This window comes from Telluria sp. PB2R4 (assembly GCF_059685695.1).
In genome coordinates this window covers 1-56,176 of the sequence record NZ_JCASIC010000007.1, presented here as the reverse complement: position 1 = coordinate 56,176, position 56,176 = coordinate 1, and the positions used below count along the sequence as shown (strand labels likewise).

The 56,176-nt window shown below is 64.3% G+C and carries 51 protein-coding genes; 24 read left to right on the top strand and 27 right to left on the bottom strand.

All coding sequences use genetic code 11. The annotated features are described in order from the left end of the window. Nucleotides 1-15 precede the first annotated feature (15 nt). The 4 genes from AC56LU_RS13215 to AC56LU_RS13200 form a co-directional block, all read right to left on the bottom strand. Nucleotides 16-1,926 (bottom strand): DUF6600 domain-containing protein, encoded by a 1,911-nt coding sequence (locus tag AC56LU_RS13215; RefSeq protein ID WP_497176066.1) that lies wholly within the window; start codon nucleotides 1,924-1,926, stop codon nucleotides 16-18. 137 nt (nucleotides 1,927-2,063) lie between these two features. Next, nucleotides 2,064-2,714: a LysE family transporter gene (locus tag AC56LU_RS13210; protein ID WP_497176065.1), complete on the bottom strand. Its 651-nt coding sequence runs from the start codon at nucleotides 2,712-2,714 to the stop codon at nucleotides 2,064-2,066. A 99-nt stretch (nucleotides 2,715-2,813) separates the two neighbouring features. Next, nucleotides 2,814-3,098 carry an HU family DNA-binding protein gene (locus tag AC56LU_RS13205; RefSeq protein WP_224947036.1) on the bottom strand — a complete coding sequence of 95 codons (285 nt, stop codon included), beginning with the start codon at nucleotides 3,096-3,098 and terminating at the stop codon, nucleotides 2,814-2,816. 88 nt (nucleotides 3,099-3,186) lie between these two features. Further along, a complete protein-coding gene (locus AC56LU_RS13200; protein WP_497176064.1) occupies nucleotides 3,187-3,405 on the bottom strand; it encodes a BrnA antitoxin family protein in 219 nt (72 codons plus the stop codon). Between the two features lie 195 nt (nucleotides 3,406-3,600). Between AC56LU_RS13200 and AC56LU_RS13195 the strand changes: the two genes are divergently transcribed. Together AC56LU_RS13195 and AC56LU_RS13190 are read left to right on the top strand one after the other, a co-directional pair. Further along, nucleotides 3,601-4,530: a DUF808 domain-containing protein gene (locus tag AC56LU_RS13195; RefSeq protein ID WP_497176266.1), complete on the top strand. Its 930-nt coding sequence runs from the start codon at nucleotides 3,601-3,603 to the stop codon at nucleotides 4,528-4,530. Nucleotides 4,531-4,785: 255 nt separating this feature from the next. Then, nucleotides 4,786-7,698 (top strand): TonB-dependent receptor, encoded by a 2,913-nt coding sequence (locus tag AC56LU_RS13190; RefSeq protein WP_497176063.1) that lies wholly within the window; start codon nucleotides 4,786-4,788, stop codon nucleotides 7,696-7,698. Between the two features lie 84 nt (nucleotides 7,699-7,782). On the opposite strand, the gene AC56LU_RS13185 is transcribed toward AC56LU_RS13190, so the two are convergent. Further along, a complete protein-coding gene (locus tag AC56LU_RS13185; protein ID WP_497176062.1) occupies nucleotides 7,783-8,250 on the bottom strand; it encodes a hypothetical protein in 468 nt (155 codons plus the stop codon). 33 nt (nucleotides 8,251-8,283) lie between these two features. Here AC56LU_RS13185 and AC56LU_RS13180 point away from each other — a divergent pair, with 33 nt between their 5' ends. Further along, on the top strand, nucleotides 8,284-8,622 hold the full coding sequence (locus tag AC56LU_RS13180; protein WP_497176061.1) for an NAD-dependent epimerase/dehydratase family protein: 339 nt from the start codon (nucleotides 8,284-8,286) through the stop codon (nucleotides 8,620-8,622). Next, nucleotides 8,619-9,638 carry a zinc-dependent alcohol dehydrogenase family protein gene (locus tag AC56LU_RS13175; RefSeq protein WP_497176060.1) on the top strand — a complete coding sequence of 340 codons (1,020 nt, stop codon included), beginning with the start codon at nucleotides 8,619-8,621 and terminating at the stop codon, nucleotides 9,636-9,638. Before AC56LU_RS13180 ends, AC56LU_RS13175 begins: the two co-directional genes overlap by 4 nt. Before the next feature lie 4 nt (nucleotides 9,639-9,642). Here the strand turns inward: AC56LU_RS13175 and AC56LU_RS13170 are convergent, their stop codons facing one another. The 5 genes from AC56LU_RS13170 to AC56LU_RS13150 all read right to left on the bottom strand — a co-directional run bounded on the left by AC56LU_RS13170 (nucleotide 9,643) and on the right by AC56LU_RS13150 (nucleotide 12,676). Beyond that, nucleotides 9,643-10,410 (bottom strand): glutaminyl-peptide cyclotransferase, encoded by a 768-nt coding sequence (locus AC56LU_RS13170; RefSeq protein WP_497176059.1) that lies wholly within the window; start codon nucleotides 10,408-10,410, stop codon nucleotides 9,643-9,645. Nucleotides 10,411-10,546: 136 nt separating this feature from the next. Then, nucleotides 10,547-11,230: an SOS response-associated peptidase gene (locus AC56LU_RS13165; RefSeq protein ID WP_497176058.1), complete on the bottom strand. Its 684-nt coding sequence runs from the start codon at nucleotides 11,228-11,230 to the stop codon at nucleotides 10,547-10,549. Nucleotides 11,231-11,254: 24 nt separating this feature from the next. Next, nucleotides 11,255-11,734: a DUF6644 family protein gene (locus tag AC56LU_RS13160; protein ID WP_497176057.1), complete on the bottom strand. Its 480-nt coding sequence runs from the start codon at nucleotides 11,732-11,734 to the stop codon at nucleotides 11,255-11,257. After that, the gene (locus AC56LU_RS13155) at nucleotides 11,734-12,072 is read right to left on the bottom strand and encodes a DUF6152 family protein (RefSeq protein WP_497176056.1); all 339 of its coding nucleotides are present in this window, start codon (nucleotides 12,070-12,072) and stop codon (nucleotides 11,734-11,736) included. The genes AC56LU_RS13160 and AC56LU_RS13155 overlap by 1 nt, the downstream gene beginning before the upstream one ends. Nucleotides 12,073-12,100: 28 nt before the next feature. Then, a complete protein-coding gene (locus AC56LU_RS13150) occupies nucleotides 12,101-12,676 on the bottom strand; it encodes a histidine phosphatase family protein (RefSeq protein WP_497176055.1) in 576 nt (191 codons plus the stop codon). A 105-nt stretch (nucleotides 12,677-12,781) separates the two neighbouring features. On the opposite strand from AC56LU_RS13150, the gene AC56LU_RS13145 reads away from it, so the two are divergent. Both AC56LU_RS13145 and AC56LU_RS13140 read left to right on the top strand, forming a co-directional pair. Continuing rightward, nucleotides 12,782-13,258, top strand: a complete 477-nt coding sequence (locus tag AC56LU_RS13145; protein WP_497176054.1) for a GNAT family N-acetyltransferase — start codon at nucleotides 12,782-12,784, stop codon at nucleotides 13,256-13,258. Nucleotides 13,259-13,329: 71 nt separating this feature from the next. Next, the gene (locus AC56LU_RS13140) at nucleotides 13,330-14,082 is read left to right on the top strand and encodes a DUF6624 domain-containing protein (RefSeq protein WP_497176053.1); all 753 of its coding nucleotides are present in this window, start codon (nucleotides 13,330-13,332) and stop codon (nucleotides 14,080-14,082) included. Here AC56LU_RS13140 and nfsB read toward each other — a convergent pair. Together nfsB and AC56LU_RS13130 are read right to left on the bottom strand one after the other, a co-directional pair. Continuing rightward, nucleotides 14,004-14,657 (bottom strand): oxygen-insensitive NAD(P)H nitroreductase, encoded by a 654-nt coding sequence (gene nfsB, locus AC56LU_RS13135; RefSeq protein WP_497176052.1) that lies wholly within the window; start codon nucleotides 14,655-14,657, stop codon nucleotides 14,004-14,006. The genes AC56LU_RS13140 and nfsB overlap by 79 nt on opposite strands. A gap of 22 nt (nucleotides 14,658-14,679) precedes the next feature. Beyond that, on the bottom strand, nucleotides 14,680-15,687 hold the full coding sequence (locus AC56LU_RS13130; RefSeq protein WP_497176051.1) for a zinc-binding alcohol dehydrogenase family protein: 1,008 nt from the start codon (nucleotides 15,685-15,687) through the stop codon (nucleotides 14,680-14,682). Nucleotides 15,688-15,789: 102 nt separating this feature from the next. Here AC56LU_RS13130 and AC56LU_RS13125 point away from each other — a divergent pair, with 102 nt between their 5' ends. Then, a complete protein-coding gene (locus AC56LU_RS13125; RefSeq protein ID WP_497176050.1) occupies nucleotides 15,790-16,695 on the top strand; it encodes a LysR family transcriptional regulator in 906 nt (301 codons plus the stop codon). Here AC56LU_RS13125 and AC56LU_RS13120 read toward each other — a convergent pair. After that, a complete protein-coding gene (locus tag AC56LU_RS13120; protein ID WP_497176049.1) occupies nucleotides 16,692-17,750 on the bottom strand; it encodes an NAD(P)H-dependent flavin oxidoreductase in 1,059 nt (352 codons plus the stop codon). The two genes, AC56LU_RS13125 and AC56LU_RS13120, sit on opposite strands and share 4 nt — an antisense overlap. A 47-nt stretch (nucleotides 17,751-17,797) precedes the next feature. Then, complete coding sequence (locus tag AC56LU_RS13115; RefSeq protein ID WP_497176048.1) at nucleotides 17,798-18,415, bottom strand: LysE/ArgO family amino acid transporter; 618 nt, start codon at nucleotides 18,413-18,415, stop codon at nucleotides 17,798-17,800. Between the two features lie 95 nt (nucleotides 18,416-18,510). Between AC56LU_RS13115 and AC56LU_RS13110 the strand changes: the two genes are divergently transcribed. Beyond that, entirely contained in the window at nucleotides 18,511-19,398 is an 888-nt protein-coding gene (locus AC56LU_RS13110; protein WP_497176047.1) for a LysR family transcriptional regulator ArgP, read from the top strand. A gap of 7 nt (nucleotides 19,399-19,405) precedes the next feature. On the opposite strand, the gene AC56LU_RS13105 is transcribed toward AC56LU_RS13110, so the two are convergent. Next, nucleotides 19,406-19,855, bottom strand: coding sequence for a hypothetical protein (locus AC56LU_RS13105; protein ID WP_497176046.1), 450 nt, complete (start codon nucleotides 19,853-19,855; stop codon nucleotides 19,406-19,408). A 140-nt stretch (nucleotides 19,856-19,995) separates the two neighbouring features. After that, nucleotides 19,996-22,257, bottom strand: a complete 2,262-nt coding sequence (locus AC56LU_RS13100) for a PhoX family protein (RefSeq protein WP_497176045.1) — start codon at nucleotides 22,255-22,257, stop codon at nucleotides 19,996-19,998. A 159-nt stretch (nucleotides 22,258-22,416) separates the two neighbouring features. Between AC56LU_RS13100 and AC56LU_RS13095 the strand changes: the two genes are divergently transcribed. Continuing rightward, entirely contained in the window at nucleotides 22,417-25,116 is a 2,700-nt protein-coding gene (locus AC56LU_RS13095; RefSeq protein ID WP_497176044.1) for a PAS domain-containing hybrid sensor histidine kinase/response regulator, read from the top strand. Nucleotides 25,117-25,120: 4 nt separating this feature from the next. Here the strand turns inward: AC56LU_RS13095 and AC56LU_RS13090 are convergent, their stop codons facing one another. Continuing rightward, nucleotides 25,121-25,456, bottom strand: coding sequence for a YnfA family protein (locus AC56LU_RS13090; protein WP_497176265.1), 336 nt, complete (start codon nucleotides 25,454-25,456; stop codon nucleotides 25,121-25,123). A gap of 115 nt (nucleotides 25,457-25,571) precedes the next feature. Here AC56LU_RS13090 and AC56LU_RS13085 point away from each other — a divergent pair, with 115 nt between their 5' ends. Beyond that, nucleotides 25,572-25,982 carry a DUF2750 domain-containing protein gene (locus AC56LU_RS13085; RefSeq protein WP_497176043.1) on the top strand — a complete coding sequence of 137 codons (411 nt, stop codon included), beginning with the start codon at nucleotides 25,572-25,574 and terminating at the stop codon, nucleotides 25,980-25,982. 76 nt (nucleotides 25,983-26,058) lie between these two features. Here AC56LU_RS13085 and tssG read toward each other — a convergent pair whose 3' ends face one another. From tssG to tssE, 3 genes are read right to left on the bottom strand one after another with little or no spacing between them, the layout of a single operon-like run. Then, nucleotides 26,059-27,147 (bottom strand): type VI secretion system baseplate subunit TssG, encoded by a 1,089-nt coding sequence (gene tssG / locus AC56LU_RS13080; protein WP_497176042.1) that lies wholly within the window; start codon nucleotides 27,145-27,147, stop codon nucleotides 26,059-26,061. Further along, nucleotides 27,111-28,961 carry a type VI secretion system baseplate subunit TssF gene (gene tssF, locus AC56LU_RS13075; protein ID WP_497176041.1) on the bottom strand — a complete coding sequence of 617 codons (1,851 nt, stop codon included), beginning with the start codon at nucleotides 28,959-28,961 and terminating at the stop codon, nucleotides 27,111-27,113. Before tssF ends, tssG begins: the two co-directional genes overlap by 37 nt. A gap of 1 nt (nucleotide 28,962) precedes the next feature. Next, complete coding sequence (gene tssE / locus AC56LU_RS13070) at nucleotides 28,963-29,487, bottom strand: type VI secretion system baseplate subunit TssE (protein WP_497176040.1); 525 nt, start codon at nucleotides 29,485-29,487, stop codon at nucleotides 28,963-28,965. Nucleotides 29,488-29,657: 170 nt separating this feature from the next. On the opposite strand from tssE, the gene tssK reads away from it, so the two are divergent. The 6 genes from tssK to AC56LU_RS13040 are packed head-to-tail and all read left to right on the top strand — an operon-like array spanning nucleotide 29,658 to nucleotide 38,301. Then, nucleotides 29,658-30,998 (top strand): type VI secretion system baseplate subunit TssK, encoded by a 1,341-nt coding sequence (gene tssK / locus AC56LU_RS13065; protein WP_497176039.1) that lies wholly within the window; start codon nucleotides 29,658-29,660, stop codon nucleotides 30,996-30,998. Next, a complete protein-coding gene (locus tag AC56LU_RS13060) occupies nucleotides 30,995-33,838 on the top strand; it encodes a type VI secretion system Vgr family protein (RefSeq protein WP_497176038.1) in 2,844 nt (947 codons plus the stop codon). The genes tssK and AC56LU_RS13060 overlap by 4 nt, the downstream gene beginning before the upstream one ends. Nucleotides 33,839-33,869: 31 nt before the next feature. Then, nucleotides 33,870-35,432 (top strand): hypothetical protein, encoded by a 1,563-nt coding sequence (locus AC56LU_RS13055; protein ID WP_497176037.1) that lies wholly within the window; start codon nucleotides 33,870-33,872, stop codon nucleotides 35,430-35,432. Nucleotides 35,433-35,457: 25 nt separating this feature from the next. Beyond that, entirely contained in the window at nucleotides 35,458-36,558 is a 1,101-nt protein-coding gene (locus AC56LU_RS13050; RefSeq protein ID WP_497176036.1) for a hypothetical protein, read from the top strand. Between the two features lie 51 nt (nucleotides 36,559-36,609). After that, nucleotides 36,610-36,873: a PAAR domain-containing protein gene (locus tag AC56LU_RS13045; protein WP_497176035.1), complete on the top strand. Its 264-nt coding sequence runs from the start codon at nucleotides 36,610-36,612 to the stop codon at nucleotides 36,871-36,873. A 9-nt stretch (nucleotides 36,874-36,882) separates the two neighbouring features. Continuing rightward, nucleotides 36,883-38,301: a hypothetical protein gene (locus AC56LU_RS13040; RefSeq protein ID WP_497176034.1), complete on the top strand. Its 1,419-nt coding sequence runs from the start codon at nucleotides 36,883-36,885 to the stop codon at nucleotides 38,299-38,301. A gap of 22 nt (nucleotides 38,302-38,323) precedes the next feature. On the opposite strand, the gene AC56LU_RS13035 is transcribed toward AC56LU_RS13040, so the two are convergent. The 4 genes from AC56LU_RS13035 to AC56LU_RS13020 form a co-directional block, all read right to left on the bottom strand. Beyond that, nucleotides 38,324-39,631 carry a phenylacetate--CoA ligase family protein gene (locus AC56LU_RS13035; protein ID WP_497176033.1) on the bottom strand — a complete coding sequence of 436 codons (1,308 nt, stop codon included), beginning with the start codon at nucleotides 39,629-39,631 and terminating at the stop codon, nucleotides 38,324-38,326. Nucleotides 39,632-39,635: 4 nt separating this feature from the next. Further along, nucleotides 39,636-40,727 (bottom strand): NAD/NADP octopine/nopaline dehydrogenase family protein, encoded by a 1,092-nt coding sequence (locus tag AC56LU_RS13030; RefSeq protein ID WP_497176032.1) that lies wholly within the window; start codon nucleotides 40,725-40,727, stop codon nucleotides 39,636-39,638. Between the two features lie 475 nt (nucleotides 40,728-41,202). Continuing rightward, nucleotides 41,203-42,426 carry a sensor histidine kinase gene (locus AC56LU_RS13025; protein WP_497176031.1) on the bottom strand — a complete coding sequence of 408 codons (1,224 nt, stop codon included), beginning with the start codon at nucleotides 42,424-42,426 and terminating at the stop codon, nucleotides 41,203-41,205. Beyond that, nucleotides 42,423-43,976, bottom strand: a complete 1,554-nt coding sequence (locus AC56LU_RS13020) for an ATPase domain-containing protein (protein WP_497176030.1) — start codon at nucleotides 43,974-43,976, stop codon at nucleotides 42,423-42,425. The genes AC56LU_RS13025 and AC56LU_RS13020 overlap by 4 nt, the downstream gene beginning before the upstream one ends. Nucleotides 43,977-44,492: 516 nt before the next feature. On the opposite strand from AC56LU_RS13020, the gene arsA reads away from it, so the two are divergent. After that, nucleotides 44,493-46,295, top strand: coding sequence for an arsenical pump-driving ATPase (gene arsA, locus AC56LU_RS13015; RefSeq protein ID WP_497176264.1), 1,803 nt, complete (start codon nucleotides 44,493-44,495; stop codon nucleotides 46,293-46,295). A gap of 63 nt (nucleotides 46,296-46,358) precedes the next feature. Next, nucleotides 46,359-47,546, top strand: coding sequence for a thiolase family protein (locus AC56LU_RS13010; protein WP_497176029.1), 1,188 nt, complete (start codon nucleotides 46,359-46,361; stop codon nucleotides 47,544-47,546). Between the two features lie 114 nt (nucleotides 47,547-47,660). Here the strand turns inward: AC56LU_RS13010 and glmS are convergent, their stop codons facing one another. Next, a complete protein-coding gene (gene glmS / locus AC56LU_RS13005; protein ID WP_497176028.1) occupies nucleotides 47,661-49,490 on the bottom strand; it encodes a glutamine--fructose-6-phosphate transaminase (isomerizing) in 1,830 nt (609 codons plus the stop codon). 160 nt (nucleotides 49,491-49,650) lie between these two features. Here glmS and AC56LU_RS13000 point away from each other — a divergent pair, with 160 nt between their 5' ends. Next, the gene (locus AC56LU_RS13000; protein WP_497176027.1) at nucleotides 49,651-50,121 is read left to right on the top strand and encodes an Lrp/AsnC family transcriptional regulator; all 471 of its coding nucleotides are present in this window, start codon (nucleotides 49,651-49,653) and stop codon (nucleotides 50,119-50,121) included. Between the two features lie 102 nt (nucleotides 50,122-50,223). On the opposite strand, the gene glmU is transcribed toward AC56LU_RS13000, so the two are convergent. Next, nucleotides 50,224-51,600 carry a bifunctional UDP-N-acetylglucosamine diphosphorylase/glucosamine-1-phosphate N-acetyltransferase GlmU gene (gene glmU / locus AC56LU_RS12995; RefSeq protein WP_497176026.1) on the bottom strand — a complete coding sequence of 459 codons (1,377 nt, stop codon included), beginning with the start codon at nucleotides 51,598-51,600 and terminating at the stop codon, nucleotides 50,224-50,226. Between the two features lie 40 nt (nucleotides 51,601-51,640). Between glmU and AC56LU_RS12990 the strand changes: the two genes are divergently transcribed. From AC56LU_RS12990 to AC56LU_RS12975, 4 genes are all read left to right on the top strand, one after another. After that, nucleotides 51,641-52,519, top strand: a complete 879-nt coding sequence (locus AC56LU_RS12990) for a DUF6279 family lipoprotein (protein ID WP_497176025.1) — start codon at nucleotides 51,641-51,643, stop codon at nucleotides 52,517-52,519. A 49-nt stretch (nucleotides 52,520-52,568) separates the two neighbouring features. Continuing rightward, nucleotides 52,569-53,210, top strand: coding sequence for a 16S rRNA (guanine(966)-N(2))-methyltransferase RsmD (rsmD, locus tag AC56LU_RS12985; RefSeq protein ID WP_497176024.1), 642 nt, complete (start codon nucleotides 52,569-52,571; stop codon nucleotides 53,208-53,210). 111 nt (nucleotides 53,211-53,321) lie between these two features. Continuing rightward, nucleotides 53,322-53,822 carry a pantetheine-phosphate adenylyltransferase gene (gene coaD / locus AC56LU_RS12980; RefSeq protein ID WP_497176023.1) on the top strand — a complete coding sequence of 167 codons (501 nt, stop codon included), beginning with the start codon at nucleotides 53,322-53,324 and terminating at the stop codon, nucleotides 53,820-53,822. Between the two features lie 20 nt (nucleotides 53,823-53,842). After that, nucleotides 53,843-54,103, top strand: a complete 261-nt coding sequence (locus AC56LU_RS12975; protein WP_497176022.1) for a YfhL family 4Fe-4S dicluster ferredoxin — start codon at nucleotides 53,843-53,845, stop codon at nucleotides 54,101-54,103. Between the two features lie 631 nt (nucleotides 54,104-54,734). Here AC56LU_RS12975 and AC56LU_RS12970 read toward each other — a convergent pair. Next, the gene (locus AC56LU_RS12970; protein ID WP_497176021.1) at nucleotides 54,735-54,989 is read right to left on the bottom strand and encodes a hypothetical protein; all 255 of its coding nucleotides are present in this window, start codon (nucleotides 54,987-54,989) and stop codon (nucleotides 54,735-54,737) included. Between the two features lie 95 nt (nucleotides 54,990-55,084). Between AC56LU_RS12970 and AC56LU_RS12965 the strand changes: the two genes are divergently transcribed. Next, entirely contained in the window at nucleotides 55,085-56,041 is a 957-nt protein-coding gene (locus tag AC56LU_RS12965; RefSeq protein ID WP_159699361.1) for a LysR family transcriptional regulator, read from the top strand. Nucleotides 56,042-56,176: the final 135 nt, after the last annotated feature.

Here is a 56,176-nt window from a genome sequence, read left to right as displayed (position 1 = left end):
TTCCGGCCCTTCGGTTCAGCGCTCCCGCTCGTTGGGTCGGCTATTGTCCAGGGTTTCGGCCCGGCGTTCGAACCTGGCGCGGGCCGGCTGGGCCGCAGGGGCGGGTGGCGGTGGCGGTGCCATCATGCGCGGCGGCGCTGCTACGGCCTGGGGCGGCGGCGCGCTCGGCGCAGCCGGCTGTGGCATCGCCATCGCCTGCGGACGCTCGCGGCGGGCCTCGATGCGATCGCCGCGGTCGCCCCGATCCCAGCGTGGGCGCTCGTTCTCAGCCCCGTTTCCACGTCCCCATGACTGCGGACGGGCGGTTTCCTGCACCATGGCGGGCGCCGGCGCGGTCGTCAGCACCGGCGGACGCTGGCCGCCGCTGAAGCGCCCACGGCTGCCGTTGTCGGTGTCGACCCGGTTCGGAATGCCGTCGCCGTCGCGGTCGTTGTCGGAACGGTTGCGGATGCCGTCGCGGTCACGGTCGGCGCTGTTGCGAATACCGTCGTTGTTGCGGTCGCTGTCGATCCGGTTGCGGATGCCGTCGCCATCGCGGTCGCGCGGTCCGTGGCTGCGGTCGACGCGGTCGGGAATGCCATCGCGGTCGCTGTCACGGCGTGCGTTCGCCTGGCCGCGGTCGCGCCACCCCTGCGGGGCCGGCGGCGCGGCGCCCGGGGTAGCCGGCAAGGCCCGCGGCGGCGTGGCGCGCGGGACGTTCGAGACCACGACCGAACCGCGCTGGCCGAAGTTCGCATGCGGCACCACGGTAAGGCCACGCTGGCGGTAATCGGGCACGCCGTCGTTGTTGCGGTCGCCGTCGCGGTCGCGATCACGGCCATCGCCCTTGCGCTCGCGCCAGCTGTTCAGGCGGCGCAGGCGCTCGTCCGACAGGCGGTAACGCGGCACGTAGTGGTCGCGCGGGCCGAGCGGGTACCAGCCGGTGGCCGGCCGCGAACCGTGCTGGTGGAAATCCGCGCTCCAGCTGCCGCCGCCGACCCAGCCCACCAGCGCCGGCGACCAGACCGGGCGGCGGCCATGGTGTTCGCGGTGGCCCGGGGCCCAGGCCCAGCGGTTCTTCACGTGCACCCAGCGGCCGTAGTGGAAGGGCGCATAGCCCCAGGGCGCGTTGTCGACCCAGGTCCAGCCCCACGGGGCGATCCAGGTCCAGCGGCCGTCGCGGTAGGGCACCCAGCTCGCGGCGACCGCCGGGATCCACAGCGGGCCGTACTCGATGTCGTCCTGCCAGAGGCCGTGGCGGTCCAGTTCCTCGTAACCGGTCATCTCGGTGGTGACGTACTGCGCCGAGCGCGCGCCGTCGTTCACGCGGTCGCGCGCCAGGGACCAGTCGTCGAAGGCATCGCGCTGCGCCTGCAGGGTGCGCACGTCGTCGTCGCGCAGCTCGGCGCTGCGGCCGGCGCGGATGGTCAGGCTGGCGCCGCCGCCGTCGACCTGGGCTTCGCCCTCGAACACGCTCACCACGCTGGTGTCGCGCACGCGCTCGGCGTCCACGCGCAGGCGTCCCGGCCTGAGCATGCGCACGCGGCCCTGGGGCGTCGACAGTTCGAACTCCGGCAGCACGTCCTCGCTTAGGATGCGGATGCTGGCGCTGCCGTAGTGCAGGCGCAGGCGCACGCTGTCGTCATCCAGTTCGGCCACTTCGAGCGAGCTGTCGCCATCGATGCGGATCGCGGTCGAGCCGATCCGCACTTCGGTGCGTCCGTTCGGTTCGGTGGTGATCAGGTTGCGCGTGGTGACCGGCCAGTTGACCAGGGCATCGGTCGCGGTATCGCCCACGTCGCCGCTGATGCTGACCTTGCCCTGGGCGAGCGACACCCGGCCGACACGGCCCGGCGGCTCCGTGTCCAGGGTCTCCTGCGCCAGGGCGGCAGTGGATAAGGCCGCGAGCGCGAGCATCACGGCGGTCTTGGCGAATTGCTTGTGCATGGCGGGCTCCGGCGGGAACGTGGACGATGTGCTGCTGACAGATTAAACGCACAGGCGGCGTTTGGGACTACGCAACTTACAGAAAGTTTCAACTGCCGAGTAACAGATACACAAGTGACCGCAGGGACGCCGCCGCTTCAGGCGCGGCGGCCAGGTTCGACGAGGAAAAGAAGGGTACCCATCACCACCAGCACCGCGCCGAAGATGCGGTTCTGGATCCTGACCGCGCGCGCATCGCGGAAGAAACGCTGCATCGACGAGGCCAGCGCGGCATAGCCGTGCATGACGATCGAGTCGATGGTCACCATGGTCACACCCAGGATGGCCAGCTGCGGCAGCAGGGGCGCGTCCTTGGCGATGAACTGCGGCAGCACCGCCACCATGAAGATGATGCCTTTCGGATTAGTGGCATTGGTAAGGAAGCCGGTCACCACGCGCTTGCCGAAGCTCGGGTGCGCGGGCAGCCCGGCGGTGCTCAAGGCGGCGGCGTCGGCCGCCGGTTCCACCGGCGCGCGCCACTGCGCGATGCCGAGCCAGATCAGGTACAGCGCGCCGACGATCTTCACGACGGTGAAGGCCAGCGAAGACGCCAGCAGCAGCGAGCCGACGCCGGCGCCGGCGATGACCAGCACCAGGATCAGGCCGAACTGCAGGCCCAGCACGGTGGCACTGGCTTTCTTCAGGCCGTAGGCGAGGCCGTGCGACATCGACAGCACCGCGCCGGAACCGGGCGAAATGGCGATCAGCGAACCGGCGATGACGAAGGCGATCCAGGTGGCGAAGCTCATGCTGCTGAGGGAATAAGGAGGAGAGAGGAGGGTGGAACAAAACGGGCCAGCGCGCGCGTCCGGATGAACCGGAGCGCGGCGCGAGGCCTGGGGTAGTGCTTACTTCTTCTTCGGGTTGACGGCTGCTTTCAGCGTCGCGCCGGCAGCGAAGCGCGGGGACTTCGATGCTGCGATCTTGATGACATCGCCGGTTGCCGGGTTGCGGCCCTTGCGCGCAGCGCGCTTGGTGACCGAGAAGGTGCCGAAGCCGGTGATGCCGACCGTGTCGCCCTTTTTCAGGCGCTCGGTGATGATCTCGATGATCGTATTGACGGCAGTGTTGGCAGCCGCGCCGGACATCTCGGTGCGCTTCGCGAATTCCGCGATCAGTTCGCCTTTTTTCATAAGTCCCTCCGGGGTTAAAAGAGCGGGAAGATTAGCACAAAAGAATTCCTCTATGTAATCCCATCCGGAGGCGAACCGCAACGGAGCCTTACGCCAGGCTGCTTTCGACGCTTGGTGCAGCCAGGCGATGGCGCAGCGCGGCGTTGATCAGGGTCTGGTAACCGGTGCCGCAGCGCTCGGACAGGTTGCGGAATTCGTTCAGGACTTCGTCGTCGAGGTAGATCGTGATGCGGGTCTTGCGCTTCGGCGGACGGGCACGGCGCACAGGTGCGGCGTGTGCTGCTTGCAGGGTCGATTCGGTATTCATGGCGTCTCCTTCGGTGGCGAGGCTGCAGTACCGCAGCCAACAGCCTGCACTATACGTACGCGTACTTCGGGTTACCCGGCAAAAGCGACGAGATGCAGATTTACGCGACTGAAATGCATAAAGCCGCGCTGAACCGTGTGACTGCGAACCACGCGTCGGGTAAGATGATGCGAACTTGACATGATTGGAGCAACAATGGCCGGCAGCCTGCTTTTATTACTGGACGATATCGCAAGCGTCCTCGACGATGTAGCGGTGATGAGCAAGGTGGCGGCAAAGAAGACCGCCGGGGTGCTGGGCGACGACCTGGCGCTGAACGCCCAGCAGGTTACGGGGGTGAACGCCGAGCGCGAAATTCCCGTGGTCTGGGCCGTGGCCAAGGGCTCGCTCAAGAACAAGGCGATCCTGGTGCCGGCAGCGCTGGCCATCTCGGCCTTCGTTCCGTGGCTCATTACCCCCTTGCTGGTGATCGGCGGGGCTTTCCTGTGCTTCGAAGGCGCAGAGAAACTCGCGCATAAATTCCTGCACAAGGAAGAAGACGCGCATCACAAGGCCGAACTCGCTGCCGCGGTCGCCAACCCGGCAGTGGATATGGTTGCGCTGGAGCAGGAGAAGATCAAGGGCGCCGTGCGCACCGACTTCATCCTGTCAGCGGAGATCATCGTCATTTCGCTCGGCACCGTGGAACAGGCGCCGTTTGGCACACAGTTCGCGGTGCTGGTCACGATCGCACTGGCGATGACGGTCGGCGTGTACGGCCTGGTGGCCGCCATCGTCAAGATGGACGACGCCGGGGTCTACCTGAGCCAGAAGACCGGCGGCCTGGCGCGCAACACCGGCAAGCTGCTGCTGGCCACCGCGCCGAAGCTGATGAAGTTCCTGTCGGTGGTCGGCACTGCGGCCATGTTCATGGTCGGCGGCGGCATCATCGCCCACGCCTGGGCGCCGCTGCATCACTTCTCGGAAGGCGCGGCAGGCATGGTGGCCGGCGTGCCGGCCGTGGGCGGCGCGCTGGCGGCGGTCGCACCGACGGTGGTCGTTGCGTTCGCCGGCGTGATTGTCGGCGCACTCGTGCTGGCGGTGGTAACGGTCGTGCAGCGCGTGCGCGGCAAGAAGGCCCACTGAGCTCAGATGCCCGGATAGCGACCTGTCGCTTTTCGGCATCAAAACTCAAGCATTGCGCATGATATCTCGTGGAAATGTTGTCTAGACAAACAACTGTTTGACAGTTGGTTATCTTGATGTTCTGATCATTATTCATTTCGCCTTAGCAACACCAGCACGGCGATTGATGACAACATTTCGATCAAACTCACGGGAGCATCTATGCGTTTCTCATCCGGGCGCTATCAGCGCAGCGCCGCCGCAATTGCAGTTGGCATGTTGATTTCCTCTGTCGTCGTCGCGCAGAGTTCCGAGGGCTCGATTTACGGCCGCGGCAAGCCCGGTGACAGGATTACGATTACCAGCACCGAGAATGGCGCAACGCGCCAGATCACTGTCGATGCGAACGGCACCTATACCGCCGCCAAGCTCCAGCCAGGCACTTACCGCGTCGAAGGCGGCGGCATCACCCGTGAAGTGAACGTATCGATTGGTTCCGGTACCGCCGTCGACCTGGGCGGCAACAATGTCGCGCGCGTGGTCGTGCAGGGCACACGCAGTGCGATCGACACCTCGACCGCGGAAACCAGCACCGTCTTCACCGCCGACCAGATCGCGGCGCTGCCGGTGGCACGCGATATCAACGCGATCGCGATCCTGGCTCCAGGCGTGGTGCGCGGAGACCCGGACCTGGGCGGCGGCAGCCTGCCGTCCTTCGCCGGCGCATCGGTTGCCGAAAACGGTTACTACATCAACGGCTTCGACGTCACCAATATCCGTAACTTCCTGTCGTACTCGAACCTGCCGTTCGAAGCCATCGGCGCGCAGCAGGTCAAGAGCGGCGGCTACGGCGCCGAGTACGGCCGTTCGCTGGGCGGCATTATCAGCGTCGTCACCAAGCGCGGCACCAACAACTGGAAGGGCGGCGCATCGCTCTACTTCTCGCCGGAGTCGCTCCAGGCCAGCGGCAAGAACCTGCTCGACCTCGACCCGGACAACGCCAAATACAAGGTCTTCCGCAAATTCAACAAGACCGAGGAGCTGAACGCCAACGTCTATGCCGGCGGCCCGATCATCAAGGACAAGTTGTTCGTGTTCGGCGTGCTCGAAGGACGCCGCGACACCACCGACACCTTCCTGCAGAACCGCAGCATCGCCACCAAGTCGACCCAGCCGAACGGCATGATCAAGATCGACTTCACGCCGAACGAGACCCACCGCCTCGAGTTCACCGGCATCAGCAACAAGGAAAAAGACGACTACGTCGACTACATCAACAGCGCCAGCCAGGAATGGTCGAGCAAGCACGTCGGCACGCCGGGCAAGGGCTCCGTCGAATCCGGCGGCCACACCCTGATCGGCAAGTACACCGGCTACCTGACCGACAACTTCACGCTGTCGGCCCTGGTAGGCGCCGTCGACCACAAGGAGCCGCGCACCACCGGCTACCGCGTGGCGGCCCTGGACTGCCCGACCGTGTACGACGTCGACGTCAACAAACTCGGCTGCTGGAACGAACCGTTCGCCCTGAGCGCGCGTGACCCTAACGCGCCCGACTGGGACGAAGACAAGCGCCGCGCCTTCCGCATCGACGCCGACTGGACTGTCGGTTCGCACACCCTGCGCGGCGGTGTCGACTCGCAGAAATTCACCTCGAGCCAGGCTGGCGACGCGTTCTCGGGCGGCATCTACTGGCGTTACCTGCGCAGCAACAGCGGCGCCGTCAACGGCGTGGCCAATGCCGTGGCGCCGGGTTCGATGTACGTGCGCGGCCGCACCATTACCAGCACCTCGGGCGAATTCGAAGTCAAGAACGACGCCTACTACATCGAGGACAACTGGAAGGTCACCGACAACCTGCTGCTGTACGGCGGCATGCGCTGGGAATCCTTCGACAACATGAACGGCGATGGCGTCAGCTTCGTCGAAGCCAAGAACCTGAAGGCGCCGCGCCTGGGCTTCTCGTGGGACGTCAAGGGCGACGCCACCACCAAGCTGTACGGTACCCTGGGCCGCTACTTCATCCCCGTCGCCTCCAACACCAACATCCGCGCCACCCGCGGCGAGCTGTCGGTCGACCGCTTCTACCGCTACACCGGCATGGACCCGGTCACCGCCGCCCCGACCGGCATCACCGAGATCGGCACCGCCCTGATCAACGGCGACGGCAAGCTGCCGATTCCGGCCACCGTGGCCGACATGAACCTCAAGCCGATGTCGCAGGACGAGCTGATCCTGGGCTTCCAGCAAGCCGTGGCGAAGGGCTGGAACGCTGGTGTACGCGGCGTGTTCCGCAAGGTCAACAATGGCATGGATGACTACTGCTCGCACTCGGCGTTCGATAAATGGGCGCAGGACAATGGCTTCACCAAGTTCGATTCAGGCACCATGGCAGGCTGCGTGATGGTCAACCCGGGCGAGGACGTCACCCTGCAGGTCGACCTGCAGAACGACGGCAAGCTGGTGCCGGTCACCTTCCCGGCCGCCTACATCGGCCTGGAGAAGTACACCCGCAAGTACGCGGCGCTGGAGTTCTCGCTGGACCGCGCTTTCGACGGCAAGTGGAACCTGAACGCCTCGTACACCCTGTCGAAGTCGAAGGGCTCGGCGGAAGGCTATGTGAACTCGGTCATCAACCAGGAAGACGCGGGCGTATCGCAGGACTTCGACTTCCCATCGCTGACCCACGGTTCGGACGGCTACCTGTCGAACGACCGCCGCCATGTGCTGAAGGCCTACGGCAACTACATGCTGACCGAGCAGCTGCGCCTGGGCTTCAACGCCACCGTCGCTTCCGGCCGTCCGATCAGCTGCATCGGCTACGTGCCCTACGACGCGCCGGACTACGGCGACGCCGCCGGCTACTCGACCGCGTCCTCGTACTACTGCCTGAACGCGCAGGGCAAGAGCGAGCTGCACAACCGCGGCACCTTCGGCCGTACGCCGTGGAGCTCGTCGCTGGACATGTCGCTCGCCTACCTGCCTAAGTTCGGTACGCACAAGCTGACCCTGCAGGTCGACGTGTTCAATGTCTTCAACTCGCAGAAAGTGACCGAAGTCGACGAGATCCGCGACTACAGCCGCGTCACGACCAGCGCCGTGGAAGGCCGCCTGAACCTGAACTGGCGCCGTCCGACCTCGTACCAGTCGCCGCGCGGCGTGCGCTTCACGGCACGTTACGAGTTCTGATCCTCGGCGCCAGCCGAGTCGGGGGCCGCCTTCGGGCGGCCCTTCTTGCTTTTGGGGCGGCACGTTTTTCGCGCCTGCTCTAGACTACTTGCTACGGCTTAGCGCGGCCCCCGCAGCCAGGCCGAGCGCCAGGCTGGCATAGACCAGCGCCAGCGACGGCTTCGACAAGTGTTTTTCGTAGCCCGGCTGGAGGCGCTTTGGCGTCAGCTTGTAGTCGGCGAACGCGGCAAACGCCGAGGTGGCCGCGGACGCGGTCAGGATGCCCACCGGCGTCTTGCGGTCCAGGTAGCGGCCGGCAACCCGTTCGAACACGATCGACCAGAAGGTGGAACTGGCATGGTGAATCAGATAGCCGGGGACGGTATAGCGCAAGGAAAGCTCGCTCTTGCGGGTTGCCTTGTCGCCATGCACGTAATGGCTGATGGCGTTGGTCGGCGCCAGGGCGCTGCCGGTTTCCTTCTTGCCGACGATGGCCAGCGCTACCGTCGAGAGGATGCTGGAAGCCGCGCCGGATACCAGGCCGCGCTCGATTGTCGTTGTCCAGTTTTGCATGGATTCCTCGTGGAAAAGTAAAAGGGTGCATGAATGCGGGTATTGCTGACGGGCGCCAACGGCTTTATCGGACGACACCTGCTACAGGCATTGCTGGCCGACGGCCACCACGTCGTCTGCACGCTGCGCCGGCCCAGGACCAGTACCGAACCGCGCCTCGCCTGCATCCATTCCGACTTCGCCCAAGATACCGATAAATCCGTCTGGCTGGCGCGCTTGAAGGACGTCGATGCGGTGATCAACACGGGCGGCTATTACGCGAGTTGGTTGGCCAGACCTGGTCGATTGCGCTGTACGTGCCGGCTGGCGCCTGCCGGCTGCCCGTGGTGTGGCTGCCGATATCATCTTTTATCTTTGAGGAGAACTCCATGAAGGCCTACCAGATCCTTCCCGGCGCGAACATCGACGGGCTGCAGTGCATCGACTACCCCGACCGCAGCCCTGGCCACGGCGAAGTGCGCATCCGCGTGCACGCGGTGTCGCTCAACTACCGCGACCTGATGGTCGCCAGCGGCAACTACCTGGTCACCGTGGACGATCCCATCATCCCCTGCTCGGACGGCGCCGGCGAGGTGCTGGAAATCGGCCCCGGGGTCACGCGGGTGCAGGTCGGCGACCGGGTGGCGGGGGCCTTCTTTCCCTACTGGCAGGACGGCATGACCTCGCCGGAAAAGATCCGCCACGCGCTGGGCGGCGACATCGACGGCATGCTGGCCGAGGAAGTGGTGCTGCACGAGGACGCGCTGGCGAAGATCCCGGCGTCCCTCAGCTTCGTCGAGGCCTCCACCATGCCCTGCGCGGGCGTCACCGCCTGGAATGCGATCTTCGTATCCAGCCACCACGTCAAGCCGGGCGACACCGTGCTGCTGCTCGGCACCGGCGGCGTCTCTGTGCTGGGCATGCAGCTGGCCAGGGCGGCCGGGCTGCGCACCATCATCACCTCGTCGAGCGACGAGAAGCTGCAGCGCGCCCGCGAGCTCGGTGCGCACCACACCATCAACTACGGAAGCATTCCGGAATGGCACGAGGAAGTGCTGGCGGTGACCCATGGCCGGGGCGCGAACGTGGTGCTGGAAGTCGGCGGAAAGGGCACGGTCAACCGCTCGGTGTCGGCGGCCGCGATGGGCGGCACGGTGGCCATCATCGGCGGCGTCAGCGGCTTCGGCGGCGAAGTGAACCCGGCCTCGCTGCTGGCCACCGCCAAGCGCATGGTCGGTATCTATGTCGGCAGCCGCACCATGCTGGAAGACGTGATGCGCTTTGCCGATACGGTCTGCCTGAAGCCGGTGATCGACCGCGTGTTCCCGTTCGCCCAGGCCCGGGACGCCTACCGTTACATGGAATCAGGCTCGCATTTCGGCAAGGTCGTCATCGACGTCACCAGTTAGGCGATCAGCGCTTGGGCACCAGTTCGATCTCGTACACCTTGGGCCACAGCTTGCCGGTGACGAACAGGCGCTTGCCCTTGCTGTCCCAGGCGATGCCGTTCAGGACCGCGTCCGGGTCGGGGGTGCCGCGCTGGGCGCGCGGCAGCAGGCCCTCCAGGTTGATCACGCCTTTCACCGTGCCGGTGGCGGGATCGATGCGCAGGATCATGTCGGTGCCCCAGACGTTCGAGAACAGCTCGCCCTCGACCATCTCGAGTTCGTTCAGCTGGGCGATCGGATTGCCCTGGTGGGTCACCTGGATGCGGCGCACTTCCTTCATGGTCTTCGGTTCGAGGACGCGGATGAAGGAGCTGCCGTCGCTCATGTAAACCAATTTTGCGTCGCTGGCCAGGCCCCAGCCTTCGCCGACGTACTTGAAGGTCTGCTTCAGCTTGAAGGTCTTCATGTCGAACACGTAGCCGACCTGCGAGGTCCAGGTGAGGGCGACGATGTCGTTTCCGACCGCGGTCGACCCTTCGCCGAACACCTCGGGCGGCATGTCGGCCTTCTGCAGCACCTTGCCGCTCTTGACGTCCACCTTGCGCAGCGAAGACGTGCCGTTGCGGCCCGTGGTTTCGTACAGGTGGCCGTCGCGGAAGAACAGGCCCTGCGTGAACGCCTTCGGGTCGTGCGGGTAGGTATTCTTGACGACGAAGCCGTAGGTCGGGACGGCTGCCTGGGCTGCGCCGGCAAACGACGCCGCGAGGGCGAAAGTGACGAATGGTTTGAGCATGGTGCTGAGAACTGTAGCACAAGCGGTTTTGTAGGGTGGGCGGGTTTCCCGCCCACGCGTTCAAATCATGGTGATGTCGCCTGCGGGCTTATTCAACTGTTGGTTGAACGCGTGGGCAGGGGACCTGCCCACCCTACTAGAACAAGGATAAATTCGGCGACGGCTCCACGCTCTTCTTCACCGTCTGCGGCGCCGCCCAGGTCTTCATGCGCGCCGCCGGATAGTGGCGGAGAAAAGTGCGCGCTGTCTCCACGTCGCGGCAGGCCAGCCAGTCCTCGAGTTCATCCGGCGCGATCACCACCAGCGAACGCTTTTCGTCGTCCGGCTTGTGCATGCGCGACATCAGCGGGTGGTCGTCGGCATTGATCGTGATTTGCGTGAACGCGGACTCGACCCGGCCGTCGGCCTCGGTCCACTCGCGCCACAGGCCGGCCACCATGAAAGGACTGTCGTCCTCCATCCCGATCGCGTGGCGCAGCGCGCGGCCGCTTTCGTAGCAGGGCTCGTAGAACCAGGTCATCGGCACCGCGCACAGCTGCAGGCGGCGCCAGCTCGGTGCGAACGAGCGCCGCTCGCCCAGCGATTCGGCGCGCGCATTCATGGTGTCGAAGGGCTTGACGCCGGGCGGGATATGACGGCGCGGCACCATGCCGTAGCTGGCCAGGCAGGCTTGAGGCCTGCCATCCAGGCCACGGCGGATGATCGGCGCGCTGTAGTCCTTCCAGACTTCGTCGGGCCAGCGCCAGTCGGCCGGCAGTTCGCTGAAGGCGCCAAGGGTGCCGAACTGCTCGCGGGTGGGGGTATGGTAGTTGACGCACATGGTCCGTCCAGCATAGTGCAACTGTCAAAAATAGGCCAGCAGGCGGCCACACGCGATCACGGCGATCCACAGGCCGAGCGAGAGCAGGGCGTGCAGGATCGCCCGGGGCGGCGCGCGCTCCTTCCACACATCCGCCTGGCGGTAGGGCCCGGCATGGAAAGCGAGCGCATTCAGGCCGGCCACGGCGATCAGGCCGAGCTTGAGCAGGAACACGCGGTTGGCCAGCAGCGCCAGTGGATCGGTCACGAACAACAGCAGGCCCGTCGGAACGACCAGCAGCATGCTGCCGGCCGACCAGGGCAGCAGGTGGCGCGCCAGTGCCCGCACCGGCAACTGGCGGCCGAAGCCGAGCACGCGCAGGTCGAACATGACCACCGCGCCCACCAGCACGGCGAAACCGATGATGTGGAGCGTCTCGACGACCGGATACAGCCAGGCACCCTCGCGCAGGGCCTGCGCCAGGGGCAGGGACGCGGCGAACTGCGCCGCATCCTTTATTGGCATCAGCGCAGCTCCGTGGTCTTGTCCTTGATGGTGATGCGTTCGGCGCGCAGCTCGGCCCCATTGCTGCGATGTGGATAACCGACCACCGTGGCCTGGCCGCCCACCGCCAGGTTCGCCTTCGGCAGGCCGCGGTTTTCCATACGCCCCGGCGGCGCCAGCACCACCAGCCAGGTCTTGTCGGCCGTCTTCAGGCGCACGAAGCCGTGCGGCTGCATGTAACCCGACTCCGCGATGGTGCCGGACAGGGTCAGCGGCTTGTCGGCGTCGTATTCGCTCCAGCCGTGGTGGGCCGAAGCAGTGGTGGCCACCAGGGCGGCCAATAGGAACCAGCGTTTCATGACAATCTCCTGTCGAAGAAAAGGCAACTCATTGTATGCCCAAATCTTGTGCACGCAGCCGTCCGACGACTTCCAGCCTGTTCAATCCCGGCCGTGCGACCACGATCTCGCCCTGTGACACATATTCGTTGACCAGCGCGCGGATGTTGACGTCGTGCGTGACCAGCACCAGATTCGGCTTGTCCCTGTATGCGCCGACCCTGGCCAGCACGTCGACCACCTTGGCGCGTCCGGCCGCCTCGCTGTCCCTGAACATGGAATCGAGCATCGGCGCCTCCTGCACGCGGCCGAAGGCGAGGCGGGCGGTGTCGAGGCAGCGGCACCAGCGGCTCGACAGCACCGGGCCGAGCGGAATACCGCGCTCGCGGAAGGCGGCGCCGATCGCGCGCGCATCCCGTTTTCCCTGCGCGGACAGGTTGCGCTGGGTGCTGCATACGGCCAGCCGAAAGCCGGGCGGGTCGCCGATGCCGGGATCGGTGGCGGCATGGCGGATCAGCAGCACATGGCCGCCGCCCTGCAGGCGCTGCCACAGGCCGGCCTCGGGCGCCGCCAGGGGAGTACTGGCCGGCAGGGCGATCACTGCCAGGAAGCGTCGTCGCAGCATGCGTTTCTCCTCGGATCGGGCTGCGGGCATTATCCTGCGCGATGGCATGGACGAGCGCACGGCTGCGGGATAAGCTCGGCTGGAGCAAATCACCCCGATCTTCCGATGAGCATGCCGCACCAGCGCCGGGCCGAACCGGCCGACCTTCATGTGCTGTGGGACCTGCGCACCCGCGCGATCCGCGCAGGCTGCGCGGCCCATTATCCAAGCGACATCATCGACGCCTGGTGCGCCGCGCCGCCACCGACCAAGCTGCCGGCGCTGCTGGAAGCGGGCGGCGGGCTTGTCGAGGAAGAAGACGGGCAGGTGCTGGGATACGCCATCCTCAACCTGCATACCGGCGAACTGGATGCCGCCTTCGTCGACCCGGCGCACCAGAGACGAGGTATCGCCCGGCGCCTGCTGGCGATGCTCGATGCGATGGCGGTGCGGCAGGGCCTGCGGCGGCTGTTCCTGTGGTCGTCGCTCAATGCCGTGCCGGTCTACGAGCGCGCCGGCTACGTGGCGCTGCGCCGCGAGATCTACCCGCACCGCAGCGGCCTGCAGCTGGAGTCGGTGTATATGGAAAAGACCCTTTTCTAGCCTTCCATGCGGCTGGCATGGACCGGGGCGAAACCCGGCGCTACACTGGGCTGGATACCTGAGGAGACCAGATGCTGCGTCCTTACCTGCCCACCTTGCTGATGGCAGCCGGCCTGGCCCTGCCCGCCATGGCCACAGCCGCCGAACCGTGCAGCGACTATGCCGCCGCGCTGGAAGTCATGACCACGGCGGACCAGGCCCTGCGCAAGCGCGTCGACTTTCTCGCCCCTCAGAGCAAGGAGCAGCAGAAGCTGGCCGGTCACATCGTGCTGGTCGACCGGACCAACACGGAACGCTTGAAAGCCCTGATCGCGCGATGTGGCTGGCCATCGAAGGCCGCCCACGGCGAGCAGGCGCCCGGCCACGCATGGCTGCTGACCCAGCATGCGGATCACGACGTCGCGTTCCAAAATCAGGCGCTGGCACTGATCGAGGAGGCTGCTGCGGCAAGCGGCGAGGGTATCAACCGCCCCTTCGCCTACCTGTACGACCGCGTGGCGGTGGCGGAGAACCGCCCGCAGCGCTACGGAACCCAGCTGTCGACGAGCGGGAAGGACCACTGCGCCCTCGAATTCGCCCCCATGGACGACCGCGCGCAGGTGGAAGCGCGCCGCGCCCAGCTCAATCTGCCGCCACTGGACGACTACAAGCGGATGGTAATGGAGATGCAGCACTGCCCGGTTCCGCCGGCGCACGCCAGCGACCGCCACTATGCGGCGACGGCGGCCGGCAATGACGGCAGCAATCAGACGAAAGTGAAGGTCAGCTCTTCCGCCAGCCGCGACTTCGGCAAGCCGGCATTGAAGTCCGCGTCCGAGCGGTAGCCGAAGCTGGCCAGCACCACGCTGGCCAGGCCTTGCGCGTGCAGGCCGAATTCCTCGTCCAGGATTTTCTGGTCGAAGCCTTCCATCGGGGTGGCGTCGATGCCGAGCGAGGCCGCGCCCAGCAGGGCGGTGCCCAGCGCCAGATACACCTGCTTTTCCAGCCATTGCGGCATGTCGCGCGTGGTGTAGCGGTGCGTGCGCACATAGCCGCGCCGGCCGGCATCCTGGCCCGCGCGCGCGGCATCGTCGCGGAATCGCCCGTCGCGTGCTTCCTGCGCCAGCAGGCGCTCCAGGTGCGCGTCGTCCATGTCGATGCGCGAGCAGAACACGATCACGTGCGAGGCATCCAGGATCTTCGAGGCGTTATAGGAGTAACCGCCCTGCGCCGCCTTGGCCACGCGCGCCTTGCCTTCCGGCGTACTGGCGACGATGAAGTGCCAGGGCTGCGAATTCACCGACGAGGGGCTGTGGCGCAGCAGCTCGATCACCTGCTGCATGAGTTCGTCGGGGATGCGGCGTTCGCTGTCGTAGGCCTTGGTGGTGTGGCGCTTGCGGGCTGTTGCGAGAATATCCATCTAGTCTGTTTCCTTGTCTGACTTAAAAGTTTTCGAGCACGATCTTGCCGACCGCGCGGCCGCTCTCGATCAGGGCGTGGGCACGGCGCAGGTTCTCGGCCGAGATGATTCCGAAATGTTCCCCCAGCGTGGTGCGCAGGCTGCCGTCGTCGACCATCTGCGCGACGAGGTTCAGGAGCTTGTGCTGCTTGATCATGTCGTTCGTCTCGAACATCGAGCGCGTGAACATCAGCTCCCAGTGCAGCGAGATCGACTTGCGCTTGAGCGGCACGGCGTCCAGCACGGCCGGGTCGTCGATCAGCGCGAACTGGCCTTGCGGCGCCAGCACCTCGACGATGGCGGGGTAGTGCTTGTCGGTGTGGGTCAGGCTGATGACGATGTCCACCGCCGGAATGTTAATCGCTTCCAGCTCTTCGCGCAGGGAGCGGGTGTGGTCGATGACGTGGTGGGCGCCGAGTTCGCGCACCCAGTTGCGGGTTTCCTCGCGCGACGCGGTGCCGATCACGGTGAGTCCGGTGAGCTTGCGCGCCAGCTGCACCAGGATCGATCCCACCCCGCCGGCCGCGCCGATCACCAGCAGCGACTTTCCGGCGCCGCCCCCCTCGGCGATGCGGAGCCGGTCGAACAGCAGTTCCCATGCCGTGATCGAGGTCAGGGGCAGGGCGGCCGCCTGGGCGAAGTCGAGCGTGGCCGGCTTGCGGCCGACGATGCGCTCGTCCACCGCCTGGAACTGGCTGTTCGAGCCCGGGCGCAGCAGCGAACCGGCGTAGAACACTTCGTCGCCTTCCTTGAACAGCGTGACGCTGCTGCCGACCGCGCGCACGATGCCGCTCGCGTCCCAGCCCAGCACGCGCGGCTCAGTGACCGAGGCGCCAAGGCGGATCTTGGTGTCGACCGGATTGACCGAGACCGCGCGCACTTCCACCAGCAGGTCGTGCGGGCCGGCCAGCGGCATCGGCAATTCGATCTCGTGCAGCGACTGGGGGTCGCTGATCGGCAGGCCATGCTGGGTATACACTACTGCTTTCATGTTGAATCTCCGGTAAGTTTTCGATGCGATGACCATTCTATGTAGCGAAGCCGCGGGGAAAAACCCGGTGGGTGCGATTTCACTTTCACAGCTGGAGAGAAAATGATCAGGTTGGACGACCTGGCGCTGTTCGTCCGCAGTGCCGCCCTGGGGAGCTTTTCGAAGGCTGCGCGCGAGGTCAACCTGCTGCCCGGGCAGGCCAGCGCGGCGATCGGCCGCCTCGAGCGCGAGCTCGACCTGCGCCTGTTCGCGCGCTCGACCCGCAGCCTGCGCCTGACCGAGGAAGGCAAGCGCTACCTGCCGTTTGCGCAGGATGCGCTGCAGGCCCTGCGTGACGGGATCGACGGCATCCGCGGCGATACCGATATTCTCACCGGCACCCTGCAGATTGCGGCGCCCTCCGACTTCGGGCGCAACCTGCTGCTGCCGTGGATCTCGGAATTTCGCCGCGATCACCCCGGGCTCGACATCCAGCTGCTGGTGTCGGACCAGGTGGCGGACGTGTTCCGCGATCCGGTCGACATTGCCCTGCGCTACGGGCAGATCATTGATGCCAGCTACGTCGCCCTGCCGGTCGCGCCGGGCAACCGCCGGGTGCTGGTGGCCTCGCCCGGCTACATCGCCGCGCACGGGCGCCCGGCCACGCTCGACGACCTCGTCCACCACAACTGCCTGCAATACCGGCTGCGCGGCCGCGCCTACGACCGCTGGTCCTTCCCACTGCCTGCGGGCGCGCGGCTGGTGCAGGTGGCGGGGCGGCTGGTGAGCGACGATGCCGAAGTGGTGCGGCGCTGGGCGCTGGCCGGCGAAGGCATCGCCTATAAATCCTGGCTCGACGTCAGTGCCGACGTGGCGCAGGGACGGCTGGAAGTGCTGCTGCCGGACGTGCCCGGCGAGCCGACGCCGCTGAACCTGGTGTGCCCGCACCGGCGGCAGTTCTCGCCCGCGGTGAAGCTGCTGCATGCGCTGGTGGAGGAGCGTTGCCGCCCCTTGGCACGCGCGGTTTAAGCGGCCTGGTTCATTTCCGCCACCAGGGCGGCCACCAGTTCGCCCGCCGGCACGGCGCGCGCCTGGGCGAAGTTGGTCCCGCCCCAGTTGACGGAATAGTCCTGGCTGCCCTTGCCCGATGCGGCCGCATGCAGGGCCTTGGCGGCGTCGTAGGTGATGGGGTAATCGGGCAGCGGCGGATGGCCGTCTGCGCCGACCTCGAGGAACAGCCGGTTGACGATGCCGCGCGCCGGCCGCCCGGAGATCACGGCCGTGAGTGCGGTCTGCCCGCTCCCTTGCGCGATCAGTGCGCGGTGGTGCGGCGGCGCCGAGGATTCCGGGCAGGCGATGAAGGCGCTGCCCATCTGGACCGCGCTGGCGCCATGGTGGAGCGCGGTGCGGATGTGCGCACCGCTCATGATGCCGCCGGCGGCGACCAGCGGCAGCGATACTTTGCCATGCAGCTGCTGCAACAGCTCGAGGGCAGGCAGCGCCGCATCTGGCGCGGATGGATCGAACATGCCGCGGTGCCCGCCCGCCTCGATGCCCTGGGCGACGATCACGTCGATGCCGGCCGCCTCGATGCGCAGCGCTTCGTCGAGTGAGGTCGCGGTGGTGAACAGGACGATGCCGGCCGCCTTCAGCGCATCGATTTTCGCCTGCGGCGGCAGGCCGAAATGGAAGCTGACCACGGCAGGGCGCTCTTCCAGCAGCAGCGCGAACATCGCTTCGTCGGACAGGAAGCTGCGGTAGATCTCGCCCAGCCTGGTGGGCGGTGCCGCGCCGAAGCGTTCGAAGTGCGGACGCAGCCAATCGAGCCAGGCAGCTTCGCGCGCCGGGTCGGCCTGCGCCGGCGCATGGGTAAACACATTGACGTTGAACGGGCGGCCGGTTTTCTCGCGCACTGCCGCGATGGCGGCGCGCGCGCCCTCCACGGTGGAGGTGCCGACGGCGATCGAGCCAAGCCCGCCCGCTTCCGAGACGGCGGCGGCCAGGGCCGGGGTCGAGATGCCCGCCATCGGGGCCTGGATGATGGGATAGCGGATGTCCAGCAGCGACAGCAGGTCGTGGCTCATGGTGCGGCTCCGTGGTCAGGGTCGAAACACGAGTATAGCGAGCCTTCTCATGCTCCGTGCAGCAGCAGCCAGGCCAGCACCAGCATCAGCGAGCCCGTGAAGGCTTCGATCGCGCGCCATACCGACGGGCGGCCCAGCACGGAAGCGAAGCGCTGCGCGCCCAGGCCGAGTGCGGTAAACCACAGCACCGAGGCCGTCATCGCCCCCAGCGCGAACGAGGGACGCGCGTCGCCGGCCAGGCTGCTGCCGACCGCGCCGAGCAGCACCACGGTGTCGAGGTAGACGTGCGGGTTGAGCAGCGACAGCGCCAGTACGGTGGCCAGGGCCCGGCCCATGCTCAGGTTCCTTGCCTCTTGCGACACAGCGAGTGACGCGCCGCCCCGCAGGCTGCTCTTCCAGCAACGCCAGCCATACCAGACGAGGAAGGCGGCGCCGCCATAGCGCGCCACCGCCATCAGGGTGGGAGAAGCCTCCACCAGCGCGCCCAGGCCCGCGACGCCGAGCCCGATCAGCAGCACGTCGACCACGATGCAGGTGGCCACCGTCGCTGCGACGTGCCGGCCGCGCACGGCGGTGCGGATCACGTGCGCATTCTGGGCGCCGATGGCCATGATCAGGCTGGCGCCGAGCCCCAATCCCTGCAAGAAAACCTGTTGCGAAAACATGATGCGCCTCCAAGAAAGCGCCCATGTTTGCCTACGCGGCAGCTAAATTCAAATATATTCATCATTTCTAAACTTGGTTAAGCAAAACTGAATCTATGCAGATCGATCCTCGCCGCAGCGCGGCCTTCATTGCCGCCGTCGACACCGGAAGCCTGGAAGGCGCAGCCGCGCAGCTGTCGCTCAGTCCCTCGGCCGTTTCGCAGCGCATCTCGGCGCTGGAGCAGGATTTCGGCACGCCGCTGCTGGTGCGCAGCCGACCCTGCCGCCCGACCGGGCCGGGCACGCGCCTGCTGCAGTACCTGCGCCGCTCCACCCTGCTGGAAGCCGAATTCCTGGCGGAGATGGGCATGGACGAGGGCCTGGGCCGCATCGAGATCGCGGTGAACAACGACACCCTCGCCACCTGGCTGCTGCCGGTGCTGGCGCCGATCCTCGCCAAAGAGGGCTTGCTGGTCGAATTCGTGCTCGACAACCAGGGCCATACCTTCGCGCTCTTGGCGCAGGGCCGGGTCGTGGCCTGCGTGGCGGGCGAAGCGACGCCGATGCATGGCTGCACGGCCAGCCTGCTCGGCCGAATGCGCTACCGGATGGTCGCCTCCGAGGCGTTTGCGCAGGCGTGGTTCGCCGGCGGCTTCAACCGCGAGACCGCGCGCCGCGCCCCGGTGGTGGTGTTCGACCGCAAGGACTCGCTGCAGTCGGCCTTCTTGCTGAAGCACTTCGGCCTGCCGGAAGGGGCCTATCCGTTCCACTACGTGCCGGCCAGCGATCCGTACGTCGCGGCGATCGCGATCGGCATGGGCTACGGCATGCTGCCGATGGAGCAGTGCGGCGCGATGCTGGCGGATGGCAGGCTGGTGGACCTGGCGCCCGCGCTCTACGTGGACGTGCCGCTGTACTGGCACGCCTGGCGCGTCCAGCCGCCGCGGCTGGAACGCATGGGAACGGCGCTGGTGGAGGCGGCGCGCCAGGTATTGCTGCCTTGAGAGCGCGTCAGGAAGCGCGTACCAGTTTCAGGCCGGACCCGTTGCTGCGCCGGGCCGCTTTCGCTGGCCCCACCGGCCACAATTGCGCCACGCCCCACAGCAGTTCCGGCACCAGGAACAGCCACACCAGCGGCAGACCGCCCTGGGCCAGCGCCCACACCATCCAGGACGCGAACAGGAAGCGTCCGGCGCCGTCGTAGCGCCCGAGCGCCAGGCTCGGTTCCAGCAGGCGCCGCACGGACCACAGCAGGACCAGGCTGCCCATCAGGCAGGTGATCAGGATGTGGATCTGGGCGAAGTGCGCCAGCGGTGCGCCGCCCAGCCGGATGTTCAGCGCGGTGAGCTGCGGGTAGAGCAGCGAGAAGGTCCAGGGCGTGGCGAAGGGCCCGACGACGACGATGTCGAACAGCGCACTGGCGCGCGTGATGCGGAGATAGGTGGACAGCGTGACGGTCATGGCAAGCTCCTGCGTCTTGATTGGCGCATCCCCGATGCTGGCATGTCTGGCGCTCACGCTCCTTGCGATGGACGAAAAAAGGGGCGGGACGTGTGGACGTCCAGCCCCAAAGGATGGAGATCTTGCTACTCAGGTGCTACTCAGGTGCCGATCCTGCCCCCGTCGTTCTTGGTGATCACGATGGTCGCCGAGCGTGGGCGCTTACCGGCGCCGTAGCCGGCGTTCGACGGCCACTGGCTGGTGTATTTGCTCGGGTCGCCGATGTTGGCCGCCGCCGTGCTTTCACCCGGGTGCTGGATGTTCACGAACAGCGCCTTGCCGTCCGGGGTCTCGGCGATGCCGGTAATCTCAGAGCCGACCGGGCCGACCAGGAAGCGCTTGAGCGTGTCCGCGGTCGCGGCCGCGCCGACGTAGGTGTCGACGCTGAGGGTGGTGCCGTTGGCGCGCGGATGGTTCAGCGTGAGCTTCTTGCCATCGCCCACGCGGCCCGGCACGCCGGCCAGCATCATGTTGTTGGTGACGTCGGTGTAGGCGCCGTCGTCGGTCTGGATCCAGCAGATGCCGGTCGAGGCGCTGAACGCCAGGCCGTCCGGGCTCGAGAAGTCCTGGTCGGCGCTGAGGCCGGACAGGTTGACCTTGGCGGCATCCGCGCCGGATTCGGCGCCGAACAGGTAGACGTCCCAGGTGAAGCTGCTCGAGGTCGAACCCGCGCTGCCTTCCTTGACGCGGATGACGTGGCCGTTCGGGTTGCCCGCCTGCGCGGTGCTGCCCTTCATGTCGGTATAGACGCGCGGGTTGGCGGCGTCCGGCGCGGCCTGGCTCGCGCCGCTCGGCTCGACGCGGCGGTTGCTGTTGTTGGTCAGCGTGAAGTAGATTTCGCCGGTGCCAGGATGGACCGAGCACCATTCCGGACGGTCCATCTTGGTCGCGCCCACGGCGTCGCCCGCCAGGCGTGCGTTGACCAGCACGTCGGCCTGGTCGGCGAACTTGTAGGCGGCATAGGCGGCGATCGCCGGATTCGAGATCGACAACTCGATCCACTGGCCGGAACCGTCGGCATTGAATTTCGCGACGTACAGCTTGCCGCTGTCGAGGTACTTGTCGCCGATGGCGATGCGGTCCGTGGCCGTCGCGTCGGCGGCAGCCCAGACGGCGGTCGAGACGAACTTGTAGATGTACTCGTTGCGCGAGTCGTCGCCCATGTACACCGCCAGCGGCTGGCCGACAACCGGCTTGCCGAACACGGCGCTCTCGTGGGCGTAGCGGCCCAGCGCGGTGCGCTTCTTGATCGACCTGGTCTTGTCGTAGGCGTCCATCTCGACGATGTAGCCCATGCCGTTCATCTCGTTGCGGTAGTCGTCGCTGCCGTCGATCGAGGCGCCCTTTTTGCTGATGTTCCATCGTGCGTACTTATCATCGAGTCCGCCGGTTTCCCAGCCGTGGCGCGACGCGGCGCCCTGGTCGCGGCCATAGCGCTTGAGCGCGACCACGCTCTTGTCGCCGCGCGCGGCATCATCCGTTGCTGCGCGGGTGAAATAGCCGGCCCAGTTCTCTTCGCCCGACAGGTAGGTGTTCCACGGGGTCTTGCCGGTGCCGCAGTTGTTCAGGGTGCCGCGAATCTTCGTGCCGCCGGTCGAGTATTTGGTGACCACCAGGGCATTGCCGCGCACCGGGCCGGAGATCTCGATGTCGGTCTGCTGGTGCACGCGGCGGTTGAAGCTCGCGTCCTTCACATAGGCCCACTTGCCGCCGCTCAGGCGCACTTCGGCCACCGACAGGCCGTGCAGCGCCATCTCCTTGTCCACTTCCGCCGCCGGGCGCGGCAGCGACATGGTGCCGCCGTTCGGGTGCAGGAAGAATGCCGACAGCTTCTCGTCGATGGTGGCTTCGTGGTTCATCGCCAGCAGGCCGCGGTCGGTCGCCGTGGTGGATGCGGCGCCGGTGGCGGAGAGCGGGAAGAATTCCATGCCGTCGTGCTGGTCGCCGGCGCGGTTCTCGTGGTCGGTGTCGGTGCCGTCGTTCTTGAACGCCGGGGTGGCGGCGGTCAGCGGGTCGCCCATGGCGTACAGCACGCTGGCGGTGTAGCCGGCGGGGACGACTACCGTGTCGGCCAGGCTCTTCGAGACGGCCGTAAAGCCGAGCAGCTTTTCCGGCGCCGGCGGCGGGGTGGTGTTCACCGGCGGGGTCGGCAGGGTCGCGCCGTCGTTGTCGGAGCCGCCGCAGCCGCTCAGGCCGATGGCGCCCAGCAGGGCGGTGGCAGCCGATGCGGCGCCCCCGCGCAGCAGGCTGCGGCGGCTCAGGCGGGCTTCGAGGACGGTGCTGAAGTGTTCATTCGACGAAACGTTCGTATCGATGTCGTCATGGTCGACAGGGATGCGGGCGAGGTCGGTCGGCTTGTTCACGGATGGTCCTGTTAGTTGTGTGGAAAAGTCAGAGCATGGTAGGCAGCGAACATGACTCCCTTGTGACGTTTTCATAACAGTTGTGTGACAAACTGACGAATTTGGCGACGCGCAGAAAAGCATACAGATATACTGCCCGGACCTAACAAGGATTTCCCCATGCAGGACAGCAGCGACGCCATCCAGGCGTTCAACCCGGCCTCACTCGGCCAACAACTCTTCGAAGCCAGCCCCGATTGCATCAAATTGCTCGACTCGGATGGCCGCGTCGTCGCGCTGAACGGCAACGGCATGCGCATCCTGGAACTCGCCAGTATCGACACCGTGCTTGGCCAGCCCTGGCCCGCGCTATGGCCGGAAGAGAGCCGGGCCGCGATCGAGGCGGCGATGGCGACGGCGCGTACGGACGGCATCGCCCGCCTGCGCGCCCCCTGCCCGACCGCAGCCGGCACGCTCAAATGGTGGGACGTCACGGTCACCCGTGCCGGCGAGAAGGGCCTGCTGGCGGCCTCGCGCGACATCACCGACCAGGTCATGGCCGAGGCCGAGCGCGAACGCCTGATGCGCGAGCTGCGCACCGCCAACCAGCTGATGGAAGACGTGTTCCGCCAGGCCCCGGCCTTCATGTGCGTGTTCACCGGTCCCGATCACGTGTTCGAACTGGTCAACGAGCGCTACCTGCAGCTGGTCGGCGGCCGCTCCTCGATCGGCTTGCCCTTGCTGGAAGCGCTTCCCGAGATCGCCGGCCAGGGCTTCATCGAACTGCTGGACGGGGTATACCGCAGCGGCGAGCCGGTGTTCGGCACCGACGTGCCGGTGATGCTGCAGCGCCAGCCGGGAGCCCCGCTGGAGCGGCGCTTCGTCGACCAGGTCTACATGCCGCTGCGCGACCCCGACGGCCCGATCAAGGGAATCCTGGTGCACGGCATCGACGTCACCGACCGCAAGCTGGCGGAAATGGAACTGTACGAAAGCCGCGAACGCTTCCAGAAAATCGTCCGCCAGGCCGCCACCGGTGTGGTGCAGATGGACACCGAGGGCCGCATCACCCTGGTCAACCAGAAGTACTGCGAGATGGTGGCGCGCACCGAATCGGAACTGCTGGGCGCCAGCGTCCTCGACGTCACGGCCCCGGCATCGGTACCGGTCACCCTGGAGGCCGTGCAGCTGCTGCGCGCCGGCGAATCGGGCGTGGTGATCGACAAGGAGTACCTGCGCCCCGACGGCAGCATCCTGCCGGCCACCAGCAGCGTCAACGCGCTGCGCGGCCCGAACGGCGAGTTCCAGGGACTGGTGGCGATCGTGGTCGATACCACCGAAAGCCGGCGCGCGGCCGAGAAGCTGCGCGCCAGCGAGGAGCGCTACCGCACCCTGTTCGAGTCGGTCGACCAGGGCTTCTGCATCTTCGAGATGATCTTCGACGCGCAGGACCATCCAGTGGACTACCGCTTCCTGGAGATGAACCCCATGTTCGAGGTCCACACCGGACTGCGCGACGCGGTGGGCAAAACCGCCAGGGAGATGATCCCGACCCTCGACGACTTCTGGTTCGAGACCTACGGCCGGGTTGCCCGGACCGGCGAACCGGTGCGTTTCGAGAACGAGGCGCCGGCCATGGGCCGCTGGTTCGATGTCTATGCCAACCGCCTCGGCGGGCCGGCTAGCCGCCGGGTGGCGCTGCTGTTCAGCGACATCACGGCGCGCAAGCAGTCCGAGGCGACCCTGGTCAAGCTGGCCAGGGACCTGGCCGAAGCGGACCAGCGCAAGACCGAATTCCTGGCCACGCTGGCGCACGAGCTGCGTAATCCGCTGGCGCCGATCCGCAGCGGCCTGTCGGTCATGCGCCTGCAGGGCGACAACGCCGCCTCGGTGGGACGGGTGCGCGAGATGATGGAGCGCCAGGTCAGCCACATGGTGCACCTGATCGACGACCTGCTCGACATCGCCCGCATCAGCGGCGGCAAGCTGGAACTCAAGAAGGAGCACGCCGACCTGCGCAATGTGCTGTCGAACGCCGTCGAGACCAGCCTGCCGCTGATCGAGACCGGGAAGCACGCGCTGTCGGTGCAGATGCCCGAGCGCGCGGTGCCGGCCGAGGTCGACGTCACCCGCATCGCCCAGGTGGTGGCCAACCTGCTCAACAACGCGGCCAAGTACACTCCTCGCGGCGGGCGCATCGGCCTGTCGCTGCGCATCGACGGCGCCGAAGCCGTGATCGACGTATCGGACAACGGCGTCGGCATTCCGCAGGAAGCGCTGTCCACGGTGTTCGAGATGTTCAGCCAGGTCGGGCACCACCTGGAACGCGCACAGGGTGGGCTGGGCATCGGCCTGTCGCTGGTGCGCCGCCTGGTGGAAATGCATGGCGGGTCGGTGGTGGGCGCGAGCGCCGGAGCGAACGCCGGCAGCGTGTTCACCGTGCGCCTGCCGCTGGCCGCCGGCGCCCGCGATGCGCCCGCGCCGTCCGCCCCGGACGCCGCCGACGCGGCGCCAGGGGAAACGCGGATCCTGGTGGTGGACGACAACGTCGACGCGGCGACCACGCTGTCGATGATCCTGGAAGCCTGCGGCTACCTCACCCGGGTGGCGCACGGCGGCATGGAAGCATTGGCGGTCGCCCAGGCGTTCCGGCCGCAGGTGGCTTTCCTCGACATCGGCATGCCCGGCATGGACGGCTACGATACCGCGCGCGCGATACGCCGGATCGCGGGTCTGGAAGACATCACCCTGGTGGCGCTGACCGGCTGGGGCGCGGAGAGCGACCGCCGCAAGTCGAACGAGGCCGGCTTCGACCAGCACCTGACCAAACCGGTGCAGCTGGACGTGGTACAGGAGCTGCTGGCGAAGCTGGCAGCGTAAGCCTTCAAGCCTGGCGCTGGCCAAATGCGATGAAAGCCGCCCCCAGCAGCGCCAGCGCCACGCCGGCGTAGTCGCTCCACACCGGCTTGATGCCGTCCACTACCCACAGCCAGGCCAGCGCGGTGGCGATGTACACCGCGCCGTAGCTGGCATAGACACGGCCGCTGGCGGCCGGGTGCAGGGTCAGGAGCCAGACGAAGGCCGCCAGGCTGAGCGCCGCCGGCAGCAGCAGCCAGGCGGATCCCTTCCCGGTCAGCCACAGCAGCGGCAGGTAGCAGCCGAGCAGCTCGGCAATGGCGGTGACGAAGAACAGGCCGGCCATGCGGCTGAAGGGCAACAGGTCAAGGGACATTGAGGTCGCAATTCTTGTGGACAAGACGCCATCTTATCCCTGCGCCGCCGATTCCCGATCCGGCGTATCCTCGCCAGGACGGACATTTTCTGGCGGTGATACCTTGAGCGAGCAGACACTTTCAGCAATCAAGCTCGGCGCGCAGCAGCTGGCGGACGTGGTCACCCTGCCCACCCGGCAGCGCTACGCGCGCTTCGTGCAGCAGGTGGCGGAAACCAACGAGGTCTGGGGGCTGTACCGCGACGGCTGGGCGCTGGCCAAGACCGACGACGGCACCCTGGTATTCGCCATGTGGCCTGCCAGCGAATTCGCCGACCTGTGCGCGGAATACGAATGGGACGGTTACGAGCCGCACGCCTTTCCGCTGGACGAGCTGATGAGCGACCTGCTGCCCCAGCTGGAAGAAGACGGTGTCTTGCCCGGCATTTTCTACACGCCGGGCGACCGCGGGCTCACGCCCACCGCCGCCATGCTGCGGTTGGACCTGGAGCGGGAGCTGGGACGTCTTTCGTAGGGTGGGCGGGTCTCCCGCCCACGCGTTCAACCAGCTTCAAGATCATCTCATGCGACATTTCTACTGCTAACTATCACTAAAAATTTAGCTCATAGCGCACGTCGCGCCGGTCTTCGGTCTGCAATCCCTCGACCAGGTAGGCATCCCAGCCCAGCCGGCCCTCATCGCCCTCCAGGCGCACGTTGCGCACATCGGCCGCAAGCAGCACCAGCTCCACTTCGTATTCGAGCGACAGCCCGGTGAACATCGCCAGCATGCTGCGCACGGCGCGCGCGGCCGGGCCGCCCGGCAGGAAATCGTTGAAACCGGCCCGGTCCAGCGGCCCCACCACCAGCCGCAGGCGCAGGTCGCGCTGCCAGACGCGCGCGCCGGCGATGGCGCTTGCGCCGAGCACCGCCTTGTCGCTGCCGAGGATGGTCTGCTGCTCCGGCGGCACCGCGTACCAGCAGCCGACGAACTGCTCGGCATTGATGCGCTGGCCAAAATATTCCGACAGCACCCGCGCCAGCTGCACGCTCGATGCCGGCCGCTGGCGCATCGACCCGGCAAAGTAGGCGATCGACTCGTCCAGCACCGCGCCATCCTCGCTGCCGGCCAGGCGCCCCCGCAACGTGCCGTTGCCCAGGCCGGCCAGGCTCAGGAGCAGGGGCAGGAAGGCGTCGTGGCCGTCGAGCTGGTATTGCTGGGCCAGGCGGTACTTGCGCCAGGCTTCATAGAACAGCGCCAGCGTACGGTTCGAAAAGCTGTCCAGGAACGCACGTGCGCCTTCGGCTTCAGGCTCGCCTTTTTCCTGGTACTGGTGCTCGGCGATGCGTTCGGTGTAATGCAGGGGCAGCACGCCCTGGCCGCCCAGCAGGCCCATGAACGAGGGCGTCAGGCGCACCAGGCGCAGTGTGCCTTCGTCCAGCGCCGCGGCCAGCGCCGCCGGCTGCGTGGCGATGTCGCGCGGCTCGGCCTGCACCGCTTCGAGCTGGCTGGCCGGGAAGCCGAGCGAGACCGAGTTCTGGAAGCGCAGGTACCGGGTGACGAGCCCGCGCGCGGGCTTGCCGCGGCGGCGCAGCCACAACTCGAGCACGCGCACCGCCTGCACGTACTCGAAGCGGTAGGGCTCGCGGAACAGGCGCTCGATTACAGCAGGCTCGAATCGCCGCTGCGGGGCTGGCATGTCAATAAGTCTTCTCCGGTTTTGCTCGACGCGATCACCAGCTGGGTGAAGCTGTTGGCGTGCACGTACAGGGCCAGGAAACGCTCGACGACCTGGGCAAACGCATGGATGCCGCTACCCACGAAAGCTTCTTCGTCGATGCTCAGGCGTACCTCGACACCGCGCACCAGGCAGGTGAACGGATTCCCGGACAGCCACGCGGTAGTGGCACGCTGGGCGATCGCCCTGATGCCGCCGATCTGGCGCTGCGAGGACGCGGAACGCGGCAGGTCGTACAGCGACAGCATCTCGCGAAAGGCGTCGACGCCGCCATCGGCCAGCGACAGGTGGTTCAGCGCCAGGTGCGAGATCAGGCGCCAGTGGGCCCCGCGTCCGCTGGCAAAACGATACGAGGCAGTAGGCTTGCGCAGGAAGGAAATCATGCGCAAGCTCGAGCCGCCTTCGAGGGACAGGTCGCCGCCCGGCTGGCCATAACTCAGGGTGGATGGCAGGTCGCGGTTGGTGCAGGTGAGCTCGATGTTGAGGGTGTCGGTCTCCACTTCGGCCGGGTCGAAGTCGATGTCGACGATCGATACCTGGGTCTCGAAACCGGGGCTCTTCTCCGCCACGGCGGCATCGCGCCGCACCGCGTAGTAGTGGCCGGCGTCTTCCGGTGTTTGCGCGTGCTTCAGCGCATAGAAGGGCCGGAACTGCACCAGCGTCTCGCCCTGCGGCGTCTGGCGGACCAGGTTCAGGGATTCGATCGCGTAGATCTCGTAGGCGAAGGCGCGGCGTGCATCGGCCAGCACCGGATAGCTGCTACTGAGGTGCGTGACGCGGATCGGTTCGCCGCGCCGGTGGAACAGGTTGATCACCGGCGTACAGCCCAGCAGCACGTTGTTGGTGGACAGGGTGCCGAGCATGCGTGCCAGGTTCGAGTCGGCGCGCAGCCCGGACAGCGCCAGGTGCAGGGTCAGGGTGCGCGCACCACGGGGCGCATGGGCGGCCAGCGCGCGCAGGTCGATGTCGAAGAAGTTGAATTTCTCGGGGAAGCAGAAGTACTCGGTCAGCAGGCGGTAGGCGGCGTGCGAGCGGGCCGGGAAGTCGATCAGCGCTTCGTCTTCGTCGAAGCCGGCCGGCAGCACGGGGATCGCGGGAAGCTGGGTCCAGCGGCCGCTGTCGCCGGCCTCGACATACGCGGCGACGCTGCGCATGAAGAGGGCGTCGCGCAGGGCGGCGCAGAACGAGGGTTCGCCGTCGATGAAGACACGCAGCATTGGCAGGTCGAGCTGGGCGAGTTGGGTGATTGTGCCCTGCTCGCCGCTGCACGACAGCGTGAGGCTGATGCTGGACGAGGCCGTGCCCGGCATGCGCACCGCGTCGGGCGCGTCGATCACGGCGGAAAAGGCCGCGCGGCTGATTGCCAGCGGCGCCACCGTGACCGGGTAGACCGTGCGGAAGGTGCAGGCCCCGCCGCGCACGGCGCGCGTATTGAGCTGGGTGCCGCGCGCGATCACGCTGACACCCGGCTGCTTGGCCGCGCCGCCGAAGTCCATGCGCGCGATCGAGCACGAGGGAAAGGGACGCAGGTAGTGCGGATACAGCACCTCGAACAGCGCTTCGGTGAACTCGGGGTAGTCGTCGTCGAGACGCTTGGCAATGCGCGCGTTGAGCAGTGCGAAGGATTCGATCATGCGCTCGGTGTGCGGGTCTTCGCAGACCTCGCCGCTGATCAGGAGGCGTCCGGCGATGCGTGGATAGCGTTCGGCGAACTCGCGCAGGTCGCGGCGCAGGTAGCCAAGCTCGCTTTCGTAGTAGGGCAGCATCTGTTCCATCTCACACTCCCATCGGCGCCGCGCGCGCGGCCTTGCCGGCCTTGCTGATGCTGTACTGCAGGGTCGACGGCGTCAGGACGGCGTCGAAATTGACCGGCTCCTGCGACACGCTGGCCACCAGCACGGCCGTGATCGAGAAATTCAGGCGGTTCACCGACTCGCCCCCCATGTCCAGCCGGGCGCGCACCTTGCGCAGGCGCGGCTCGTGGCAGCCGATGGTCTGTTCGATGCTGGCGCAGATGGCGGCGCGGTCGCTCGGACTCGAGAGGCAGAGGTCGGCGAAATCGCCCAGGCCGTAGGTGACCATCGAGCGGCTGCACTCCGGGTAGTCCTTGAGCGAATCTTCTGGAATGCAGGAGCGCGTGTTGAGCAGGGCTTCGAGATCGCGCGCCACGGTGTCCTTCAGTTCTTCCATCGTCATCCGCTGCGCCATGCAGTTGCTGGCGCTTCTGCCGGCAGCATGGCCCGTCGTGCGGCCCGGCACACCCAGCAGCCGGTCGAACAAGCCTGGCGTGTATCCCTTCATCGAACTCTCCCTGTGCCCGGCCGTGTGGTTGGCAAAAAACGAAATTCGATGTTGCCATGCCACGCAGTGCCAACGTTTGATCAACTTCACATGGGCAACCCTTTCCGGTTGTTATGGTTTCTCGGGATAGGTTCCGCGAAATTTTAGAAAAACTTCAGCAAAGGCAGAACATGACCAGCAAAGTCCTTTGGGGCGAAGGCCTGTTATTGCGTCCACAACACTTCCAGCGGCAAGATCACTACCACGAGCAGTGTCTCCACAAGAGCATCAAGGCAGTGCACCCGTATGCCTGGGGTGTCGACAGCCTGCAGGTCGATCGCGAAGCGCTGGTCAACAGCATGCTGCGCTTGACGACGCTGACGGTGCGCTTCCAGGATGGCGAGCTGGTCGACGCGCCGGAAATCGACGCGCTGCCGGAATCCGTGGACCTGAGCCTGCTGCCGCCGTCGACGCAGGCCATCACCTATTACATCGCCTTGCCCGGCATGAAACCATTCACCGGCAACTTCACGCCGCCTGGGCAGGCCAGCAACACCGCGCGCTTCGTGCAGGCGAACCTGGAGGCCCCCGACCTGTACACGCAGGCCGCACCGGTGCAGCTGGCCTACCTGAAAAAGGCGGTGCGGCTGGTATCGGAAGCCGAGCCGCGCGACTCCTACATCCACTTCCCGCTGCTGCGGCTGCGGCGCGCCTCCACCGGCGGCTTCGAGATGGACGAGAGCTTCGTGCCGCCGACGTTGTCGGTGGGCGCGGCGCCGGTGCTGTTCCAGCAGCTGCGCCGCCTGCTGGATGCGCTGCAGGCCAAGACCGCCGCCCTGTACGGCCACCAGCGCGAGCCGAGCCGCAACGTGGTGGAGTTCCGCTCGGGCGACATGTCCTCGTTCTGGCTGCTGCACACCGCCAGTTCGGCCTATGCGACGCTGACCCACCACTTCAGCCATCCGAGCCTGCACCCGGAGCGCCTGTACGAGCGCTTGCTTGACGTCGCCGGCGGCCTGATGACGTTTTCGAAAAGCTGGCTTCTTTCCGACCTGCCGCCCTACCAGCACAACGATCCGGGGCCGGGCTTCGCCAAGCTGCACGCGATCATCCGCGAGCTGCTGGACACGGTGATCTCCTCAAAGTACTTCGCGATCGCGCTCAGCGAGGTGCGGCCGTCCTATCACCTCGGCGCGCTCGACTCGGACAAGATCGACGAGCGCACCACGTTCTATATCGCGGTGTCCGCCGCCATTCCCGCGGTGGAGCTGGTGGACGTGGTGCCGCTGCGCTTCAAGGTCGGTGCACCCGACGACGTCGAGAAATTCGTGCTGTCGGCGCTTCCTGGCGTGCGGCTGCAGTATGCGCCGCAGCTGCCGGCTGCAGTGCCGGTGCGCCCCGAGACCTGCTACTTCGTCCTTGAAGCCAAGGGACCGATGTACGAGCGCATGCTCAAGGCGCAGTCGATCTCGATCTACGTCCCGGCCGGCATGAAGGAACTGCGGCTGGAGCTGCTGGCCGTGGCCGCATGAAGCCCGACTTTGCAGGCGAATTTGCTGCACTTGGCGCCGCCCTGGGCGTGTTCGGTACGGGGCTGAGCCAGCATGCGCGGCTCATCACGCTGGCCACGGCCCAGGATAGCGGCCTGCCCGAATCGCTGGTCGCCGAAGGGTTTACTGGGGTAGAGGCCGTCAACGAACTGTTCGCCTTCGACGTCGATGCACTCAGCACCTCGACCGATCTCGACCTGGCGCTGTTTCTCGGCGAAGAACTCAGCATCGGCCTGCTGCAGCCGGACGGTACGCGGCGCATGTGGCACGGCCTGTGCACGGCGGCTGCGTGGCTGGGGGCGGATGGTGGCGCGGCGCGCTACCGCCTGCATCTGGAACCGGCGCTGTCCATGCTGGCGCTGCGGCGGGACAGCTACATCTTCCAGGACAAGAACGTCCGCGAGATCGTCTGTGAATTACTCGCGGATTATCCACAGGTCCGTTTTGACTTCGACATCACGCAGGAACTGCTGGCGCGCGCTATCTGCACGCAATACCGCGAAAGCGACCTGGCGTTCTTCACGCGCCTGCTGGCGTCGGAAGGACTGAATTGGCGCTTCGAGCACGCGCAGGCGGGAGATGCCGACGACAGCGGGCATGGACAGGCGAAGCACCGGCTGGTGGTGTTCGACAGCAGGGCCGTGGCGCCGTCCACGCCGGGCGGAGAAGTCATCCGCTTCCATGGCGTGCGCGCGACCGAGCTTGATGATGCGATCGACGGCTTCCGGGCGCGCCGCAGTGTGCAGGCGAATACCGTCACGATCAGCAGCTGGGACCCGGCGCAGCTGCTGGCGCCCGCCTACGAGCAGGCCAGCCACCTGGATGCGGGGGAGCTGCCGCCGCTGCATGTCTACGATGGCAGCGGTGAACGGATTGCGACCGAACGCAGTGCAGCCGATACGCACAGTGAGCTGATGCTGCAGGCGCTCGAACTGGAGAACAAAGTATTCGAGGGCAGCGGCGCGGTGCGCAGGCTGGCGGCCGGACATGCGTTTACCTTGACCCAGCACGAGCGTTATCCCGAAGGTGACAACGTCTTCAAGCTGCTGTCGGTGCGGCACGAGGGACGCAACAACTTCCAGACCGGGATCGCGGGAGCTGTTTTGTCCGGTGTCGAAGATGGCACGTATCGCAACGTGTTCTGCTGCGTACGCGAGGTCGTGCCACTGGTACCACGCTTGACGGCAGCGCCGCACCGGACCACGGCGCCGGGGCCGCAGTGCGCCCTGGTGGTCGGCCTGGCGGATGCCGTGTCGACCACTAACCGCGATCACCAGGTGCGGGTGCAATTCGCCTGGCAGCGCGGTGCACGTCCGAATGCGGGCGGCATGGCGCACAACACCGATGACCGAGGCTGCGCACCGGGCAATGAGACGTCCGGCACGTGGGTGCGCGTGGCTGAGGCGCTGGCGGGGCCGAACTGGGGGACGGTGTTCACGCCGCGCATCGGCACCGAGGTGCTGGTCGACTTCATCGAAGGTGATATCGACCGGCCAGTCATCGTGGCGCAGCTGTACAACGGAGCGGACCTGCCGCCGTTCCCGGCTGGCGTGGATTCGGGCGCCAACCATGCGGGGGTCCTGTCCGGCATCCACACCCGTAACTTCGACGGCAGCGGCTACAACCAGTGGCAGATCGACGACACGACCGGGCAGCTGCGCACGCGGCTGGCGACAAGTACCGGGGCGACCCAGCTCAATCTTGGGTACTTGATTCATCAGGAGCCGGGTACGTCGCAGCGCGGCGCTTATCGCGGCAGTGGTTTCGAGCTGCGCACCGATGCCTGGGCGGTGATCCGCGGTGGGGAAGGTGTGCTGCTGTCGACACGTGCGCGGCCTGCGCAGGGAGCCAGCGTCAGCTCGACGCAGATGGATGTGGCGGAGGCGGTGGCGCAGTTCAGGAGCGCTGCCGAATTGTCGGCCAGGCTCGGGGAAGCGGCGTCGCAGCAGCAGGCCTTGTTCAGCAAGGACGCATTGAAGGCGCAAGAAGCGTTCATCGAGCGGATCGATCCGGAGGCGAAAGGGAAGTACGAGGGCTCGGTGAATGGGCAGGCGGCACTCAAGGCGAAGCCGGGTTCGCGTGAGCTGGATTCGTCGCAGCCTGTGGAAAAGTTCGGGTCACCCATCGTGCTGATGGATTCGGCCGCCAGCATCAACTGGGCGACGCCGGCATCGACCGTGCTCTATGCAGGCAAGCACCTGCACTGGACCACGCAGTCGGATCTGCACATGACGGCGGGGCATACGTTTTCGTCCGTATCCGGCGAGGCGACCAGCTTGTTTACGCATTCAGGCGGCATCCAGGCGATCGCGGCGAATGGGCCGGTGTCACTGCAGGCGCATACCGATGGGCTGGAAATCCTGGCGGACAAGGAGATTACGGTGATTTCGGTGAACGACTGCATCGAGATCAAGGCGAAGGAAAAGATCGTGCTGCAGGCGGGGGAGTCGTCGATCACGCTGGAGGGTGGGGATATTACGTTTGCGTGTCCGGGGACGTTTTCGGTGAAGGGGGGGCAGCATGTGTTTGATAAAGGCGGTCGCCAGACTGCCAACCTGCAGAACTTGCCGGGCGAGCTAAGCGCAGAGGCAAGCAACTTCATCTCACTTAACTACCTCGACGCACAGGCTGGGGAAGGTATTCCGGAAGTGGAGTACGAAATCCATTTCGACAAGGGGCCAGTCCTGACAGGGACGCTGGACCACGATGGAAAAGCGCGTCATGAGAATGTCGACAACAAGCCGGTAAAAAAGGTCGTCTACAAGCCGCGAAAGCCGAAGGAAGAAAAGCCGCACGATCCCTTGCAGAAGCTGCTTGGGTGATTCTCATCGCCTGTCCTTGCTGGAGTGATGCATGTCCGAGATAAATCCGACGCAGATGCGCAACGCACTTGCATGGACAACGAATCAACAACCTACCGAAGAGGAAGTTAGTTCGAATCCATGGGAGTGGTTTTGGCAAGCGGTGCAGGGCGACTTCAATGACAACCGCTCGACTGGACAAATTGTCGTCGACGCAGCGATCTCGATGATCCCGCTTGTGGATCAGATCTGTGACGTACGTGACTTGATCGCAAATTGCAAAAAACTGCGGCAGGACGCATCCGATACCTGGGCTTGGGTGGCGCTTGCCTTGACATTGATTGGCCTTATTCCCTTCTTGGGATCTTTCGTCAAAGGCGTACTGAAAGTGTTCTTTGCTTTTGTACGTCGCGCGGGTGGAAACGCAGTTGCTACAGCCGTGGATGGGGCGCTGACGTGGGTTATAACGCTGCTGCGCAGGCAAGCGTTTCAAAAATATCTACGCAACCACAAAATCGATGAAGTGTTTAACTGGCTCGCGAAAGAACTAAAAACAGTAAGGTCGAAAGTAAATTCCGCAGAGCTGTTAAAGGCCTTTGATTCATCTATTGGCACGCTCCGTCAACTAGTTCTTAAAGTCGAAGATATCCCCGTGGTTGGAAAGCGTGCGAACCAAGCGCTTGAACAGGTTCTGTGGGTACGCTCTAAAGCAAACGAGGGGATAGCCAAGGTAAGCCTGACTATCGATGCGATATTCGACAAAATTATTTTGCGGATAGAAGGGGAAGCAGCCCTAAGCAGACGCGCGATCGTTAATCTGAAAAATATTCATTACCGTGGTGCGTTGCCGGAGGCAACTGCAGTAACCTTAATGCAGCGGCCAAATGCATGTCCAAATTGGCTCAACAACGACATGAATAAGCGTTGGCCAAGCGCCTACTATGAGGATTCTAAGCAACTTGTTGAAGATGCTGTCAAGGATGGCTGGCCACCGTTGACCGCCACGAATGTTGAATCATTTCACAAACTCGCCACTGCTGAAATCAAAGGGCCTGCACGGCTTATTCGAATTTTATCTCCAAATAGCCGTGCAATGAGCGACTGCTGGATCAGCGAGAAAGTATTCAACGACATACAGAATTCGCCTGACCCAAGGGCCGCTTGGCGAAAATATCTAGCCGTGTGGCCGGACTGGAACGTCAATGGGCAGTTTGTTGTCTACGATGTGAAGCCTGGAGAGACGTTAAAAGTATGGCGGGGTGAGGCCTCGAGCCAGACAAAACCAGGAGTTAGCGACAGGCATTTAGAAGGTGGGTGGGAACAGATAGTCTTTAAACTGGACAGGGCAGATTTACGCAATGACACCATGCGCTTCTATAAGAAAAGCGCAACCGCAAAAAACATCACGCGTGAATCGATCAGCCAAGCTGATTACTATAAGCTTACAGACCCTGAGAAGGCACAATATTTGGAAATTCGTGAAAAGATAAATCATCCTAATATTCGCGGTCCGTTTGAAACCGGCTGGGGATATACCGATTTTAACGGTGTGGGCCTGATGGACAAAATCGGCATTCCCGCTCTACCCGGCCAATTCACATCGTTGAATCGATAAATCAACAACCACTTCTGGAATTTATATGACCTCAACGATGACTTTAAGCTTATATCATAAAAAACAAGCTGCCTTGCTTTACCATTTCGCGTCTTTCGACTATTTGAAAGGACTCTACGAACGTGTACATCAACTTCAAGATTATGCCGACTCAGTATTAGATAAGAGTCGTATCGACGGCAGAGATCGGTTCCTACGTGATGAGCGTTGGGGGGATCGAGATACGAGCGAAAATTGGTCTAATAATGCTTGGTCATTTCTGGCAGACTTCGGCCTTTCTGTAACAAAAGATATGGCGAATAGACAATCGAACATTTTTAGCATTACTGGTGCGAACCAGTGTGCACGTGGAATGCAGGAGTTCTCGCTGCAATGGATGACATCTACGGAGCAAAAGAAATTTGATGAAATGCTTGAATCAACTGTGCTTTACGCAATGTACATTGATAAGACATTGAATACTTTTGATCGAGCTGGACGCTGGACTGATTTCGGACTTACCGTAACATGGATGAGCCACGCATCTCAATTCGCTAATTTTCCAAAACTTAAAATCCAGGAAAATATAATTGCTGAAACTGGAAAAGTACCACCAAAAACCGGCGTATATATCTCTACGGACCATCCTGACGGCTCACTTCAGTTCGCCTGGGACGGTAACGAAATTGGAAAGCTTCGGGAGTGTTCGATCTTCAATGATCTAGGTAAGCGAGCGTTGGCCACTGTCGGCAGATCGAAGCTATGGGTGGACGGAGATGCGATGCTTAAATTCGTTCAGAAGAACCCGGATGCGCCTGAACTACTCGGCGATTCCTATTTTGCCAAATCCCATACTCCAGTGCTAGCTCCCAGTTTAGTGGCACGAAACGCCTTCACCTCAGCACCTTCAAAGTGGTGTTACGTGGAGCTGGTAGAAGGGGAGTTTGAACAAATCGATACCGAGCCGGACCAGCCAGCTGCCCTCCAACGACGCTTTGAATCCGGCGAAATTTGCGACCTCAGTGGTTTTTATTTCACGCCGGCATTACCTGGCTCGCGTCGGCATTTCAAAGTTGGGGATTCATTCCCTGAATTGGGCTCAGCCTATGGGAAAACCATATGGCAGCGGGATGGCACTCAGGACTAAATAGCGTGTTATCGGAACTACCCAAAAAACAGCGCAGCTATAGGAGAAGAAATGGCTGGTCCACTGATCACTCTCGGCGACAAGACGTCCCACGGAGGCTCCGTCATCGAAGCCTCCCCTCACAGCGACACCGGCGGCAAAGGCATCGCCCGCATCGGCGACAAAACCGTCTGCCCAAAGCACGGCTCCAACCCGATCATCAGCGGTGACTCCACCCTGATCATCGACGGCAAACCAGCAGCGCGCCACGGCGACAAAACCGCATGCGGCGCCGTCCTGATCGCAGGACAGCAGGCCACCATCGACAAACTCTGAGCGACGAACATGACATCCACGACCGTGACTTCCACCACAGCGACACCACCCCGCCAGATCAGGGAATGGCTCACCATTGGCGCGATCGTCATCACCACTTTTATCGTCTGCTGGACGATCGTCATCGGTTATTGGCATATCACCGATCACCAACCGGGAACAGGCGACTTGGTACTGTCACTACTTATTTTGCCCCTGGGTATGCTGGCAGCCTTTTGGGGTAGCCACAAAGCGATAATCGCCCGTGCCGCATCCCTTCCCGCCAGTACCTCCAAGCCTGCCACGTCCACACCGCGAACAGAAACGGCCACAATTACACCGGTGCTGGCAATCGTAGGAACGGCGCTGCACTCACCGCACGGCACATCAGTCGAGGAACTCGCCAGCGCCATCGAGGACAACGCTGCGCGTGCCGACCTCGACGAGGAGCTAGTCGATGACAACGGCTTCCCGGTGATGACCGCACGCAGCGACGATGCGCTCAATGAAGCGCTGCAGGACGAGATCGCGCAATGGCTGTCCAGCCAGGGACTACAGCAGCGCTTCAGCGAAGAACAATGGCGCGCGCTGACACTGGCGACCGGTGTGGTGAGCGAACTCGCCAGTCAGGCGGCTGGCGAGCTCTTACCTGTCGAAGGACCGCCGCCAGTGCTGCAACTCCGGCTGCTGCTGCCGCATGACTGGACCGTGGAAGTCCGGCGTGCCGTCACGATGTGGCTCAAGCACACTGTCAGCCTGTATGGCTGGCCAGATGCCAGTATCGCGATACCAGACGCGATAGAACATGATGCTGCGACCCCCACCGCCACGCTTGCACAGCTGATGCCTCCAGCGTCGCCAAACAGCACCACGGTGGTGGCGCTCGTCCTTGCCTGCGCTTCCCTGATCGGCCAGGAAAGCGTCGACCAGTTGGCAGCGGGTGGGATGCTGTTTACCTCGTCGGCACAGGCGCGAGGCCAGATCCCGGGCGAGGGCGCTGCGGGGCTGCTCTTGACTGACCTGGGACAGGCGCAAGCCTCCGGTGCCGAGTTCACTTTATTAGGACTTGTCGACGAACGCCGCCGCGACAGTTCTGCCGACGATGCACGTCGGGTCGATTCCACGCTGCTGGTGGACATGGCAACGCAGCTCGGCAAGGCCAGCGCCATCGAGCTGTCGCAAATCGCGATGGTCGTTTCCGACACCGCGCACCGCGCCAACCGCGTGCTCGAACTGATGGGCCTGAGCGCGCCGACGCTGCCGCAGGTCGATGCAGCGGACGACATCGTTCGCATCGGTCTCGGCAGTGGAAGCTGCGGCGCCGTGCCCTACATGACGAGCCTTGCGCTGGCAAGGCACTACGCACTCGAGCGCGGCGCGCCGATCCTCTGCATCAGCAATGAAGACCCGGTGCTCCGCAGCGCAGCCCTGGTACGTCCCCCGGCATGAACCGCCGGGGAAGCACCTTGGGTCAGACGTTCAGCGAATTCACCACCAGCTTGCGCTTGCCATTCGGCGCCAGCGGAATATCGTTTTCTTCCTGCAGCGAGATGTCGAAGAAACCGCCCCAGCGGCGCTGCTGGGCGTCCAGCACGAAAGCGCGCTGTTCGTCGTTCAGGCTGCCGTGGCGCGGCACCACCGCCAGCGTAATCTCACCTGCCTTCTTTTGGCGCACCTGGTACAGGCGCACGAAATCCCAGGTCACCTCGTCGATGACGATCGACAGCCCCGGAATACGCTTGCCGCTGCGGTCGACCAGGTATTCGTGACCGCGGCCATCGATGCCCGCACAACGCCCCTCCGCATCGATCAGGCCGTAGTCGTTGGTCCGGTAGCGGATCAGCGGCATGACGTCGTTCCACAGCGAAGTGCCGACGATTTCCGGACGGTCGCCGTCCATGCGGTTTTCGTTCCAGCCATACAGCGGCTGGAACTGGTAGTCCGAGGTACCGTTGTCGTCCATCTGCAGGAAAGCCAGGTTGGTGCGCTCCGATAATCCGTAGTTCAGCGACACCGGCGAGCGGAACAGCCGGCGGATCGATGCGAGCTGGGCCGGCGTCGCCGGTTCGGACGCCAGCAGCACCGCCTTGACCTGCACGTCGAGCTCGCTGGCGTCGACCAGCTCGGCCAGCGCCGTCACGGAACTTGGGTAGCCATGCACGTATTCGGGCTGGAAGCGCTGGATGGCCTCGATGATGGCCGCCTTGTGCTGTCCGTGCACGTGATAGGGCGACAGCATCAGGCGATTGCCGACCACGCGCACAGGTTCTTCGTGCACCAGGCGGCGGGCATCGGCGCCGATGCGCAGGATGCGCGACTTGTCGAAGGAAAAGCCGAGCTTGCCCCATTCGTGCGTGAAAAAGGCTTTTTCGATGTCGGCCAGGCGCTTGGTGCGCCACAGGCCGATGCCTTGACCGGACGAGCCGCCGCTGGTCGCATACATCAGCTTTTCCGGATCGAGCCGGCGGTCGAGGAAGTCGCGCTGTTGCGACATCACTTCTTCTTTCGACAGGTAGGGGAAGGCGGCCAGCACCTCGTGCACGGGCTCGTTCTTTGCCTCCTCGACGCTCAGTTTGACCGTGCGGCCGTAATGCGGCACGTGTTCCAGTGCGTGGACCAGGATCGTGCGCAGACGCTGCCGGGCCTGCGCAGCAACGGCGGACCGGTCCTGCGACAGCATGTCCTGCACGCTGAAGAAGTCGGGGTGGTACAGCACCCGGCTCGGAATATAGCGGCGCCAGGCGTAATAGGGTTTGGCAAGCAGGTCGTGGATCGTCATGGCCTCACCCGTTCAGCACGCGCTTGAACTCGTCAGGCGACTTGTCGCCGAGGCCGAGCTTTTCCAGGGTCCGTGCTTCCGCCCCGAAATCGCGGTCCAGCAAGCCGCTGGCGATGACGGTCAGCGCGTCGGCAGTCGGCGTCGGCACGCCCATCAGGCGGCCGATGGAGGACAGCAGCGCCAGGCCCATCGGTACGTCTTCGGTGATGAAGCGCGTTTGCAGCGTTGCCGGACCCTTCGGCCCGCCCTCGCGCGCATAGCGGCGGAACACGGAGATCGAAGGCTGGGACAGGTCTTCTTCGTTGCGGAACTTGCATTCGTCAAAATAAGGCGAGGGCTTGCCGCCGGTGGCTGCGATGACCGCGTTCTTTTCGGCATCGAGCTTGTACAGCAGATTCAGCACCGAGGGCGTGAAAGCTTCGCGGTACATCCAGAATTCGCCTTCCGAATGTTCGATGCGGCTGGCCGACAGCAGGGTGCCGATGGTATGCACGATCAGGTTCGGATTGTGCATCGCGGACTCGACCACGTTGCTGCGCGTCGCGACATAGGTCGGGAACAAACGGGCGGCGCGTTCCAGCCCTTCGGCGGCGCGCTCGCGCGGCAGGAAGGCCAGGGCATTGCGCGTGTTGCGAAACAGTACATTGACGACGCCCGGCTCGACGATGCGCGCGTCATAGGGCAGGCTTTCACCTTCCGCCAGCAGGAAGCCTTCGTTTTGCTGGTAGGGCAGGAAGTAGCAGGAGCCCATATAGCCGGGCGCCAGCAGCACCAGCTGGTGCGCCTTCAGGTAGGGGCCGATCAGCGCGGCGATCTCGGCATGGCATTGGGTCTGGGTGGTGATGTAGATGACGTCCGGCGTGACCGCGAAGGCTTCCTCGACGTCGCGGGTGGCCAGTGCGATCGACGCGGTGCTGGTTTCGCCGCCTTTGGGATTGCTGATCAGCTTGATTGTGCGGGTCTCGCGCACGGTCTCGAAATTCTGGTCGTGCAGCGAGTGCGAGGTTTTCAGCAAGGCGACCCGGTGCCCATCCTGTGCCAGGATCGCGCCGAGCGCGCATCCTGCATTGCCTGCACCTACCATTAAGACATTCATGCGTCCTCCATTGGACCGGCCAGACGGCACGACGCGGCGAGCGTCAGTGCCAGGTTCCACCAGGAGGCGGCGGCCCGGCCATCGGGTTCATCAAAGGCGGCAACAGGGTGTTATTGAACGTCGCGCAAACGCTTTCCCGGGAGAAGTCACAGTGCCTCTCCACGTCACCGCAAGAATTGAAAATTATCAAACGAGCACTGCTTTTGGCTGCTCAGCGATGAAATTAAGATAAGTTTGTTCAATTGGGAAGTCAACCGAATTCCGGCTTCCGTGCGCCTGCAGGAAGCGTACAGATCTGGCAAAAATGCACGCACTTGCCTAAGGTTAAAAGTCTTTAGTGCAACTTCGCGGATGGCGATATCACCGCGATTCACTCTACAAGCGAGGCAGGCTCAACATTAAAAGCCGATCTCCCGTCAGCGCAACGCATTCAGTCGAGAGAACGGAAGAGATACACAGATTGTTACAATTTTGATCAGACAGGCAAGCGGATAGCGAAGGTCGCTCCCTGGCCGCGGCCTTGGCTGCTGGCGCTGAGTGTACCGCCATGCAATTCGACGATACGGCGCGCGATATACAGGCCCAGCCCCAGGCCGGTGGCGTTATCGTGCTGCTGCAGTTTGAACGCGCCGAATACGTGGGGCAATTCGTCCGCTTCGATACCCTGGCCGGAGTCGGTGATGTCGATCTCGACCATGCCGTCGAGGCGCCGGATCCCGATGCGGATGACGCCGTCGGGCGGGGTGAATTTCACGGCATTGATCAGCAGGTTCCAGACCACCTGCTGCAGGCGCTGTCCATCGGCCTCGAAACGGATGTGGTCGCCGTAGTCGCTCGGGGTGACCTGCATCCGGATCCGCTTGGCGTGGGCATGGGTTTCCACCGTCGAGATGGCGTCACGCAGGATCTGGCCCAGCACCGCGGGCGCACGCGTGATCGACATCTGCCCGGTGAGGGTGCGTGCCGCGTCGATCAGGTCGTCGACCATGCCGGCTTCCTGGCGCACGTGCACGCGCATCGCTTCGAGTCCGCTCACCGCGGCCGGGGGCAAATCGGGAATCGTGCGCAGCATCAGTTCGATGCGCATCGATAACGCCGACAGCGGCGTACGCATTTCGTGCGACACCGTGGCCAGGAACAGCTCACGCGAGCGATTGACCCGGGTCAGGTCGTCGATGGTTTCCCGCTGGCGGTCGAGCGTACTCGACAGCGTTCCAAGCAGGGCCGCGTAGGTACTCATGCGCTGGTCGGACACCGGCGCATCGAGGCGCGCCTCGTTCCACAGCAGGTGGCCGGGCAGACCGATCTGCTTGGCGATGCGCTCGCAGGCCAGCGGCGAGCTGAAGTCGGCAAAGCGCCAGCCGAACACCAGCACCCCGTAGACCTGACCACGCAGCAGCAAGGGCTGGGAACAGACGCGAAAACCCTCGAACTGTTCCGACGCAGCGCTGCCCTGATCACATACACGCTGCACCAGGCGTCGCTCGAGCCCGGTGCCCGGACCGTCCTCGGCCCACAGGCGCGAGCGCTCCGCCAGCAGCTTGGCCAGGCGCGAGCCGGCCAGGGGACCGATGCGGCGCACGCCCGCGGTGTCGTAGGCCGACGTGACGAGGCCGGTCGCCTCGGTGAACTGCCGTAGCGGCTTGTGCCAGTCGTCCCAGTCGACTGGCGGGTTGTTCGGCAGTTCTACCTTGATCACTGCTTGGGTTCAGCCGGAAGACGCGCCGAGTCGGGCAGCGGCTGGCCATTGGCCAGGGCTTCCTCGACTGCCGGGCTCTGGCGCGATGGCGAGCGCGACAGCAGGCCGTAGTAGGACGAGAACGGCAGCTGCGGCACGGCCGGGGTATCGCTGTTGCTTTCGTCCAGCAGCAATAGTCCGCCCACGCCGATCGTGTATTCGCGCGTCACCTGCCGGTTGCGGCTGCCGCGTACCTTCGGCACCGCCAGCGCCCGCCTGAGCACGGTGGAAATCTCCACGTAGTTGAGCAGGATGATGTTGTCGACCAGATGCGAGCCCTTGAGTTCCTCGCTGATCTGCGACACACCCAGCAGTTCCGGACTCTCGTAGTTGAACAGGGTCGTTGCCAGGCGGTTCTTGAAGAAACTCGCCAGCGCGTACAGGTAGTCGGCGACCTCATTGCGGCTGGTCATTTCATAGACGGCAATCGAGTCGAACACGACGCACTCGATCTGATGCTCTTCGACCAGCTTGACGATGCGATCGAAGTGCACGTCCAGTTCCAGTTCGAGCGGCGACTCGTAATGGACGAACAGCTTGCCCTCGTCGATCAGCGCTTGCAGGTCGAAGCCGAGCGACTTGGCATTGCGGATCAGCTGGCGCGGGTGCTCGTCCAGGCTCACCAACAGTCCCTTGCGCCCGGAGGCGATGGCATTGGTCAGGAACTGGACGCTCAACACGGTCTTGCCGGTACCGGAAATGCCGCTCACCAAGGTCACCGAGCCTTTGTAGATGCCGCCGTCCATCATCTTGTCGATGGCCGGCGAACCGGTCGACAGGCGCTCTTCCGAGGTCGGCTGCTCGGGCGAGGAGACCGGACGCGACTGGGCGCGGCGGTACACGTGCACGCCCACCTCCGGCTCGATGCGCATGGTGTGGCTGCCGCCGATAAAGTCCTGGCCGCGCGACTTGGTCACAGTCAGGCGGCGGGTGGCGCGCCGCCGCGACTCCTCGCGCGTGAGCGAGATGATGGTGTCGAAGACGAAGCGCTCGTGCGCCGTCACGCCGCTCATGCTGTCGTCGCGCTCGGCCGTGACCATGGTGGTCACGCCCAGGCGGGTCAGGCCCTCGATCAGCAGGTGGACATCTTCCCGGAAGGGAATGTCGTTGACTTCCGCAAACAGGCGCAGCGGGGTCAGGCCGTCGATCAGCAGGCGCTTGGCGCCCATCTCGATGAGCGACGCGGCGAAGGCGCCATCCTCGCTGCGGAACTCGCTGAGCAGGACGGCGGGGCTGGTCTGGATGATCTTGATCTTGCCCTGGTCGATCATGCCCTGCAGGTCCCAGTTGAAGCCGGCGGCGTCGCGCAGCAGCTTGGCGGGATCCAGTTCGAAGGACACGATGGCGCCTGGCTCGTCACATTCGAGGGCACCGTGGTAGATGAAGCCGAGCCCAAGCGTGGTCTTGCCCGAGCCGGGCGGCCCTTCCACGATCAGGTTGTTATTGCGGGGAATCCCGCCGTGCAGTACCTCGTCGAGTCCGGCGATGCCGGTTTTCACTAGCGCGTTCATGGTCCTGCCCTTGTCATAGTTATGCAGCTTAACATGCGGAAGCACAACGCTCCCGACACGGTGCTATCCAGGCAGGCGCGACGACGTGCCCGGTACCTGTAGCGTAGATGCTTTGTTGGCAAATTCCAGTCAACCCGCCAGAAGCCGCGTCAAGCGCGGCGCCTGGTGTTGTCAATTTTAAAACATGTTAGGCATGAAACTATTTGGTTTCTGTACGCTCGAGAACATGTCATCAACAAAAACGACCCGGTCGCGTCGTCAATGGCGATGATAGTGGCCAAATAAATGTGAGGGCGTTTTCGCACTAATCTGCACGAGATCAAACTACTTGCAAAAAAATGTAGGGACATCGTTTTGTGCTTGTTCTCTGGCCAGTTCAGGTGCATTGTTTTTGCGACGGGAACAGGTAATGACAATCGCATCGGTTCCCACCTGCCTCGTGTTGCCACCACCATGCGTGCCGACCCTGCTACGACAGCGGAAAACCTGCTGAGGAATCCTGACGTGCTGCGCACCTTGCATTTTCTCGACCATCCTCCCTCGTTCATGTTTTTTACGGGCAAAGGGGGCGTAGGAAAAACCTCGCTAGCCTGCGCCCATGCCGTGCTGCTGGCGGACCAGGGCCGGCGCGTCTTGTTGGTCAGTACCGATCCGGCCTCCAACATAGGTCAGGTGTTCGATATCCTGATCGGCAACCGGGTGACGCCCATCCCCGCGGTTCCCGGTCTCAGTGCCATGGAGATCGATCCTCAGGCTGCCGTCCAGTTGTATCGCGACAGAATCGTCGGACCAGTGCGCCACGTCCTGCCAGATGCGGTCGTCAAATCCATGGAGGAACAACTCTCGGGTGCCTGCACCACCGAGATCGCCGCGTTCGACGAATTTACCGCCTTGCTCACCGACGACCAGCTGCGCCAGGACTACGACCATATCGTGTTCGATACGGCGCCCACCGGGCACACCATTCGCTTGTTGCAATTGCCCGGTGCATGGGATGCATTTTTGCAGCATGGCCAGGGCGATGCCTCCTGCCTGGGGCCGCTCGCCGGACTCGACAAGCAGCGCGACCGCTATCACGCGGCCGTAAGCGCGCTGACCGATGCGACGCGCAGTCGCTTGATCCTGGTGGCGCTGGCTCAAGACACGACCCTGCGCGAAGCAGCCCGCACGCACGATGAGCTGGCCGCCCTCGGCCTGACACAACAATACCTCGTCATTAACGGCGTGATGCCCGAGAGCGAAGCCGCATCCGACCCGCTGGCAGCAGCCATCGTGCAACGCGAGCAGAAGGCCTTGGCGGCGCTGCCCGCGGGACTGCGGGCGCTTCCGCAAGACCGGATTCCGCTCATGCCGTTCAACCTGGTCGGCCTGGACGCCTTGCGCCGGCTGCTGCGGGCCGATCACTGCATCGAGTCGTCGGCGCTGGCGCCGATGTCCACCATCGCCATGCCAGCACTATCGGTGCTGGTAGATGAGCTTGCCGAGAACGGGCATGGTCTGATTATGTTGATGGGAAAGGGTGGCGTGGGCAAGACAACCATTGCCGCTGCCATCGCGGTGGCGCTGGCCGAGCGAGGCCATCCAGTTCTTCTAACCACGTCCGATCCTGCCGCTCACCTGGCCGAAACGCTCAGCGGCTCGCTGGCGCAACTGAGCGTCAGCCGCATCGACCCACGGGTGGAGACGGAGCGATATCGAAGAGAAATCATGGAGGCCAGGGGCAAGAAACTCGATGCGGGCGGGCGGGCACTGCTGGCCGAGGATCTGCGCTCGCCCTGCACCGAGGAGATTGCCGTTTTTCAGGCCTTCTCGCGTGCGATACGGGAGGCCAGCCGGAAGTTCGTGGTGATGGACACGGCCCCCACCGGCCATACCCTGTTGCTGCTGGACGCAACCGGCGCATATCACAGGGAGGTGAAGCGCCAGATGACGGGTACTCAAGTCCACTTCACCACGCCCATGATGCAGCTACAGGATCCGGCGCAAACCAAGGTGCTCATCGTGACCCTTGCCGAGACCACGCCGGTGCTGGAGGCCGCCGGCTTGCAGGCAGACCTGCGCCGCGCAGGTATTGAACCGTGGGCATGGATTATCAACAACAGCTTGAGCGCAGCGAGTCTACGCTCGCCACTATTGCGCCAGCGCGCCCTCAACGAGCATGCCCACATCACGGCGGTGGCCACGCAGCATGCGCGCCGCTATGCGGTGGTGCCCTTGCTGGCCGAAGAGCCGGTGGGCATCGCCAGGTTGGAGCAATTAACCCGGCCCACTATGCGGCCCGAGCACGCCACCCTGGCGGAACAAGGTACGCGTACCTGATGCGCGCGCCGGCGTGCCACACACCCATGTATTCGGTATCAAAACGATCCAAGGAGATATGTCATGAATCCTAGAGAAGTCGTCATCTGTCATCCCGTTCGTACCGCCATCGGTACCTACGGCGGCAGTCTGAAAGAAGTTCCCGCGCCCGAGCTGGGTGCGACGGCCATCCGCGCCGTCCTGGCGCGCGCGGGACTGCCCACAGACAAGGTCCAGGCGCTGGTGATGGGCAACGTGATCCAGGCCGGCGTCAAGATGAACCCGGCGCGCCAGGCCGGCATTGCCGCCGGCCTGCCGGTCGAGGTGCCGGCGTTGACCGTCAACCGCGTCTGCGGTTCCGGCGCGCAAGGCGTGGTGAGCGCGGCACTGGAAGTCTGGGCCGGCATGATCGATTGCGCCATCGCCGGCGGAATGGAAAACATGGACCGGGCGCCCTATCTGCTGGCACAGGGCCGGTGGGGGGCACGCATGGGCGATGTCACCCTATTCGACAGCATGCTGTATGACGGCTTGAACGATGCTTTCTCGGGACAGCATTCCGGCTGGCATACGGAAGACCTGGTGCGGAAGGCGAACCTGTCGCGCGAGGACCAGGATCGGTGGGCGCTGCGCTCGCAGCAGCGCTTTGCCGCCGCGCAGGAGGCCGGCCGTTTTGTGGACGAGATTGCCGCAGTCGAGGTGCCAGGCCGCAAAGGCCCCATCCTGTTCGACAAGGATGAGCACAACCGGCCCGATACCACGGCCGAGTCGCTCGCCAAGCTCAAGCCGGCGTTCCGTAAGGATGGCAGCATTACCGCCGGCAGTGCGCCCGGACTGAACTCCGGGGCTGCCGCGATGATCGTCGCCGAGCGGCAGTGGGCCGAACGCATGCGTGTGACGCCGCTGGCGCGGCTGGTTTCGTACGGCATTGGCGCGGTGGAGCCGGGCATGTTCGGACTGGGTCCGGTTCCGGCCGTGCGTCAAGCCTTGCAGCGTGCCGACTGGCGCATCGACCAGGTCGACCGGGTCGAGATCAACGAGGCCTTCGCTGCCATCACCCTGGCCTGCTTGCGTGAACTGGGCTTTCCAGAGGAGCGCGTCAACGTCGAGGGCGGCGCCATCGCGCACGGTCACCCGATCGGAGCCAGCGGCGCCGTGCTCACTACCCGCTTGCTGCACTCGATGCGGCGAGACGGGCTGAAACGTGGCGTGGTGACCTTATGCATCGGCGGCGGTCAGGGTATCGCTCTCGCGCTGGAGATGCTGGCCTGACGGCGCCGGTTGGTGCGTCACGCAATCGGGCGGGCTCTCCGCCTGAACTGTCGGCACGATCGACCTTGGGCCCGGATGTCGTTCAGCCCCCTCGCCGGGGGGGCCGATGCGGCTTTACTCCACCGTCACCGATTTCGCCAAATTACGCGGCTTGTCCACATCCGTCCCCCGCGCCAGCGCCGTGTGATACGCCAGCAGCTGCAGTGCCGCGACGTGCAAAATCGGCGACAGGTCGCCATAGTGCTCCGGCAGGCGGATCACGTGCACGCCGTCACCCGAGGTGATGCGCGAGTCGACGTCGGCAAACACGAAGAGCTGGCCGCCACGCGCACGCACTTCCTGCATGTTCGACTTCAGCTTTTCCAGCAGCGCATCGTTCGGGGCGATCGTGACCACCGGCATCTCTTCGGTCACCAGCGCCAGCGGGCCATGCTTCAGTTCGCCCGCCGGATAGGCTTCCGCGTGGATGTACGAGATCTCTTTCAATTTGAGCGCACCTTCGAGGGCGATCGGGTAGTGCATGCCGCGACCGAGGAACAGCGCGTTTTCCTTGCGCGCGAATTCCTCGGCCCAGGCGATGATCTGCGGCTCCAGCGCCAGCACCGAGGACAGCGCGACCGGCAGGTGGCGCATCATCTTCAGGTGGTTCGCTTCTTCTTCGTCGGTCAGGCGGCCGTTGACTTGCGCCAAGGTCAGGGTCAGCAGGAACAGCGCGGCCAGCTGGGTGGTGAAGGCCTTGGTCGAAGCCACTCCCACTTCGACGCCGGCGCGGGTGATATAGGCCAGCTTGCACTCGCGCACCATGGCGCTGGTGGACACATTGCAGATGGTCAGCGTGTGCGGCATGCCGAGGCTGCGCGCATGCTTCAGCGCGGCCAGGGTGTCGGCGGTCTCGCCGCTCTGCGAGATGGTGACCACCAGGGTCTGCGGATGCGGCACGCTGTCGCGGTAACGGTATTCGCTGGCGATCTCGACGTTGACGGGGACCTTGGCGATGGATTCGATCCAGTACTTCGCGGTCAGGCCGGCGTAATAGCTGGTGCCGCAGGCCAGGATCAGCACGCGGTCGATTTCCTTGAACACGCCATAGGCGCCGTCGCCGAACAGTTCCGGCATGATGCCGGTCACACCCTCCAGGGTGTCGCCGATGACGCGCGGCTGCTCGAAGATTTCCTTCTGCATGTAGTGGCGGTAAGGGCCCAGCTCGGCCGCGCCGGTGTGGGCGTGCACGGTCTTCACTTCACGCTCGACCGAACGTCCTTCGCTGTCGACGATCCAGTAGCGCGCCAGCTGCAGGTCGACCACGTCGCCTTCTTCCAGGTAGATGATCTGGTTGGTGGTGCCGGCCAGCGCCATGGCGTCCGAGGCGACGAAGTTCTCGCTCTCGCCCACGCCGACGATCAGCGGCGAACCCTGGCGGGCGGCGACCACGCGGTGCGGTTCTTCGCGCGAGAACACGGCGATGGCGTAGGCGCCGTGCAGGCGCTTGACCGCCTGCTGGACGGTGTCGAACAGGTCGCCGCTGTACATGTGGTCGACCAGGTGGGCGATGACTTCGGTATCGGTCTGGCTGGTGAATTCGTAGCCCAGGCCTTTCAGCTCGGCGCGCAGCTCGTCGTGGTTCTCGATGATGCCGTTGTGGACAAGTGCGATGCGGGCATTGTCTTCACTTGGCGAGAAGTGCGGGTGGGCGTTGTGCGAAGCCGGTGCGCCGTGGGTGGCCCAGCGGGTGTGGGCAATGCCGGTGAAGCCGTCCAGGTGGGCGTCGCGCACCTGGTCTTCGAGCTCGGCCACGCGCGAGGTGCTGCGTGCACGGGTCAGCTTGCCGTCCAGGTGGACCGCGACGCCGCAGGAGTCGTAGCCACGGTATTCAAGGCGCTTCAAGCCCTCGATCAGGACTGGAGTGATGTTGCGCTTGGCGACTGCACCGACGATACCGCACATGTTTGACCTCGTTTAATGATTTGCAATTAAACCTATCCTAGAGCAACTCAAATGAAATAAGCTTTCAGAATTCACGTATATTTGACAGATTATTTCATACGTCCATAGCGATGAAATATTCTTTCATTCACAGCCAAATTCTTACTTTTTATTTCACTCGATGTCACATCAACCACTTCTTGACGAGCTAGATCGTCGCATCCTCAATGCATTGCAGGCTGATGCATCGCATACGAATGCCGAATTGGCTGAACTTGTACATGTCTCGCCGCCGACCTGCTTGCGCCGGGTGAAACAGCTCACCGACGCCGGCGTCATCGAACGCCAGGTGGCCATCGTCGACCCGGGCAAGGTCGGGGCCCGTCTGAGCGCCATCGTCGAGATCACGCTCGACGTGCAGGCGGCCGAGCGCATGGACGAGTTCGAAGCCCTGGTGGCGGCCGAGACCGCGGTCCTGCAGTGCTACCGCGTCAGCCCGGGCCCGGACTTCGTGCTGATCGTGCAGGTGGCGGACATGCCGGCCTACCACGCCCTGGCGCACCGCCTGTTCACCGCCCACGCCAATGTACGCAACGTGAAAGCCTATTTTTCCACCCACCGTGCCAAGTTCGACACGCGTATCACGGTGTGAGCGCTTGTGGATAAGTTTGTGGATGAGCACTGCGGCAAGCACAGGATAAGCCTGTGATTACCCTGTGCTTTTCCTGTGACTAGCCTGTAGATACCCGGTGGACTACTTCTTGGTTTTCACCGGACGCGACCAACCTTCCACGGTCAACTGCTTCGGCCGCGAGATGGTCAGCTTGCCGGCCGGCGCGTTCTTGGTGAGGGTCGTGCCCGCGCCCAGGGTCGCACCCTTGCCCACGGTCACCGGCGCCACCAGCTGGCTGTCGCTGCCGATGAAGGCGTCGTCCTCGATCACCGTGCGGAATTTATTCGCGCCGTCGTAGTTGCAGGTGATGGTCCCGGCGCCGATGTTCACGCGCGAACCGACGGTGGCGTCGCCCACATAGGCCAGGTGGTTGGCCTTGCTGTGCGCGGCAACCTGGCTGTTCTTGATCTCGACGAAGTTACCCACATGGACGTCTTCGCCCAGCTCGGTACCCGGGCGCAGGCGCGCGTAGGGGCCGATCTGCGACTTGTCGCCGACCACGGCATCCTCGATGTGGCAGAAGGGCTTGATGTTGGCCCCGGCGCCGATGCGTGCATTCACCAGCACGCAGTGCGGTCCGACCGTGACGCCATCAAGCAGTTCGACCCGGCCTTCGAACACGCAGCCGACGTCGATCACGACATCGCGTCCGCAGACCAGCTCGCCGCGCACGTCGATACGGGCAGGATCCATCAGGGTCACGCCTTTTTCCAGCAGGGCATTGGCGATGTTCAGCTGGTGACGGCGCTCGAGCTCGGCGAGTTGCACCTTGCTGTTGACGCCGGCCACTTCCCATTCGGCCGACGGGTGGGCCGACACCACCGGCACGCCGTCCGCGACGGCCTGGGCCACGATATCGGTCAGGTAGTACTCGCCCTGGGCATTGTTGTTGGACAGCGATTCCAGCCAGCGCTTGAGGTGGGCAGTCGGAATGCACATGATGCCGCTGTTGATCTCGCGGATCGCACGTTCGGCTTCGGTCGCGTCTTTTTCTTCGACGATGCGCACGATGCTGCCGTTCTCGCGCACGATGCGGCCCAGGCCGAAGGGATTTTCCTGCTCGACCGTCAGGATGGCGAGCTTGTCCTTGCCGGCGGCCTCGACCAGGCGGCCGAGCGAGGCGGCGCTGGTGAGCGGCACGTCGCCGTACAGCACCAGGGTCGGCACGCTGTCATCCAGCTGCGGCACCGCCTGCATCACCGCGTGGCCGGTACCGAGCTGCGGCTGCTGCAGCGCGGTCTCGATCGTCACCCCGGTTTCGGCGCTCAGCGTGGCAAGCATCTCGGGCACCGCTGCGCCTCCATGCCCGTAAATCACGCATAATTTACTCAACGACAAGCTGCGGGCGGTATCGATGACGTGCCGCAACAGCGGTTTCCCCGCCAATGGATGCAAGACTTTCGGCAGCGCGGACTGCATGCGCTTTCCCATGCCGGCGGCGAGGATGACAACGTTCATAAAGCTGTCCTAAAAAGTTGATAATATGAAAAATTCTAGCATGCCACACCAGTTATTCCAGCGCACCGTTGCGCTGTGCCTGATCGCGCTGTTCGCGCTCGTCGCCGGCTGCAGCTCGGTACGCTTTACATATAACCAGGGCGACACCTTACTGTATTGGTGGTTGGATTCCTATGCCGACCTGGAAGGCGACCAGGCCGACCTCGCCAAACGCGACATCGACAAGCTGTTCCAGTGGCACCGCCAGACCCAGCTGCGCGACTACGCTGCCCTGCTGGGCAACATGCAGCGCCAGCTCGCCGGCAATCCGACCCAGGCCGACCTGATCGGCGTCTACAAGGAAATCCGCGTCCGTGGCGAACGCCTGGCGGCCCACGCCGTGCCGGAGATGACGACCCTTGCACTGTCCATCAAACCGGACCAGATCGCCGATATCGAGAGCAAATTCAATTCAAAAAATGCAGAATATCGCCGGAAATTTATAGACGGCAGCGTCGAAAAGCGCAAGCGTGCCCGCTTCAAGAAGGCGATGGACCAGCTCGAGCTGTGGTTCGGTAATTTCAACAGCGAGCAGGAGGAGACCCTGCGCAAGAACATGGACGCCAGGCCGCTCGACAACGAGGTCTGGCTGGAAGAACGCATGTGGCGCCAGCGCCGCATCCTGACCCTGCTGCGCAAGTTCCAGCAAGAGAAACCGAACCGCGAGCAGGCCGCGGCCCAGATCAAGGCGATGCAGCGCGACCTCTTCAGCCGCATTGAATCGCCCGAGCGCAAGGCCTTCTACGACACCGGCGTCGACCAGACCACCAGGTTCATCCTGACCGCGATCCGCATTGCCACCCCGGCGCAGAAGAAGCACGCGCAGGAGCGCATGCAGGGCTGGATCAACGATTTCCAGGCCCTGGCGGCGGGTAAATAGCCAGGCTGACGCAGGGCGGGCAGGGCGGCGCAATGCTATAGTGCCGCCCATGCAAAAGAAGTCCACTCACTCCAAACCCCACGGGTCCCCGCGCATGGCGCCGCGCCAGGTGCGCATCATCGGCGGCGCCTGGAAACGCGCGCTGCTGCCGGTCCTCGACGCCGAAGGCCTGCGCCCGACGCCGGACCGCGTGCGCGAGACCGTGTTCAACTGGATCCGGCACCAGCTCGGCGGCGACCTGGATGGCGCCAGCTTCCTCGACCTGTTTGCCGGCTCGGGCGCGCTCGGCTTCGAGGCGGCCAGCCGCGGCGCGGCATCGGTGACGATGGTGGACAACCATGGCCCGGCGGCACGCCAGCTCGAGGCCAACCGCGACAGGCTCAAAGCCACCAACGTCAAGGTGCTGCGCACCGATGCGCTGGCGCTGGTGAAAGACCTCGCCGCGCGCGGCCAGCGCTTCGACGTGATCTTCCTCGATCCGCCCTACCAGCTGGGCTTGCTCACCCAGATCCTGCCGCTGTGCCCGGCCATCCTGAACGAAGGCGGCCTCGTGTATGCGGAGACCGGCGAAACGCTGCCGCTGGAAGAGGGCGAGGTGCCCGACTGGCTGGCCGGCTGGGATGCCATCCGCGCAGACAAGGCCGGCATGGTCTATTACTACCTGCTGAAGTTGAACAGCCAGGCCGGCTGACGACAAAAACTGCACAAGGATTGGGCAAAGACCGCCCCAGCCTGGGGCAAGTGCCAGATTTTCAGGCATAATGCGCGTTCTGACAGCGTGGATTTTTCCAAGGGAGCCGCAATGGTTGTAGCCGTATATCCAGGTACTTTCGATCCGCTCACGCGTGGCCACGAAGACTTAGTGCGCCGTGCCTCGGGCCTGTTCGACCGCCTGGTGGTCGGCGTGGCCGACAGCAAGAACAAGAAGCCCTTCTTCTCGCTCGAAGAGCGCCTGGAAATCGCCAATGAAGTGCTCGGCCATTATCCGAACGTGCAGGTGGAAAGCTTTTCCGGCCTGCTGAAGGATTTCGTGCGCAAGCACGATGCCCGCGTGATCGTGCGCGGCCTGCGCGCCGTGTCCGACTTCGAATACGAGTTCCAGATGGCGGGCATGAACCGCTACCTGCTTCCCGATGTCGAGACCCTGTTCCTGACCCCATCCGACCAATACCAGTTCATCTCCGGTACCATCGTGCGCGAGATCGCGATGCTGGGCGGCGACGTCTCGAAATTCGTCTTCCCATCGGTGGACCGCTGGCTGCAAACCAAGATCGCATCGATGAAAGCCGCACCGGCGGCCTGAAGCAAGGAACGAGTACCACCATGGCACTGATGATTACCGACGATTGCATCAACTGCGACGTCTGCGAGCCCGAATGCCCGAACGACGCCATTTCGATGGGCGCCGAGTTCTACCAGATTGAACCGAGCAAGTGCACCGAGTGCGTCGGCCATTTCGACGAACCGACCTGCGCGGTGCTGTGCCCGGTCGCGTGCATTCCGCTGAACCCTGAGTGGCGCGAAACGCCTGAACAACTACAGGCGAAATACGAACGCCTCACCGCCGCCAAGGCGGACGCCTGATCCCAAAGCCGGCTCATCTGCCGGCTTTTTCTTTCCCTCCTCGATTTTTGTAGCTCCGCCACGTGGCGGGTGTACACGCTCGCCTGAATTTTCTCCTTTATTACAGACTCGGCCAAAGGCACAACTGCGACCGCATTCGTCGACTACGCACCTGCCTGCATGCCCGTTAAAACAGGGGCAGGGCTGTCCGCGCCCGAGATGCAACCAATACTCGATTTCCAGCGGCGATACAATGTGAATTGTATGGAACCGTAGCTATTACGCATCAATATGCTCTGTTCATAACAACAATTGCACGCAACGATATGCTCATAGCATGTTTTCCTGCAACGATTCCGGCAAACTCAACAACAACGCCATCATTCAGCTTATCCTCTCAATTTACCGCTATCTTCCATAAAATCACTGTCTATTCTTGAATTGCCATCTTTCTCCCGATCGCAGCATGTCGACTTTTCGTGAACTTTGTTAAATCAACCGAACGCGAAAACCCCGGTGACGAAGAGTCACCAAGTTGCTGCGCCAACCTGTGGCGCCAGAGGCAGAATCAGAAACGGATGAGGCCGGAAGACGGACGAAAAAAAACGCGGCGTCCGTATCGGAGGCCGCGTTCAAATGGAGAAAGAAGGGATCAGGCGCGCTTTGCCAGATTCGCCTTTGGCGGACGCGGACGCAGGGTCAGCACGGCTGCGCGGCCAATACCGACAAGCAGCGGACGGAAAAACATGGCGACGCCGCCCAGCAGCGCAAGGCCGGTGGCGGCACGAAAGACCTGGCCGACAGGAACGGCTGCAACGGCGGTCTGGAGTAGGGTCAAGGAAGCGGACATGAGGCGGATATAAGGTGCAAATTGTTCAGTTGCGGACAATATAGTGCGATGCAACATATAAATCTAATTCTGTTCACTGATGAGGCTTATGCATTCTGTGAATACTTGAGGTACACTGGAAGTACTTCCTGTATTGCCATCAATAAGTTCCCATGAGCTTCCTGACGCTTGACCTCAACCTGCTGCGCGTTTTCGACGCAGTCATGACCGAGCAAAACCTGACCCGCGCCGCCGGGCACCTTGCGATGACCCAGCCGGCGGTCTCGAACGCCATCAAGCGCCTGCGCGAAAGCCTCGGGGATGAACTCCTGATCCGCACCGCCTACGGCGTCAAGCCGACGCCGCGCGCCGAAGCCCTGTGGCCGGCCGTGCGCCAGGCCCTGGCCGCGCTGGAAGCGGCCGTGATGCCGGAAACCTTCGACGTATCCAAGGCGCAGGCGACCTTCCGGATGGCGATGGCCGACGCCACCGCCGCCCTGTGGCTGCCTTCACTGATGCGGTCGATCGAGCGCGAAGCGCCGGGCGTGAACATCCGCATGGTGCCCCTGACCACGCGCGAACCGCGGCCGATGCTGCTGCGCGGCGATATCGACCTGGCGGTCGGCTTCTTCCCGGGCGTGGCGGCCCAGCTGTCCTATGAAACCGGCTCGCCGATTCGCCACGAGCGCCTGTACTCCGGCGTGTATGTGTGCGTGATGCGCAAGGATCACCCGCTGGCCAAGGAAAAGCTCGACCTCGACACCTACTGCAAGGCGAATCACCTCCTGGTGAGCTTTTCCGGCCGCGCGCACGGCCTGGTGGACGAAGCGCTGGCCCAGATCGGGCGCGAACGCCGCATCCTGCTGACGGTGAACCAGTTCTTTACGGCGGGGCGGGTCGTGGCGAATTCGGACCTGATCACGGTGCTGCCGAAGCACCTGATGGTCTCGACCGGCATGACCGATGCGCTGGTGTGGCGCGAACTGCCCTTCCAGCTGCCGGCCGTGCACCTCGACATGCTCTGGCACGAACGCGACGGCCGCAGCCCAGCGCACCGCTGGCTGCGCAACAACCTGGAAGGCATGGCGGAAAGCGCGTCGCCGAAAACTGGCGCCAGAAAAGTCGTTTGAAGGTAGGGTGGGCAGGGGTGTATGGCACAGGGACATAGGTAACAGTTGTCTAGGGACATAGGTAACACCTTTTATGATCGTCGCACGACCGTTAAAGGAGCGTGCGATGCCTTGGAAGGAGTGTTCCCGGATGGC

Coding starts and splice junctions, on each gene's coding strand:
- AC56LU_RS13215 (WP_497176066.1), bottom strand. CDS start 1,926: ATGCACAAGCAATTCGCCAAGACCGCCGTGATGCTCGCGCTCGCGGCC.
- AC56LU_RS13210 (WP_497176065.1), bottom strand. CDS start 2,714: ATGAGCTTCGCCACCTGGATCGCCTTCGTCATCGCCGGTTCGCTGATC.
- AC56LU_RS13205 (WP_224947036.1), bottom strand. CDS start 3,098: ATGAAAAAAGGCGAACTGATCGCGGAATTCGCGAAGCGCACCGAGATG.
- AC56LU_RS13200 (WP_497176064.1), bottom strand. CDS start 3,405: ATGAATACCGAATCGACCCTGCAAGCAGCACACGCCGCACCTGTGCGC.
- AC56LU_RS13195 (WP_497176266.1), top strand. CDS start 3,601: ATGGCCGGCAGCCTGCTTTTATTACTGGACGATATCGCAAGCGTCCTC.
- AC56LU_RS13190 (WP_497176063.1), top strand. CDS start 4,786: ATGTTGATTTCCTCTGTCGTCGTCGCGCAGAGTTCCGAGGGCTCGATT.
- AC56LU_RS13185 (WP_497176062.1), bottom strand. CDS start 8,250: ATGCAAAACTGGACAACGACAATCGAGCGCGGCCTGGTATCCGGCGCG.
- AC56LU_RS13180 (WP_497176061.1), top strand. CDS start 8,284: ATGCGGGTATTGCTGACGGGCGCCAACGGCTTTATCGGACGACACCTG.
- AC56LU_RS13175 (WP_497176060.1), top strand. CDS start 8,619: ATGAAGGCCTACCAGATCCTTCCCGGCGCGAACATCGACGGGCTGCAG.
- AC56LU_RS13170 (WP_497176059.1), bottom strand. CDS start 10,410: ATGCTCAAACCATTCGTCACTTTCGCCCTCGCGGCGTCGTTTGCCGGC.
- AC56LU_RS13165 (WP_497176058.1), bottom strand. CDS start 11,230: ATGTGCGTCAACTACCATACCCCCACCCGCGAGCAGTTCGGCACCCTT.
- AC56LU_RS13160 (WP_497176057.1), bottom strand. CDS start 11,734: ATGCCAATAAAGGATGCGGCGCAGTTCGCCGCGTCCCTGCCCCTGGCG.
- AC56LU_RS13155 (WP_497176056.1), bottom strand. CDS start 12,072: ATGAAACGCTGGTTCCTATTGGCCGCCCTGGTGGCCACCACTGCTTCG.
- AC56LU_RS13150 (WP_497176055.1), bottom strand. CDS start 12,676: ATGCTGCGACGACGCTTCCTGGCAGTGATCGCCCTGCCGGCCAGTACT.
- AC56LU_RS13145 (WP_497176054.1), top strand. CDS start 12,782: ATGAGCATGCCGCACCAGCGCCGGGCCGAACCGGCCGACCTTCATGTG.
- AC56LU_RS13140 (WP_497176053.1), top strand. CDS start 13,330: ATGCTGCGTCCTTACCTGCCCACCTTGCTGATGGCAGCCGGCCTGGCC.
- nfsB (WP_497176052.1), bottom strand. CDS start 14,657: ATGGATATTCTCGCAACAGCCCGCAAGCGCCACACCACCAAGGCCTAC.
- AC56LU_RS13130 (WP_497176051.1), bottom strand. CDS start 15,687: ATGAAAGCAGTAGTGTATACCCAGCATGGCCTGCCGATCAGCGACCCC.
- AC56LU_RS13125 (WP_497176050.1), top strand. CDS start 15,790: ATGATCAGGTTGGACGACCTGGCGCTGTTCGTCCGCAGTGCCGCCCTG.
- AC56LU_RS13120 (WP_497176049.1), bottom strand. CDS start 17,750: ATGAGCCACGACCTGCTGTCGCTGCTGGACATCCGCTATCCCATCATC.
- AC56LU_RS13115 (WP_497176048.1), bottom strand. CDS start 18,415: ATGTTTTCGCAACAGGTTTTCTTGCAGGGATTGGGGCTCGGCGCCAGC.
- AC56LU_RS13110 (WP_497176047.1), top strand. CDS start 18,511: ATGCAGATCGATCCTCGCCGCAGCGCGGCCTTCATTGCCGCCGTCGAC.
- AC56LU_RS13105 (WP_497176046.1), bottom strand. CDS start 19,855: ATGACCGTCACGCTGTCCACCTATCTCCGCATCACGCGCGCCAGTGCG.
- AC56LU_RS13095 (WP_497176044.1), top strand. CDS start 22,417: ATGCAGGACAGCAGCGACGCCATCCAGGCGTTCAACCCGGCCTCACTC.
- tssG (WP_497176042.1), bottom strand. CDS start 27,147: ATGCCAGCCCCGCAGCGGCGATTCGAGCCTGCTGTAATCGAGCGCCTG.
- tssF (WP_497176041.1), bottom strand. CDS start 28,961: ATGGAACAGATGCTGCCCTACTACGAAAGCGAGCTTGGCTACCTGCGC.
- tssE (WP_497176040.1), bottom strand. CDS start 29,487: ATGAAGGGATACACGCCAGGCTTGTTCGACCGGCTGCTGGGTGTGCCG.
- tssK (WP_497176039.1), top strand. CDS start 29,658: ATGACCAGCAAAGTCCTTTGGGGCGAAGGCCTGTTATTGCGTCCACAA.
- AC56LU_RS13060 (WP_497176038.1), top strand. CDS start 30,995: ATGAAGCCCGACTTTGCAGGCGAATTTGCTGCACTTGGCGCCGCCCTG.
- AC56LU_RS13055 (WP_497176037.1), top strand. CDS start 33,870: ATGTCCGAGATAAATCCGACGCAGATGCGCAACGCACTTGCATGGACA.
- AC56LU_RS13050 (WP_497176036.1), top strand. CDS start 35,458: ATGACCTCAACGATGACTTTAAGCTTATATCATAAAAAACAAGCTGCC.
- AC56LU_RS13045 (WP_497176035.1), top strand. CDS start 36,610: ATGGCTGGTCCACTGATCACTCTCGGCGACAAGACGTCCCACGGAGGC.
- AC56LU_RS13040 (WP_497176034.1), top strand. CDS start 36,883: ATGACATCCACGACCGTGACTTCCACCACAGCGACACCACCCCGCCAG.
- AC56LU_RS13035 (WP_497176033.1), bottom strand. CDS start 39,631: ATGACGATCCACGACCTGCTTGCCAAACCCTATTACGCCTGGCGCCGC.
- AC56LU_RS13030 (WP_497176032.1), bottom strand. CDS start 40,727: ATGAATGTCTTAATGGTAGGTGCAGGCAATGCAGGATGCGCGCTCGGC.
- AC56LU_RS13020 (WP_497176030.1), bottom strand. CDS start 43,976: ATGAACGCGCTAGTGAAAACCGGCATCGCCGGACTCGACGAGGTACTG.
- AC56LU_RS13010 (WP_497176029.1), top strand. CDS start 46,359: ATGAATCCTAGAGAAGTCGTCATCTGTCATCCCGTTCGTACCGCCATC.
- glmS (WP_497176028.1), bottom strand. CDS start 49,490: ATGTGCGGTATCGTCGGTGCAGTCGCCAAGCGCAACATCACTCCAGTC.
- AC56LU_RS13000 (WP_497176027.1), top strand. CDS start 49,651: ATGTCACATCAACCACTTCTTGACGAGCTAGATCGTCGCATCCTCAAT.
- glmU (WP_497176026.1), bottom strand. CDS start 51,600: ATGAACGTTGTCATCCTCGCCGCCGGCATGGGAAAGCGCATGCAGTCC.
- AC56LU_RS12990 (WP_497176025.1), top strand. CDS start 51,641: ATGCCACACCAGTTATTCCAGCGCACCGTTGCGCTGTGCCTGATCGCG.
- rsmD (WP_497176024.1), top strand. CDS start 52,569: ATGCAAAAGAAGTCCACTCACTCCAAACCCCACGGGTCCCCGCGCATG.
- coaD (WP_497176023.1), top strand. CDS start 53,322: ATGGTTGTAGCCGTATATCCAGGTACTTTCGATCCGCTCACGCGTGGC.
- AC56LU_RS12975 (WP_497176022.1), top strand. CDS start 53,843: ATGGCACTGATGATTACCGACGATTGCATCAACTGCGACGTCTGCGAG.
- AC56LU_RS12970 (WP_497176021.1), bottom strand. CDS start 54,989: ATGTTGCATCGCACTATATTGTCCGCAACTGAACAATTTGCACCTTAT.
- AC56LU_RS12965 (WP_159699361.1), top strand. CDS start 55,085: ATGAGCTTCCTGACGCTTGACCTCAACCTGCTGCGCGTTTTCGACGCA.